The organism is Pseudomonas sp. NPDC077186 (genome assembly GCF_044543505.1).
In the GTDB taxonomy this organism is placed as follows: domain Bacteria; phylum Pseudomonadota; class Gammaproteobacteria; order Pseudomonadales; family Pseudomonadaceae; genus Aquipseudomonas.
In genome coordinates this window covers 898,799-956,122 of the sequence record NZ_JBITWE010000001.1, presented here as the reverse complement: position 1 = coordinate 956,122, position 57,324 = coordinate 898,799, and the positions used below count along the sequence as shown (strand labels likewise).

The 57,324-nt window shown below is 67.8% G+C and carries 44 protein-coding genes and 1 pseudogene (2 of these 45 only partly in view); 28 read left to right on the top strand and 17 right to left on the bottom strand.

Features of this window, described 5'->3' with window-relative positions:
- Nucleotides 1-456 carry the start of a ribonucleotide-diphosphate reductase subunit beta gene (locus ACIGKL_RS04335; RefSeq protein WP_397485473.1) on the bottom strand. 795 nt of this gene lie to the left of the window's left edge, so the window shows 456 of its 1,251 coding nt (coding positions 1-456); it begins with the start codon at nt 454-456; the stop codon falls past the left edge of the window.
- Nucleotides 457-903: 447 nt separating this feature from the next.
- Entirely contained in the window at nt 904-3,807 is a 2,904-nt protein-coding gene (locus tag ACIGKL_RS04330) for a ribonucleoside-diphosphate reductase subunit alpha (protein WP_397485472.1), read from the bottom strand.
- Nucleotides 3,808-4,536: 729 nt separating this feature from the next.
- On the opposite strand from ACIGKL_RS04330, the gene ACIGKL_RS04325 reads away from it, so the two are divergent.
- Entirely contained in the window at nt 4,537-5,262 is a 726-nt protein-coding gene (locus ACIGKL_RS04325) for a response regulator (RefSeq protein WP_397485471.1), read from the top strand.
- Nucleotides 5,259-6,866 carry an ATP-binding protein gene (locus ACIGKL_RS04320; RefSeq protein WP_397485470.1) on the top strand — a complete coding sequence of 536 codons (1,608 nt, stop codon included), beginning with the start codon at nt 5,259-5,261 and terminating at the stop codon, nt 6,864-6,866. The genes ACIGKL_RS04325 and ACIGKL_RS04320 overlap by 4 nt, the downstream gene beginning before the upstream one ends.
- Nucleotides 6,867-7,050: 184 nt before the next feature.
- Here ACIGKL_RS04320 and ACIGKL_RS04315 read toward each other — a convergent pair whose 3' ends face one another.
- Nucleotides 7,051-7,755 (bottom strand): 4'-phosphopantetheinyl transferase, encoded by a 705-nt coding sequence (locus ACIGKL_RS04315; RefSeq protein ID WP_397485468.1) that lies wholly within the window; start codon nt 7,753-7,755, stop codon nt 7,051-7,053.
- A gap of 380 nt (nt 7,756-8,135) precedes the next feature.
- Here ACIGKL_RS04315 and ACIGKL_RS04310 point away from each other — a divergent pair, with 380 nt between their 5' ends.
- Entirely contained in the window at nt 8,136-10,010 is a 1,875-nt protein-coding gene (locus tag ACIGKL_RS04310) for an MFS transporter (protein WP_397485466.1), read from the top strand.
- 117 nt (nt 10,011-10,127) lie between these two features.
- Here ACIGKL_RS04310 and sugE read toward each other — a convergent pair whose 3' ends face one another.
- Nucleotides 10,128-10,442, bottom strand: a complete 315-nt coding sequence (sugE, locus tag ACIGKL_RS04305; RefSeq protein WP_021442940.1) for a quaternary ammonium compound efflux SMR transporter SugE — start codon at nt 10,440-10,442, stop codon at nt 10,128-10,130.
- 145 nt (nt 10,443-10,587) lie between these two features.
- A complete protein-coding gene (locus ACIGKL_RS04300; protein WP_397485465.1) occupies nt 10,588-11,535 on the bottom strand; it encodes a bile acid:sodium symporter family protein in 948 nt (315 codons plus the stop codon).
- Nucleotides 11,536-11,784: 249 nt separating this feature from the next.
- Here ACIGKL_RS04300 and ACIGKL_RS04295 point away from each other — a divergent pair, with 249 nt between their 5' ends.
- From ACIGKL_RS04295 to gpmI, 11 genes are all read left to right on the top strand, one after another.
- Nucleotides 11,785-13,038, top strand: a complete 1,254-nt coding sequence (locus ACIGKL_RS04295; protein ID WP_100546721.1) for an ABC transporter substrate-binding protein — start codon at nt 11,785-11,787, stop codon at nt 13,036-13,038.
- A gap of 260 nt (nt 13,039-13,298) precedes the next feature.
- Entirely contained in the window at nt 13,299-14,207 is a 909-nt protein-coding gene (locus ACIGKL_RS04290; RefSeq protein ID WP_397485464.1) for a carbohydrate ABC transporter permease, read from the top strand.
- 19 nt (nt 14,208-14,226) lie between these two features.
- Nucleotides 14,227-15,078, top strand: coding sequence for a carbohydrate ABC transporter permease (locus tag ACIGKL_RS04285; protein ID WP_397486247.1), 852 nt, complete (start codon nt 14,227-14,229; stop codon nt 15,076-15,078).
- Between the two features lie 24 nt (nt 15,079-15,102).
- A complete protein-coding gene (locus ACIGKL_RS04280; RefSeq protein ID WP_397485463.1) occupies nt 15,103-16,263 on the top strand; it encodes an ABC transporter ATP-binding protein in 1,161 nt (386 codons plus the stop codon).
- A gap of 183 nt (nt 16,264-16,446) precedes the next feature.
- Nucleotides 16,447-17,691, top strand: a complete 1,245-nt coding sequence (locus tag ACIGKL_RS04275) for a maltoporin (protein ID WP_397485462.1) — start codon at nt 16,447-16,449, stop codon at nt 17,689-17,691.
- On the top strand, nt 17,685-18,581 hold the full coding sequence (locus ACIGKL_RS04270) for a D-hexose-6-phosphate mutarotase (RefSeq protein WP_397485461.1): 897 nt from the start codon (nt 17,685-17,687) through the stop codon (nt 18,579-18,581). Before ACIGKL_RS04275 ends, ACIGKL_RS04270 begins: the two co-directional genes overlap by 7 nt.
- Before the next feature lie 795 nt (nt 18,582-19,376).
- Nucleotides 19,377-20,825 carry a pyruvate kinase gene (pyk, locus tag ACIGKL_RS04265; RefSeq protein ID WP_397485460.1) on the top strand — a complete coding sequence of 483 codons (1,449 nt, stop codon included), beginning with the start codon at nt 19,377-19,379 and terminating at the stop codon, nt 20,823-20,825.
- An 8-nt stretch (nt 20,826-20,833) separates the two neighbouring features.
- On the top strand, nt 20,834-21,001 hold the full coding sequence (locus ACIGKL_RS04260; protein WP_397485459.1) for a hypothetical protein: 168 nt from the start codon (nt 20,834-20,836) through the stop codon (nt 20,999-21,001).
- Nucleotides 20,994-22,292, top strand: coding sequence for a phosphopyruvate hydratase (gene eno / locus ACIGKL_RS04255; RefSeq protein WP_397485458.1), 1,299 nt, complete (start codon nt 20,994-20,996; stop codon nt 22,290-22,292). The genes ACIGKL_RS04260 and eno overlap by 8 nt, the downstream gene beginning before the upstream one ends.
- Before the next feature lie 4 nt (nt 22,293-22,296).
- Nucleotides 22,297-23,919 (top strand): NADP-dependent glyceraldehyde-3-phosphate dehydrogenase, encoded by a 1,623-nt coding sequence (locus ACIGKL_RS04250; RefSeq protein ID WP_397485457.1) that lies wholly within the window; start codon nt 22,297-22,299, stop codon nt 23,917-23,919.
- A 10-nt stretch (nt 23,920-23,929) separates the two neighbouring features.
- A complete protein-coding gene (gene gpmI / locus ACIGKL_RS04245; RefSeq protein WP_397485456.1) occupies nt 23,930-25,456 on the top strand; it encodes a 2,3-bisphosphoglycerate-independent phosphoglycerate mutase in 1,527 nt (508 codons plus the stop codon).
- A 139-nt stretch (nt 25,457-25,595) separates the two neighbouring features.
- Here gpmI and ACIGKL_RS04240 read toward each other — a convergent pair whose 3' ends face one another.
- On the bottom strand, nt 25,596-26,456 hold the full coding sequence (locus ACIGKL_RS04240) for a MurR/RpiR family transcriptional regulator (protein WP_397486246.1): 861 nt from the start codon (nt 26,454-26,456) through the stop codon (nt 25,596-25,598).
- Nucleotides 26,457-26,669: 213 nt separating this feature from the next.
- Here ACIGKL_RS04240 and zwf point away from each other — a divergent pair, with 213 nt between their 5' ends.
- The 4 genes from zwf to ACIGKL_RS04220 all read left to right on the top strand — a co-directional run bounded on the left by zwf (nt 26,670) and on the right by ACIGKL_RS04220 (nt 30,489).
- Nucleotides 26,670-28,139, top strand: coding sequence for a glucose-6-phosphate dehydrogenase (gene zwf / locus ACIGKL_RS04235; protein ID WP_397485455.1), 1,470 nt, complete (start codon nt 26,670-26,672; stop codon nt 28,137-28,139).
- Nucleotides 28,126-28,839, top strand: a complete 714-nt coding sequence (gene pgl, locus ACIGKL_RS04230) for a 6-phosphogluconolactonase (RefSeq protein ID WP_397485454.1) — start codon at nt 28,126-28,128, stop codon at nt 28,837-28,839. Before zwf ends, pgl begins: the two co-directional genes overlap by 14 nt.
- Before the next feature lies 1 nt (nt 28,840).
- Complete coding sequence (locus ACIGKL_RS04225; RefSeq protein WP_397485453.1) at nt 28,841-29,512, top strand: bifunctional 4-hydroxy-2-oxoglutarate aldolase/2-dehydro-3-deoxy-phosphogluconate aldolase; 672 nt, start codon at nt 28,841-28,843, stop codon at nt 29,510-29,512.
- Between the two features lie 113 nt (nt 29,513-29,625).
- Nucleotides 29,626-30,489, top strand: a complete 864-nt coding sequence (locus ACIGKL_RS04220) for an aldo/keto reductase (protein ID WP_397485452.1) — start codon at nt 29,626-29,628, stop codon at nt 30,487-30,489.
- Between the two features lie 4 nt (nt 30,490-30,493).
- On the opposite strand, the gene arsJ is transcribed toward ACIGKL_RS04220, so the two are convergent.
- The 9 genes from arsJ to ACIGKL_RS04175 form a co-directional block, all read right to left on the bottom strand.
- Nucleotides 30,494-31,708, bottom strand: a complete 1,215-nt coding sequence (gene arsJ, locus ACIGKL_RS04215) for an organoarsenical effux MFS transporter ArsJ (protein ID WP_397485451.1) — start codon at nt 31,706-31,708, stop codon at nt 30,494-30,496.
- A gap of 151 nt (nt 31,709-31,859) precedes the next feature.
- On the bottom strand, nt 31,860-32,864 hold the full coding sequence (locus tag ACIGKL_RS04210) for an ArsJ-associated glyceraldehyde-3-phosphate dehydrogenase (protein ID WP_397485449.1): 1,005 nt from the start codon (nt 32,862-32,864) through the stop codon (nt 31,860-31,862).
- Nucleotides 32,865-32,882: 18 nt separating this feature from the next.
- Nucleotides 32,883-33,383: a protein phosphatase gene (locus tag ACIGKL_RS04205; protein WP_397485447.1), complete on the bottom strand. Its 501-nt coding sequence runs from the start codon at nt 33,381-33,383 to the stop codon at nt 32,883-32,885.
- A gap of 15 nt (nt 33,384-33,398) precedes the next feature.
- Nucleotides 33,399-34,115, bottom strand: a complete 717-nt coding sequence (arsH, locus tag ACIGKL_RS04200) for an arsenical resistance protein ArsH (protein WP_397485446.1) — start codon at nt 34,113-34,115, stop codon at nt 33,399-33,401.
- 23 nt (nt 34,116-34,138) lie between these two features.
- Nucleotides 34,139-34,495: a metalloregulator ArsR/SmtB family transcription factor gene (locus ACIGKL_RS04195; protein WP_397485445.1), complete on the bottom strand. Its 357-nt coding sequence runs from the start codon at nt 34,493-34,495 to the stop codon at nt 34,139-34,141.
- 7 nt (nt 34,496-34,502) lie between these two features.
- Nucleotides 34,503-34,916 (bottom strand): arsenate reductase ArsC, encoded by a 414-nt coding sequence (locus ACIGKL_RS04190; protein WP_397485444.1) that lies wholly within the window; start codon nt 34,914-34,916, stop codon nt 34,503-34,505.
- Nucleotides 34,917-35,306: 390 nt separating this feature from the next.
- Nucleotides 35,307-36,551 carry a maltose/maltodextrin ABC transporter substrate-binding protein MalE gene (gene malE / locus ACIGKL_RS04185; RefSeq protein WP_397485443.1) on the bottom strand — a complete coding sequence of 415 codons (1,245 nt, stop codon included), beginning with the start codon at nt 36,549-36,551 and terminating at the stop codon, nt 35,307-35,309.
- Between the two features lie 169 nt (nt 36,552-36,720).
- A complete protein-coding gene (locus ACIGKL_RS04180; RefSeq protein WP_397485442.1) occupies nt 36,721-37,644 on the bottom strand; it encodes a MalM family protein in 924 nt (307 codons plus the stop codon).
- A 206-nt stretch (nt 37,645-37,850) separates the two neighbouring features.
- A complete protein-coding gene (locus ACIGKL_RS04175; protein ID WP_397485441.1) occupies nt 37,851-39,125 on the bottom strand; it encodes a maltoporin in 1,275 nt (424 codons plus the stop codon).
- A 362-nt stretch (nt 39,126-39,487) separates the two neighbouring features.
- On the opposite strand from ACIGKL_RS04175, the gene ACIGKL_RS04170 reads away from it, so the two are divergent.
- The 4 genes and pseudogenes from ACIGKL_RS04170 (at nt 39,488) to ACIGKL_RS04155 (ending at nt 44,111) form a co-directional block, all read left to right on the top strand.
- Entirely contained in the window at nt 39,488-41,155 is a 1,668-nt protein-coding gene (locus ACIGKL_RS04170) for a glucan 1,4-alpha-maltotetraohydrolase domain-containing protein (protein ID WP_397485440.1), read from the top strand.
- A gap of 58 nt (nt 41,156-41,213) precedes the next feature.
- Nucleotides 41,214-42,398 (top strand): annotated as a pseudogene (locus ACIGKL_RS04165) (HAMP domain-containing protein); the annotation flags it as partial.
- A 150-nt stretch (nt 42,399-42,548) separates the two neighbouring features.
- Nucleotides 42,549-43,253 (top strand): methyl-accepting chemotaxis protein, encoded by a 705-nt coding sequence (locus ACIGKL_RS04160; protein WP_397486245.1) that lies wholly within the window; start codon nt 42,549-42,551, stop codon nt 43,251-43,253.
- Nucleotides 43,254-43,574: 321 nt separating this feature from the next.
- Nucleotides 43,575-44,111: an REP-associated tyrosine transposase gene (locus tag ACIGKL_RS04155; RefSeq protein WP_397485439.1), complete on the top strand. Its 537-nt coding sequence runs from the start codon at nt 43,575-43,577 to the stop codon at nt 44,109-44,111.
- Nucleotides 44,112-44,395: 284 nt separating this feature from the next.
- On the opposite strand, the gene ACIGKL_RS04150 is transcribed toward ACIGKL_RS04155, so the two are convergent.
- Nucleotides 44,396-45,475 carry a hypothetical protein gene (locus ACIGKL_RS04150; protein WP_397485438.1) on the bottom strand — a complete coding sequence of 360 codons (1,080 nt, stop codon included), beginning with the start codon at nt 45,473-45,475 and terminating at the stop codon, nt 44,396-44,398.
- A gap of 136 nt (nt 45,476-45,611) precedes the next feature.
- Nucleotides 45,612-47,675: an alpha-amylase gene (locus tag ACIGKL_RS04145; protein WP_397485437.1), complete on the bottom strand. Its 2,064-nt coding sequence runs from the start codon at nt 47,673-47,675 to the stop codon at nt 45,612-45,614.
- Between the two features lie 253 nt (nt 47,676-47,928).
- Between ACIGKL_RS04145 and malE (ACIGKL_RS04140) the strand changes: the two genes are divergently transcribed.
- The 6 genes from malE (ACIGKL_RS04140) to malK all read left to right on the top strand — a co-directional run.
- Nucleotides 47,929-49,116 carry a maltose/maltodextrin ABC transporter substrate-binding protein MalE gene (malE, locus tag ACIGKL_RS04140; RefSeq protein WP_397485435.1) on the top strand — a complete coding sequence of 396 codons (1,188 nt, stop codon included), beginning with the start codon at nt 47,929-47,931 and terminating at the stop codon, nt 49,114-49,116.
- A gap of 61 nt (nt 49,117-49,177) precedes the next feature.
- Nucleotides 49,178-50,737 carry a maltose ABC transporter permease MalF gene (malF, locus tag ACIGKL_RS04135; RefSeq protein ID WP_397485434.1) on the top strand — a complete coding sequence of 520 codons (1,560 nt, stop codon included), beginning with the start codon at nt 49,178-49,180 and terminating at the stop codon, nt 50,735-50,737.
- Nucleotides 50,738-50,747: 10 nt separating this feature from the next.
- Entirely contained in the window at nt 50,748-51,638 is an 891-nt protein-coding gene (gene malG, locus ACIGKL_RS04130) for a maltose ABC transporter permease MalG (protein WP_397485433.1), read from the top strand.
- Between the two features lie 179 nt (nt 51,639-51,817).
- On the top strand, nt 51,818-54,562 hold the full coding sequence (gene malT / locus ACIGKL_RS04125) for an HTH-type transcriptional regulator MalT (protein ID WP_397485432.1): 2,745 nt from the start codon (nt 51,818-51,820) through the stop codon (nt 54,560-54,562).
- A gap of 270 nt (nt 54,563-54,832) precedes the next feature.
- A complete protein-coding gene (locus ACIGKL_RS04120; protein ID WP_397485431.1) occupies nt 54,833-56,461 on the top strand; it encodes an alpha-glucosidase in 1,629 nt (542 codons plus the stop codon).
- 98 nt (nt 56,462-56,559) lie between these two features.
- Nucleotides 56,560-57,324, top strand: the 5' portion of a protein-coding gene (gene malK, locus ACIGKL_RS04115) for a maltose/maltodextrin ABC transporter ATP-binding protein MalK (protein WP_397485429.1). Its footprint extends 351 nt past the window's final position; only the first 765 of its 1,116 coding nucleotides appear in the window; the start codon lies at nt 56,560-56,562; its stop codon lies beyond the right edge, outside the window.

Sequence of the window (57,324 nt, the reverse complement as noted above, 5' to 3'; positions counted from 1 at the left end):
GAAGCCGAGGTTGCGCATGACGATGCGGCGCTCGTCCTCGGTGAGGCCGTCGGCGCTCTTCCACAGGGCGATGTCGGCGTTCATGTTGACCTCTTGCGGCATCCAGTGGTTGGCGCAGCCGTCGAGGTATTTCTGCCAGGCCCAGTCGTACTTGAAGGGCACCAGTTGGTTGAGGTCGGCGCGGGCGTTGATCATCTGCTTGTCGCCGACCTGCACGCGGGCGGCGGAGCCTTCCAGTTCGTCCAGGCCTTCCTGGATGTCGAGCTGGTCGAGCGCGGCCTTGGCGCGGGCGACCGCGGCGCTGTCGTCGGCAGCGACGGCGCGGGCTTCGTGGGCGGCGGCGTCGCCGGCCTGGTCGAGCTTGTCGAAGCTCAGATCCGCGACCTGCGGGTTGTGCTTGCTTGCGGCGGCTGCTTCGGCGCCGTCGTCCTTGTCGAATTCATCCCAGCTCAGCATGGCTTGGCTCCTGCGTGAGGGCCGGTGAAAGGCCGGCCTGTATGGATATACAGATGTTTTGATTATGTTCCGTTGCGTACAGCGCGCAAGGGCAAAACGGGTACCGCTGGTCAGGGCGGCGGCGGGTGGCCTGCCGTTCTGGCCGGTGCCTCTCGACCCGGTGGGGAGGAGGGGCGGGAATGTTTGGGAGGGGGCTCGGTTTTGTCCGCGAGGTTCGCGGCTGAAGCCGCTCCTACGGAAGAGCTTTGCCCTCTCCCTAGCCCTCTCCCGCAAGCGGGAGAGGGGACTGAACGTTGTGTAGCTCTAGAGCTTTATCAGACCTTCGAGCGCGTAGCTGAGCGAGTGAGCGCTAGGCGCCTGGTGGGTCGGAGCCCCTGAGCGTACGCATGTACGTGATGGGGGCCGACCTGCCAGGCAACAACGCGCACGCCGCTCAGATGCGTGCGCTTACTGGCACGCTTCGCAGTCCGGCTCGTCGATGGCACAGGCCTTGGGTACCGGGGCCGGCGCCGGGGCGGCTTGCTCCGGGGCCTTGGCCGGGGCGGCGGAAAGGCCGCTGTCGCCACCGCTGGACACCGCGTTGAGCTTGCCGGTGTTGATGGTGGACTTCTCGGTGCTGGTGGCGGCCAGGGCACGGAGGTAGTAGGTGGTCTTCAGGCCACGGTACCAGGCCATGCGGTAGGTCACGTCGAGCTTCTTGCCACTGGCGCCGGCGATGTACAGGTTCAGCGACTGGGCCTGGTCGATCCACTTCTGGCGGCGGCTGGCGGCGTCGACGATCCACTTGGTCTCCACCTCGAAGGCGGTGGCGTACAGATCCTTCAGATCCTGCGGGATGCGCTCGATCTGCTGCACGGAACCGTCGTAGTACTTCAGGTCGTTGACCATGACCGGGTCCCACAGGCCGCGGTTCTTCAGGTCGCGCACCAGGTAGGGGTTGATCACGGTGAACTCGCCGGAGAGGTTCGACTTCACGTAGAGGTTCTGGTAGGTCGGCTCGATCGACTGCGACACGCCGGTGATGTTGGCGATGGTCGCGGTCGGCGCGATGGCCATGATGTTGGAGTTGCGGATGCCTTTCTGCACGCGCGCGCGCAGCGGCGCCCAGTCCAGGGATTCGGACAGGTCGACGTCGATGTACTTGGCGCCGCGCTGCTCGATCAGGATCTGCTGCGAGTCCAGCGGCAGGATGCCCTTGCTCCACAGCGAGCCGTCGAAGGTGGAGTAGGCGCCGCGCTCGTCGGCCAGGTCGCAGGAGGCCTGGATGGCGTAGTAGCTGACCGCTTCCATGGATTTGTCGGCGAACTCGACGGCCGCATCGGAGCCGTAGGGAATGTGCTGCAAGTACAGCGCATCCTGGAAGCCCATGATGCCCAGGCCAACCGGGCGGTGCTTGAGGTTGGAGTTCTGCGCCTGCGGCACGCTGTAGTAGTTGATGTCGATGACGTTATCGAGCATGCGTACCGCGGTCTTGACGGTCTTGGCCAGCTTGGCGGTGTCCAGCTTGCCGTCGACGATGTGGTTGACCAGGTTGACCGAACCCAGGTTGCACACGGCGATCTCGTCGGCGTTGGTGTTCAGGGTGATCTCGGTGCACAGGTTGGAGCTGTGCACCACGCCCACGTGCTGCTGCGGGCTGCGCAGGTTGCACGGGTCCTTGAAGGTCAGCCAGGGGTGGCCGGTCTCGAACAGCATCGAGAGCATCTTGCGCCACAGGTCCTTGGCGGCGATGGTCTTGAACAGTTTGATCTTGCCGTACTCGCAGAGGGCTTCGTAGTACTCGTAGCGCTCCTCGAAGGCCTTGCCGGTGAGGTCGTGCAGGTCCGGCACTTCGGACGGGCTGAACAGGGTCCACTTGCCGTCTTCGAACACGCGCTTCATAAACAGATCGGGGATCCAGTTGGCGGTGTTCATGTCGTGGGTGCGGCGACGGTCGTCACCGGTGTTCTTGCGCAGCTCGAGGAATTCCTCGATGTCCATGTGCCAGGTTTCCAGGTAGGCGCACACGGCGCCCTTACGCTTGCCGCCCTGGTTGACCGCCACGGCGGTGTCGTTGACCACCTTGAGGAAGGGCACGACGCCCTGGGATTTGCCGTTGGTGCCCTTGATGTAGGAGCCCAGTGCGCGCACCGGGGTCCAGTCGTTGCCCAGGCCGCCGGCGAATTTGCTCAGCATGGCGTTGTCGTGGATGGCGCTGTAGATGCCCGAGAGGTCATCCGGCACGGTGGTCAGGTAGCAGCTGGAAAGCTGCGGACGCAGGGTGCCGGCGTTGAACAGGGTCGGGGTCGAGGCCATGTAGTCGAACGAGGACAGCAGGTTGTAGAACTCGATGGCGCGTTCTTCTTTCTGCGGCTCTTCGATGGCCAGGCCCATGGCCACGCGCATAAAGAAGATCTGCGGCAGTTCGAAACGCACGCCGTCCTTGTGGATGAAGTAGCGGTCGTACAGGGTCTGCAGGCCCAGGTAGGTGAACTGCTGGTCGCGCTCGTGGTCGATCGCGGCGCCCAGCTTGGCCAGGTCGTAGCCCTTGAGCTTGGCGTCGATCAGCTCGAATTCCACGCCCTTTTCCACGTAGGCGGGCAGCGCCTTGGCGTACAGCTCGGCCATTTCGTGGTGGGTGGCGCTGGCGGCCACGCCGAGGAAGCCCAGGCCTTCGGCGCGGATGTTGTCCATCAGCAGGCGGGCGGTGACGTAGCTGTAGTTCGGCTCGCGCTCGACCAGGGTACGGGCGGTCATCACCAGGGCGGTGTTGACGTCCTTCTCGGCGACGCCGTCGTAGAGGTTCTTCAGGGTTTCGCGCTCGATCAGCGCGCCGTCGACCTCGGCCAGGCCTTCGCAGGCCTCGCGGATGATGGTCTGCAGGCGGCCCATGTCCAGCGGCTGCAGCTCGCCGCTTGCGGCGGTGATGCGGATGCTCGGGTGCGGCTGGGCGATCTCGCCGGCGCTGGCGTTCTTGCGCTTGGCGGCCTGGGCTTCGCGGTAGATCACGTAGTCGCGGGCGACCTTTTGCTCGCCGGCGCGCATCAGGGCCAGTTCGACCTGGTCCTGGATCTCTTCGATATGGATGGTGCCGCCGGACGGCATGCGGCGCTTGAAGGTGGCGGTGACCTGCTCGGTCAGGCGCGCGACGGTGTCATGGATACGCGACGAGGCGGCGGCGGTGCCGCCTTCCACTGCGAGGAACGCCTTGGTGATGGCCACGGTGATCTTGTCGTCGGTGTAGGGGACGACGGTGCCGTTGCGCTTGATCACGCGCAGCTGGCCGGGCGCGGTGGCGGCCAGATCCGGGCTGGAATCGGCGCCCTGCGGCACGCTGGCCGGCGAGTTCTCGCGAGAAGTGTCGGTATGCATGGAGATCTCCGTGTTCTGTAATTTGTTTGTTGGACGCCACAGCAGTAGATGCCGTGCCATGTCCACCGTTCATTCCATTTCAACAACTGCACCGCACTCGGCACGGGGCCGGAGGCGGGCGACTTGCAAAGCGGTCAGGAGTGGCACGACTTCGAGTGCCGTCCTGGCGCAAAAGTCTCGGTGGGGCAGTGCTGCACCCCACCTACTAGATATAGTGGTCGGCTTGCGGCGTTGGCCGCGGCCTGACCGGCACGCAGAGGCACCGGGGGCGGCTCTGCGGCTGCGCCCCCGGCAACGCTGGGACGCGCGTATAAACAGCTGGTCGACACACCGGGACAAGCCTGGGAAAAGGGCTTGCGCGAGTCGTTCTTGTTGTGTTCGGTGGCCCGTGTTAACCCAACATCTGGTGGGTGCTGAGCGATGGGGATACAAGATAGTGCGCTGTTTGCGGCAATGCAAGGCGGCTGGGCAAGAACATCCTGTGGATAACTTGTGGGTGTTTTGTGGGTGAATCGCGCGGCATCCGGGCGAGCCCCCATGCTGCCTGGCTCCGACCGTTCGTCGTTGCCGGCGAGGGCGTCTCGCGGGTTTTGCGAGGGTGCCGAAGGGGTCGCAGGTTAACACTACATCTAGTGTTTTTGCAGCTTGATGGCATGAGCTGTGCAGTGCTAGGGCGGTTGTTACAATGCCGACATTTTCCGGTCGCGGCAGTCGAGAGAGGGTGAGGGCGTGGAACAAGAAGCGTGGCAGATCCTGATTGTCGAGGACGACCAGCGCCTGGCGCAGTTGACCCGCGAATACCTCGAAGGCAACGGCCTGCGCGTGGCCATCGAGGCCGACGGCGCCCGGGCGGCGGCGCGCATCCTCGCCGAGCAGCCGGATCTGGTGATCCTCGACCTGATGCTGCCCGGCGAGGACGGCCTGAGCATCTGCCGCAAGGTGCGCGCCGGTTACCCGGGGCCGATCCTGATGCTCACCGCGCGCACCGACGACATGGATCAGGTGCTGGGCCTGGAGATGGGCGCCGACGACTACGTGTGCAAGCCGGTGCGCCCGCGCGTGCTGCTGGCGCGCATCCGCGCCCTGCTGCGGCGTCGCGAGGGCGTCGAGGCCGAGCGCGACGAGGGCGAGCCGCGGCGCCTGCAGTTCGGCCCGCTGGCCATCGACAACGCCATGCGCGAGGCCTGGCTGGGCGAGCAGGGCATCGAGCTGACCAGCGCCGAGTTCGACCTGCTCTGGCTGCTGGCGGTCAACGCCGGGCGCATCCTTTCGCGCGAGGAAATCTTCAATGCCCTGCGCGGCATCGAATACGACGGCCAGGATCGTTCCATCGACGTGCGCATCTCGCGCATCCGGCCGAAGATCGGCGACGACCCGATGCACCCGCGGCTGATCAAGACGGTGCGCAGCAAGGGCTACCTGTTCGTCGCCGAGGCGGCGCAGGCCATGGCATGAACTCCATCTTCCTGCGTATCTACGGCGGCATGCTGGCCGCCCTGGTGCTGGTGGCGCTGCTCGGCGTCGGCGCCCTGCACCTGGTCAACGAGGTGCGCGCCGACCAGTACCGCGAGGGGCTGGCACGCGGCACCTTCCGCCTGATGGCGGACAACCTGGCGCCGATGAACGAGGTGGAGCGCAAGCGCGCCCTGGCGGTGTGGTCGCGCCTGCTCGGCATCCCGCTCAGCCTGCAGAGCCTGGATCAGGCGCAGCTCGACAGCAGCGAGCGCAACCGCCTGCGGCACGGGCAGATCCTGGTGCAGCAGACCGGGCCGCACTCGGCCAAGGTCCACGGCCGGCTCAGCGAGCACGAGCCGCTGCTGCTGACCGGCGAGATCCAGCAGATCAGCGAGCAGCTGGCGCGCGCCACCAACTACCTGCTGATCGACGAGCTGATCCGTCACCCGGTGGACGAGCAGCCCAGGCGCCTGGCCGAGCTGAAGGCGGCCAAGCAGTTCGGCTTCGACCTGCGCCTGGTGCGCCTGCAGGACGCCGGCCTCGACCTCGACCAGCGCCGCCGCATCGACGAGGGCGACACGGTGATGGCCCTGGGCAAGGGCGGCGACTCCATCCACGTGTTCTCCGGCATAGTCGACACGCCCTGGGTGCTGGAGATCGGCCCGCTGTACCAGATGAACCCCTATCCGCCGCAGCTGCTGGTGCTGATCGGCGCCCTCGGCCTGAGCCTGATCGGCCTGATCGTCTACCTCCTGGTGCGCTCGCTGGAGCAGCGCCTGCGCGGCCTGGAAGGCGCCGCCACGCGCATCGCCAGCGGCCGCCTGGACGCCCGCGTGCCGGCCCGCGGCGCCGACTCGGTGGGGCGCCTGGCGAGCAGCTTCAACGCCATGGCCGAGCACCTGCAGAGCTCGCTGAGCATCCAGCGCGAGCTGGTGCGCGCGGTGTCCCACGAGCTGCGCACGCCGGTGGCGCGCCTGCGCTTCGGCCTGGAGATGATCGCCGATGCGGGCAGCGAGACGGCGCGGCGCAAGTACATGGACGGCATGGACAGCGATATCCAGGACCTCGACAAGCTGGTCGACGAGATGCTCACCTACGCGCGCCTGGAGCAGGGCTCGCCCGCCTTGAGCTTCCAGCGCATCGAGCTGCAGGCGCTGATCGACCAGGTGATCGAGGAACTGGCGCCGCTGCGCGGTGGCGTGCGGGTCGAGCGTGGGGCGATCCTCAGCGTGGCGGAAGACGGCGCCTGCTGGGTCGAAGCCGAGCCGCGCTACCTGCACCGGGCGCTGCAGAACCTGGTGAGCAACGCCATGCGCTACGCCGAGTCGCGCGTGCTGATCAGTTGCCAGGTGGGCCACAAGCGCTGCCGCATCGACGTCGAGGACGACGGCCCGGGCGTGCCCGAGGAGGCCTGGGAACGGCTGTTCAGCCCCTTCCTGCGCCTGGACGACAGCCGCACCCGCGCCTCCGGCGGGCATGGCCTGGGGCTGTCCATCGTGCGCCGGATCATCTACTGGCACGGCGGCCGCGCGCAGATCGGTTGCAGCGCCAGTCTCGGCGGCGCGCGTTTCAGCCTGGTGTGGCCGCGGCGGCAGGGGGAGTAGGGCAGCGGCTGGCGCCAGGTGCGTATGCTCGCCGTAGGGTGCGCCGCGCGCACCATTTATAAGGCGATGCGCTTGGGGCGGGTGAAGCAAGGCTTATCGAACCAGCATTCGGAAGCTGGGAAAGGCGGCATCCTTCGAGGGGGCGGTGCGCACGGCGCACCCTACGGGGTCGTGCGCGCCCTGATCAGGCCGCCACCGCCACCAGGCTCAGGACCTTGTCGTCGAACAAGGCGAACTGGCCGTCCAGCTCGGCGCCGGCGCGCCAGTCGGGGCCGAGGTCGAGCAGCAGGCGCAGGCGCGCGCTGTCGTGGTCGGCGCCGAGCAGCTCGGCGTCGTGGAAGTAGAAGCGGGTCAGGGTCAGCGGGTAGAGCGCCTTGAACAGGCTTTCCTTGAGCGAGAAGGTCAGGCCGATGCGCTGGGCACGGGCTTCATCATCCAGACCTTGCAGACGCTGCAGCTCTGCCGGGGTGAGGATCTCGCCCTGCAGGCGCAGGGCGCGCTCGACGGGCAGCAACTGCTCCACGTCCAGGCCGATGGCGCGCCACTGCCGGGCATGGCCGACCAGCGCCGCGGCCCAGCCGTCGCCGTGGGTGATGGAGCCGGTTACGCCGTCCGGCCACTGCGGCGCGCGGTCGGTGCCGACGGCCGGCACGCCGGCCACCCCGGTCAGCCGTCGCAGCGCCTCGCGGGCGCACAGGCGACCGGCCAGGTATTCGCTCTGGCGCTTGGCCACGCCGCGCACCGGGGCGATAGCGCAGCGGGCGAAGTCGTCCGCGGCCAGTCGTGCCGGGTCGAAGCGGGTGCTGATCAGCCGCGTGCCGGGCAGCGGGCGGGGCAGCGGGTCGTGGTCGTCGAGGGGGCTGCAGCAGGCGGGGTGGTAGGCGTTCATGACGCGATTGTGCCGTGGCGCGGACCGCCCAGTCATCCGTCGTTTACATTTCTTTGCAGGCGGGTAACAAAGCTAAACGGACGCTGCCCGGGGCTTTTGTCAGACTGGCCAGGCATTCCCCAGGGAGTGCAGGTGAGGTTGTAGTCAGTGCCTGGCACTGACGTTTTCTCCGAGTTCGAGAACGGTAGCCCGATTGGGCTGCCGTTTTTTTTGCGCCGCGTAGGCTGTGGGAGGCGCTTTAGCGGCGAGCGTTCTAGGGCGTTTGTCGCGGCTAAAGCCCCTCCCACCGATGTCATGTGATTGCAGTCCTGTGGCTTTCGCCGGGGCAATTGCAGTCAAATGCCTGTGCGGGCAATCCGGCCCCGCGAGGACCATGGACGATGACCCAACAATCGCAATTCGCCCTGCTCGGCAAGCAGCGCTTCCTGCCGTTCTTCCTGACCCAGCTGCTCGGCGCCTTCAACGACAACATCTTCAAGCAGTCGCTGATTCTCGCCATCCTGTTCAAGCTCAACACCGGCGCCGACCGCGACCTGCTGGTCAACCTCTGCGCGCTGCTGTTCATCCTGCCGTTCTTCCTGTTCTCCGCCCTCGGCGGCCAGTTTGGCGAGAAGTTCGCCAAGGACGCCCTGATCCGCAAGATCAAGCTGGCCGAGGTGTTCATCATGCTCGCCGGCGCCGCCGGGGTGCTGCTCGACAGCCTGCCCTTGATGCTCGCCGTGCTGTTTGCCATGGGCACCCAGTCGGCGCTGTTCGGCCCGGTGAAGTATTCGATCCTGCCGCAGCACCTGAAGGAAGAGGAACTGGTGGGCGGCAACGCCCTGGTGGAGATGGGCACCTTCCTGGCGATTCTGGCCGGCACCATTGGCGCCGGGGTGATGATGGCCAGCAGCAGCTACGCGGCCATAGTCGCCGGCTCGGTGGTCGGCGTTGCGCTGCTCGGCTACCTGGCCAGCCAGGGCATTCCGCGCGCGGCGGCGGCGATGCCGACGCTGCCGCTGGACTGGAACATCCTGCGCCAGTCCTGGCTGATCATGAAGCTCGGCCTGGGCCAGCGTCCGGCGGTGTCGCGCTCGCTGGTGGGTAACTCCTGGTTCTGGTTTCTCGGCGCCATCTACCTGACGCAGATTCCGGCCTACGCCAAGCAGTGGCTGCACGGCGACGAGAGCGTGGTGACGCTGATCCTCACCGTGTTCTCGCTGGGCATCGGCCTGGGTTCGATGCTCTGCGAGCGCATGAGCGGGCACAAGGTGGAGATCGGCCTGGTGCCGTTCGGCTCCATCGGCCTGACCCTGTTCGGCATGCTGCTGTGGTGGTTCTCCGGCGGTTTCCCCGAAGGCGCCGCGCCGCACGACTGGCTGGCGCTGCTGGGCCATGGCCAGGCCTGGTGGATTCTCGGCTGCATTCTCGGCATTGGCCTGTTCGGCGGTTTCTATATCGTGCCGCTGTACGCGCTGATCCAGTCGCGCACCGCCGAGCACGAGCGGGCGCGGGTGATCGCCGCCAACAACATCCTCAACGCGCTGTTCATGGTGGCCTCGGCCATAGTCGCGATCCTCTTTCTCAGCGTCGCCGGGCTGTCGATTCCGCAGCTGTTTCTGGTGGTGTCGCTGATGAACGTGGCGGTCAACAGCTACATCTTCAAGATCGTCCCCGAGTTCAGCATGCGCTTTCTCATCTGGCTGCTCGGCCATTCGATGTACCGGGTGGAGCACAAGGGGCTCGACGCCATTCCCGACGAGGGCCCGGCGGTGCTGGTGTGCAACCACGTGTCCTTCGTCGATGCGCTGCTGATCGGCGGCGCGGTGCGGCGGCCGGTGCGCTTCGTCATGTACTACAAGATCTACGACCTGCCGCTGCTCAACTTCATCTTCCGCACCGCCGGCACCGTGCCGATCGCCGGGCGCAACGAGGACCTGCTGATCTACGACGCGGCGTTCAAGAAGATCGCCGAGTACCTGCGCAATGGCGAGCTGGTGTGCATCTTCCCCGAGGGCAAGCTGACCGGCGACGGCGAGCTCAACGAGTTCAAGGCCGGCATCGAGCGCATCCTCGAGGAGAACCCGGTGCCGGTGATTCCCATGGCGCTGCGCGGGCTGTGGGGCAGCTTCTTCAGCCGCGACCCGCGCAAGGGCCTGTTCAAGCGCCTGTGGTCGCGGGTGTGCCTGGTGGCCGGCGCGCCGTTGGCGCCGGAGCTGGCGCGGCGCGAGGCGTTGCAGGCGCAGGTGGCGGAGTTGCGTGGGGATTGGCGGTAGCGAACGGTCGTGTGGGGGGGGCTTTCGGCTCGGGCATCCTGCTTCGCTCTACCTCCTGCATCCATGCAGTCGTAGCCGCGATTCGCCGCTAAAGCGCCTCCCACGGAGCGGGCGTGCTCAATGGCTCAACTTGAGCCCGACCAGGCCGCAGAGAATCAGCGCCACGCTGGCCAGGCGCAGCAGCGCCATCGATTCGCCGAACAGGACGATGCCGGCGATCACCGTGCCCACCGCGCCGACGCCGGTCCAGATGGCGTAGGCGGTGCCCAGCGGCAATTCCTTCATGGCCAGGCCGAGCAGGCCGAGGCTGATGACGATGGCGGCGACGGTGAGCAGGCTGGGCAGGGGACGGGTGAAGCCGTCGGTGTATTTCAGGCCGACGGCCCAGCCGACCTCGAACAGGCCGGCGAGCAGCAGAATGATCCAGGACATGATGACCTCCAGTACAAACTGAAGGGGCCGTCCCCGGGTGACTCATCGCCGTTGCGGCAATGCGGAGGTCGTCCTCGCGTCGTGCAGTATTCTGCACATCTTCGAGGCCGGGGCAAGCTGCCCCGGATCAACGGAAGCTTTTGATTCAGCTGGCGCTTTTATCAGAATCCTGACTCATCCGACGATAAACCGTGGCCAGCAGCGGGCCGGACAGGTTGTGCCAGACGCTGAACAGCGCGCTGGGCACCGCCGCCAGCGGGCTGAAGTGGGCGCTGGCCAGCGCCGCGCCGAGGCCGGAGTTCTGCATGCCGACCTCGATCGACAGGGTCTTGCGCTGCGCCAGCGGCATGCCGAACAGGCGCCCGGCCAGGTAGCCGAGACCCAGGCCGATGCCGTTGTGCAGCATCACCACCGCCATGATCAGCAGGCCGGATTCGGCGATCTTGCCCTGGCTGGCGGCCACCACCGCGGCGACGATGGCGACGATGCACACCACCGAGATCAGCGGCAGCACCTCCACCGCGGTCTTCACCCGCTCGCCGAGCAGGCGCTGGGCGATCAGGCCGAGGACGATGGGCAGCAGCACCATCTTGAGGATCGAGACGAACATGGCGCCGAACGACACCGGCAGCCATTCCGAGGCCAGCAGCCAGATCAGCGCCGGGGTGACGAGCGGGGCGAGCAGGGTGGTCACCGCGGTGATCGACACCGACAGCGCCAGGTCGCCGCGGGCGAACCAGGTGATCACGTTGGAGGCGGTGCCGCCGGGGCAGCAGCCGACCAGGATCACCCCGACGGCGATTTCCGCCGGCAGGCCGAAGGCCTGGCACAGCAGCCAGGCCACCGCCGGCATGATGCTGAACTGCGCCAGCACGCCGAGCAGCACCGCCAGCGGGCGCCGCGCCACGTCCTTGAAGTCCGCGCCCTTGAGCGTCAGGCCCATGCCGAACATGATCAGCCCGAGCAGCGGTACTATCCACGCCGTCACCGGCAGGAACCAGCTCGGCTGGAAGAACGCCAGCACGGCGAACAGCAGCACCCAGAGGGCGAAACTGTTGCCGATAAAGCGGCTGAGGGCGATCAGTGCATGCATGGAAGTGGTCCCCGGCAGTGGTGCAAAGCCGGCAAGCCTACCAGCCTCGTCGCGGGTGCGGTACGACGGCGCTTGTGGGAGGCGCTTCAGCGGCGATTTCCTTGAGGCCCTTCCCACGGCTTATGTAACCATTCGGTGACCTTTCTCCGTCCCTTCGTTACCCGCCGCGGCGCAGGCCGTGGTTAGACTCGATTCCAGCGCAAGCACCACGACTTGCCCGCGAATAACAACAACAAGGTGTCTTATCCCATGAAAGCGATCTCTCGCCTGTCCTGTGCCATCTCCCTCGCTGTTCTGCTGCCCCTGTCCGCCACCGCCGGTGAAGTCGAAGTGCTGCACTGGTGGACCTCCGGTGGCGAAAAGCGCGCCGCCGATACCCTGCAGAAACTGGTCGAAGCCCAGGGCCACAAATGGAAGGATTTCGCCGTTGCCGGTGGTGGTGGTGAAGCGGCCATGACCGTGCTGAAGACCCGCGCCGTATCCGGCAACCCGCCCGCCGCGGCGCAGATCAAGGGCCCGGATATTCAGGAGTGGGGCGAGCTGGGCCTGCTCGCCGACCTCAACGACGTCGCTGCCGAGCAGAAGTGGGATGATCTGCTGCCACCGCAGGTGATCGAGGTGATGAAATACCAGGGCGACTACGTGGCGGTGCCGGTCAACGTGCATCGGGTCAACTGGTTGTGGATCAACCCGCAAGTGTTCGAAAAGGCTGGCGCCACGCCGCCGACCACCCTCGACGAATTCTTCGCTGCCGCCGACAAGCTCAAGGCGGCCGGCTTCATTGCCATCGCCCATGGCGGTCAGCCCTGGCAGGACGGCACCGTGTTCGAAGACCTGGCCTTCAGCATTCTCGGCCCCGAGGGCTTTCGCAAGGCCTTCGTCGAGCAGGACCGCGCCACCCTGACCGGCGACAAGATGGTCGAGGTGTTCGCCGCCCTGCAAAAGCTGCGTGGCTATATCGATGCCGATGCCGCCGGGCGTGACTGGAACAGCGCCACCGGCCTGGTGATCGACGGCAAGGCCGGCATGCAGATCATGGGCGACTGGGCCAAGAGCGAGTGGACCGCCGCCGGCAAGGTCGCCGGCAAGGACTACGAATGCCTGGCCTTCCCCGGCACCCAGGGCAGCTTCGCCTTCAATATCGACTCGCTGGCGATGTTCAAGCTGAACAACGCCGACAACCGCAAGGCCCAGGAAGACCTGGCGCGCACGGTGATGGGCAACGAGTTCCAGGAGTTCTTCAACCAGAACAAGGGCTCGATCCCGGTGCGCATGGATCAGGACATGAGCAGCTTCGACGCCTGCGCGCAGAAGTCCATGGCCGACTTCAAGGAGGCCGCTGCCGATGGTGGTCTGCAGCCGAGCCTGGCCCACGGCATGGCCGCCTCCAGCTACGTGCAGGGCGCGGTATTCGATGTGGTGACCAACTTCTTCAACGATCCCAAGGCCGACCCCAAGCGCGCCGCCCAGCAACTGGCGGCGGCGATCCAGGCGGTGCAGTGAGCGTTGGGGCCGCTTAGGCGGCCCTTGCCGTAAGGCGGGTGTAGCCCGCCGCTTTCAAGCCTTCTATCCCAGGCGCATGCCCACAGGCACGCGCCCCGGGATCGGCCGCGCCGCGCTTTTCTCCCCTCTCCCTTTGGGAGAGGGGCCGGGGGTGAGGGATATGGGCAACTCGGATTTTTCGGTGCGCCGCTGCCCCTCACCCCAACCCTCTCCCGAGGGAGAGGGGGCCGACCATGCAACCCGTAACAACGGAGTCAACCATGAGTTCAAACGCAGTCTTCGCTAAAGCCTCGCCGCTGGACGCCCTGCAGCGCTGGCTGCCCAAGCTGGTGCTGGCGCCGAGCATGGTCATAGTGCTGGTGGGCTTCTACGGCTACATCGGCTGGACCTTCCTGCTGTCGTTCACCAACTCGCGCTTTATGCCCAGCTACAACTTCGTCGGACTGCAGCAGTACGCGCGGCTGTGGGACAACGACCGCTGGTGGGTGGCGAGCCAGAATCTGCTGGTCTACGGCGGCCTGTTCATCGCCATCAGCCTGGCCATCGGCGTGTTCCTGGCGGTGCTGCTGGACCAGCGCATCCGCCGCGAAGGCTTTATCCGCACCATCTTCCTCTACCCCATGGCGCTGTCGATGATCGTTACCGGTACCGCCTGGAAGTGGCTGCTCAACCCCGGCCTGGGCCTGGACAAGCTGCTGCGCGACTGGGGCTGGGAAGGCTTTCGCTTCGACTGGCTGGTGGACCCGGAGCGTGTCGTCTACTGCCTGGTGATGGCCGCGGTGTGGCAGTCCTCGGGCTTCGTTATGGCGCTGTTCCTGGCCGGGCTGCGCGGGGTGGATCAGTCGATCATCCGCGCCGCCCAGGTCGACGGCGCCAGCCTGCCGAGCATCTACCTGCGCATCGTCCTGCCGAGCCTGGGCCCGGTGTTCTTCAGTGCGCTGATGATCCTCGCCCATATCGCCATCAAGAGCTTCGACCTGGTCGCCTCGATGACCGCCGGCGGCCCCGGCTACGCCTCCGACCTGCCGGCGATGTTCATGTACGCCCACACCTTCACCCGTGGCCAGATGGGCCTCGGCGCCGCCAGCGCGATGCTGATGCTCGGTGCGGTGCTGGCGATCCTGGTGCCGTATCTGTATTCCGAACTGCGAGGCAAACGCCATGACTGATTCTGTACTCGACGCACGCATGGCACCGCGCCCGCTGGCGCGAGGGAAGGCATTCAGCTTCAGCCGCCTGGCCATCCACGCCACCCTGATCCTGGCCTGTGCGGTGTATCTGGTGCCGCTGCTGGTGATGTTGCTGACCAGCTTCAAGACCCCCGACGACATTCGCAGCGGCAACCTGCTGTCGATCCCGGACGTGTTCACCCTGATCGGCTGGATCAAGGCCTGGGACGGCGTCGGCGGCTACTTCTGGAACTCGGTGAAGATCACCATCCCGGCGGTGCTGATCTCCACACTGCTTGGCGCGCTGAACGGCTACGTGCTGGCCATGTGGCGCTTTCGCGGCTCGCAGCTGTTCTTCGGCCTGCTGCTGTTCGGCTGCTTCCTGCCGTTCCAGGTGATCCTGCTGCCGGCGTCCTTCACCCTCGGCCAGCTCGGCCTGGCCAATACCACCGAAGGCCTGGTGCTGGTACATGTGGTCTACGGCCTGGCCTTCACCACGCTGTTCTTTCGCAACTTCTATGTGAGCATTCCCGAGGCGCTGGTGCGCGCCGCGCGCCTCGACGGCGCCGGCTTCTTCACCATCTTCGGACGCATCCTGCTGCCGATGTCGGTGCCGATCATCATGGTCTGCCTGATCTGGCAGTTCACCCAGATCTGGAACGACTTCCTGTTCGGCGTGGTGTTCGCCAGCGGCGATACCCAGCCGATCACCGTGGCGCTGAACAACCTGGTCAACACCAGCACCGGGGCCAAGGAATACAACGTCGACATGGCCGCCGCGATGATCGCCGGGCTGCCCACCCTGCTGGTCTACATCCTGGCCGGCAAATATTTTCTACGCGGTCTCACTGCCGGCTCGGTGAAAGGCTGATGCCTTCAAGATTGGAGAAATGACATGGCTACCCTCGAACTGCGCAACGTCAACAAGTCCTACGGCAGCGGCCTGGCGGACACCCTGAAGAACATCGAACTGGCCATCGACTCCGGCGAGTTCCTGATCCTGGTCGGCCCCTCCGGCTGCGGTAAATCCACCCTGATGAACTGCATCGCCGGCCTGGAGGACATCAGCGGCGGGGCGATTCTGGTGGACGGCGCCGACATCAGCGGCATGAGCCCCAAGGATCGCGACATCGCCATGGTGTTCCAGTCCTACGCGCTGTACCCGACCATGACGGTGAAGGACAACATCGCCTTTGGCCTGAAGATGCGCAAGCTACCGCCGGCCGAGATCGAAGCCGAGGTGGCGCGCGTGGCCAAGCTGCTGCAGATCGAGCATCTGCTGACGCGCAAGCCCGGCCAGCTCTCCGGCGGCCAGCAGCAGCGCGTGGCCATGGGCCGTGCGTTGGCGCGGCGACCAAAGATTTATCTGTTCGACGAGCCGCTGTCGAACCTCGACGCCAAGCTGCGCGTGGAGATGCGTACCGAAATCAAGCTGATGCACCAGCGCCTGAAGACCACCACGGTGTACGTCACCCATGACCAGATCGAGGCCATGACCCTGGGCGACAAGGTGGCGGTGATGAAGGACGGCATCATCCAGCAGTTCGGCACCCCGCAGGAAATCTACAACGACCCGGCCAACCAGTTCGTCGCCAGCTTCATCGGTTCGCCACCGATGAACTTCATCCCGCTTCGCACTCAGGTGCGCGATGGCCAGTGCTTCGGTCTGCTCGAATCCGCGGCCGGCGCTCCGGGGCAGGCGCGCTGCGAGTTGCCGCTTGGCGCTGCGGCGGAGCTGCAAGGGCGCGAGCTGATTCTCGGCGTGCGTCCCGAGCAGATCCAGCTGGCAGGCGCCGCTGCAGCGCAGCCGAGCCTGCGCGCCGAGGTCGAGGTGGTCGAGCCGACCGGCCCCGACACCCTGGTGTTCGTCAGCCTCAACCAGACCAAGGTATGCTGCCGCCTGGCGCCGGACGCCGCAGCGCAGGCGGGCAGCAGCCTGGAACTGCAGTTCGATCCGGCGCGCGTGCTGCTGTTCGACGCCGCCAGCGGCGAGCGCCTGCGCCCGGGAAAGCGCCAGGCCGCTGAGGGCAAGGTGGCTCAGTTCAAGGCCGGTTAGCCGGTAGGTTGGGTTGAGGCGCGAAGCCCAACAGAACCTTGTGCGGTCCCTTGTTGGGCTTCGCACGCTCAGCGCCAACCTACCCAGGAGCTCGTCCATACACGCAGCAACTACCCGAGCAGAATCCGCCACCGCGGCGGTTAACCGCAGTACTTCACACAATAAAAACAATCAGGAGCAACGATGAAGACCACACCGCAAGCTGCCTTCCACCGCCTTGGTGCGCGCAGCGCACCCTGCCTGCTGGCGCTGGCCTTGGCCGCACCTCAGGCGCAGGCCCTGGAGTTCACCGGCTATCTGCGCAGCGGCGCCGGCGGCTCGGAGAACGGCGGCAGCCAGTCCTGCTTCCAGCTGCCCGGCGCGCAGTCCAAGTACCGCCTGGGCAACGAGTGCGAGCAGTACATCGAGCTGGATCTGCGCCAGGACCTGCTGACCCTGGACGACGGTTCGGTCTTCAGCATCGAGGGCATGGCCCAGTTGTACAACCAGTACGGCCACACCCCGGAGTTCACCGGCGATTACGGCTTCGCGCGGATGAACCAGATGTACGCCGAATGGAGCAAGGTGCCGGCGCTGAACGGCGGTTCGCTGTGGGCCGGACGGCGCTTCTACAAGCGTAACGACATCCATATCAGCGACTTCTACTACTGGAACCAGAGCGCCACCGGCGCCGGTATTGAGGACTTCGAATACGGCGGCCTGAAGTACAGCTACGCCTTCTCGCGCAAGGACAGCTACTTCCAGGAGCCCTACATCAACCGTCATGACTTCAACGTCGGCGGCTTCAAGGTCAACCCCGGCGGCGAGCTGGAGTTCGGCGTCAGCTACATCGACAAGCCCGACAGCACCGGCGCCCACAGCGGCTGGGCGGTCACCGCGCAGCACAAGCAGAGCGACTTCTTCGGCGGCAAGAACACCTTCGCCCTGCAGTACGGCCGCGGCCCCGGCACCGGCCTGGGCTATACCGGCGACGTCAGCCTGGATCGCGACAACACCAGCTGGCGCCTGGTGGAGTTCTTCGACTGGCAGGCCACGCCGCGTCTCGGCGGCCAGGTGCAGTTCGTCTACCAGAAGGACAGCCGTCCCGATGGCGACGACCAGGACTGGCTGTCGGTGGGCGGGCGCACCAGCTACGCCTTCAGCGAGCAGTTCAAGCTGGTTGGCGAACTGGGCCACGATCAGGTGGACGCCACCGATGGCACGCGCAAGCTGACCAAGTTCACCATCGCCCCTACCTGGTCGCCGGCCGGCCCGGGCTTCTGGGCGCGTCCGGAGTTTCGCCTGTACTACACCTACGCCAGCTGGAACCGCGCGGCGCAGCAGGCGGCCAGCCAGTTGGCGGCCGGCTCGGCGCTGTCCGACAGCGGCGCCTTCGACAGCGCGCGCCACGGCTACAACTTCGGCGTGCAGGTGGAGCACTGGTGGTAAGCGCCTCGCGCCCGCTCGGCGCCGCCAGCGGCGCTGCCGAGCTGCATCCGCTGGCCGGGCTCTTTGCCGAGCCCGGCCAGGCGCGTCAGCGCTGGACGGTGCGCCAGGGGCGCGAGCTGCTGCTGCTCGAACACCCTCTGTTCCAGGCGGCGTTCAGTCGTCAGGGCGCGCAGCTGTTGCACTTTCAGCCGCGCGGCCAGCGGCCCTGGTTGTGGTGTGCCGGGCAGTGGCCGCAGGGCGCGGCGATTCGCGGCGGGGTGCCGATCTGCTGGCCCTGGTTCGGTCGCCATCCGAGCGAGAGCGGCTGGCCGTCCCACGGCTGGGCGCGGTTGAGCGAGGACTGGCAACTGCTGGCCTGCGACTGGGGCGAGCAGGGCGTGCAGCTTGTCTGGCAACTTGAGCTGTGCGACTGGACGCTGCGTCTGGAGGCCGAGCTGGGCGAGACCCTGGCGCTGCGCCTGGTGACCCGCCATCAGGACAGCGAGCCGTGCCGGCTCAGCCATGCCCTGCACGCCTACTGGCGCATCAGCGACGTGTCGCGGGTGGCCCTGCTCGGCCTCGATGGCGCCGCCGGCCACGACCTGCTGGCGCGCGCCGACTGCCAGCAACAGGGTGAGCTGCGCATCGAGGATGGCTGCCACCGCATCTTCCGCCACGCCGGCCTGCTGCAGCTGCAGGACCTGCCCTGGCAGCGGCGCCTGGCCATCGATACTCGCGGCGGCGCCAACAGCGTGGTCTGGCATCCCGGCAGCCGGCCGCTGACCGAGGTCGGCTGGAACGAGAGCCTGGGCTTTCTCTGCGTCGAGGCCGCCAGCTGCGGGCCCGATAGTTTATGCCTGCGGCCGGGGGAGGAGGGCGTGCTGAGCCTGCGCGCGGGATTGGCCCGTTAACCACCGTGGGCCCGGGTATCGGCGGTGCGCACGGCGCACCCTAGGCTGCGCCGACCGCTATGCGCGCCAGGCATCCGTTCACTGACGGAGCGCCCAAACCCTAGGGTGCGCTGCGCGCACCAACCCTCCAGCGTGTCCCGAATCGACTCCTCATCCGCCGGACAACGGCTGGCGGTCAGGCTCTCCTTGATCTTGCGCAGGCGGAGTGCCGCCCAGCGCAGCGCCACCCAGCCGGTCCCACCGATAGCGGCAGATTATGCGTGGCGCGACACTGGTTCGCAGCAAGGCGTCTCGCGACTGAAGCGCAACAGATGCTCGCGCCGCTTCCCACTTCCTGAAAGATCGGATCGATAGCGCTCCTGGCCGATGGAGCCTGCGATCCGCCGCTCGTGGGTTTCCCGCACCCGCGCAGTCTCGGCCATGACGGGGTCGCCGCCATCTCACGCTGTGCCGGTGCCGGTCCGCAAGCTCCTCGCGCTCGTGTGCGGCCATTGCCGGCGCTTTGACCCGCCGGGGCGTCCTTGAAGCATGCTCGAGGAAATGTTGTTTTATTACTACATAATCCCTTGATCGCTCGAATTTTTAGGAGTATCAATAGCTGATATTTTTAGTAAAACAACTTCTCGTCTTTGCGCGCAGCAATTTCCGGGTTTCGATCCGGTGTGCGAGGTCGAGAGGTGTTCGCCATGCAGGGGCGTCGGGCGGTTGTGCCGGCTGTCGCGCGGGCGGGACATGGGTAGGCCGATGGCGGTCCCTGTCCTGTGCGGAAAACGGGTCTTTACGAGGGTTTTAACTGTGCAACGAAGAACAAAAATAGTGGCCACCCTGGGCCCTGCCACCGAGAGCCCCGAGGCGATCGAGGGGCTGGTGCTGGCCGGTGTCGATGTGGTGCGCCTGAACTTCTCCCACGGCAGCGCCGCCGAACACATCGCCCGCGCCGCCCTGGTGCGCGAGATGGCGCGCAAGCACGGGCGTTTCGTCGCCGTGCTGGGCGATCTGCAGGGGCCGAAGATCCGCATCGCGCGCTTCGCCCAGGGCCGGGTGCAGTTGCGCAAGGGCCAGGCCTTTGCCCTCGATGCCGCGCTGGACAAGCAGGCAGGCGACGAGCAGGCGGTGGGTATCGACTACGAGGAGCTGATCGGCGACAGCCGCCCCGGCGACATCCTGCTGCTCGACGATGGCCGCATCGAGCTCGAGGTGAAAGGCGTCGAGGCCAGCCGGCTGCTCTGCGAGGTGCTGGTCGGCGGGCCGCTGTCCAACAACAAGGGCATCAACCGCAAGGGCGGCGGCCTGTCGGCGGCGGCGCTGACCGACAAGGATCGCGAGGACATTCTCACCGCCGCCGAAATGCAGGTCGACTACCTGGCAGTGTCTTTCCCGCGCGATGCCGCCGATATCCAGCTGGCGCGCCGGCTGCTGCGCGAGGCGGGTGGCGAGGCCGGGCTGATCGCCAAGATCGAGCGCGCCGAGACGGTCAACGACCTCGGCGTGCTCGACGCGATCATCGAGGCTTCCGACGGAGTGATGGTGGCCCGTGGCGACCTCGGCGTGGAGATCGGCGACGCCGAGCTGGTGGCGGTGCAGAAGATGATCATCGAGCGCGCCCGCACCCTCAACCGGGTGGTGATCACCGCGACCCAGATGATGGAGTCGATGATCAGTCAGTCGATGCCGACCCGCGCCGAGGTGTTCGACGTGGCCAACGCCGTGCTCGACGGCACCGACGCGGTGATGCTCTCGGCCGAGACTGCGGCCGGCGCCTACCCGATCGAGACGGTCGAGGCCATGCGCCGGGTCGTGGTCGGGGCAGAGAAGCACCCGCTGGCGCATCGCTCCAAGCACCGCATGGACGAGGTATTCCACAAGATCGACGAGTCGATCGCCATGGCCGCGATGTACGCGGCCAACCACCTGCACGGGGTCAAGGCGATCATCTGCATGACCGAGAGCGGCGACACGCCGCGGCTGATGTCGCGGATCCGCTCGCACCTGCCGATCTACGCCTTCTCGCGCAATCCGCGCACGCAGAACCGGGTCGCCCTGTTCCGCGGGGTGCAGACCATCCCATTCGACAGCGACGGTTTTCCCTTGGCCGAGGTCAACGCCCGTGCGGTCGACGAGCTGCGGCGCCGCGGCGTGGTGACCGCCGGCGATCACGTGCTGATCTCGCGCGGCGACCACGCCAATGCCCAGGGTGGCACCAACTGCCTGCGGGTGATCCGCGTCGGCGACAACGTTTGTTAGGAGGCCCCATGAATACCCCGATCCAGTCCGCTGGCCGCGTACCGTCCGGCGAGTCCGAGTGGCCGCGCGACTTCGATATTCGCGAAGCCTATGCCGAGCAGCGCGAATTGCTCGCCGCTGCGTCCGTCGATTCAACCACTGCAGCTGTTTCCACCGAGAGCGAAGGCAATGACTGACACCCGTATCCAGCAAGTGACCGCCCGCGAGATCCTCGACTCGCGCGGCAACCCGACCGTCGAAGCCGTGGTGACCCTGGCCGGTGGCGCGGTTGGCGTCGCCAGCGTGCCGTCCGGCGCTTCCACCGGCAGCCGCGAGGCGCTGGAGCTGCGCGATGGTGGCGAGCGCTATAAGGGCAAAGGCGTGCAGCGCGCGGTGGCCAACGTCAACGGCGTGATCCGCGAGCGCGTGCTCGGCCTGGATGCGCTGGACCAGCGCGGGCTGGACGCGGCGATGATCGCCCTGGACGGCAGCGAGAGCAAAAGCGTGCTGGGCGCCAACGCCATCCTCGCAGTGTCGCTGGCCAGTGCCAAGGCCGCCGCCGCGGCGCAGGAGGTGCCGCTGTACGAGCACCTGGCGGCGCTGTACGGCCAGCCGGGGCGGTTCAGCCTGCCGCTGCCGATGATGAACATCCTCAACGGCGGCGAGCACGCCGACAACAACGTCGACATCCAGGAATTCATGATCCAGCCGATCGGCGCCGGCTCCTTCGCCGAGGCGCTGCGCATGGGCGCGGAGGTCTTCCATACCCTCAAGCAGGTGCTCGGCGAACGCGGCCTGAGCACCGCGGTGGGCGATGAAGGCGGCTTCGCCCCCTCGCTGGCCTCCAACGAGGAGGCGCTGGTGGTGATTGCCGAGGCGGTGGCGCGCGCCGGCTACGAGCTGGGCAAGGACATCAGCCTGGCCCTGGACTGCGCCGCCTCGGAGTTCTACCGCGACGGCCGCTACGTGCTGGCCGGCGAGGGCAAGAGCTTCGACTCCGCAGGCTTCGCCGATTACCTGGCCGGGCTGTGCGAGCGCTACCCGATCGCCTCGATCGAGGATGGCATGGACGAGAGCGACTGGGACGGCTGGGCCTGCCTGACCGAGAAGCTGGGCGGGCGCGTGCAGCTGGTCGGCGACGACCTGTTCGTCACCAACGCCAAGATTCTCAAGGAGGGCATCGCGCGCGGCATCGGCAACTCGATCCTGATCAAGTTCAACCAGATCGGCAGCCTCAGCGAGACCTTCGACGCCATCCGCATGGCCCAGGATGCCGGCTACAGCGCGGTGATCTCGCACCGCTCCGGCGAGACCGAGGACACCACCATTGCCGACCTGGCGGTGGCCACCTGCGCCGGGCAGATCAAGACCGGTTCGCTGTGTCGCAGCGACCGGGTCGGCAAGTACAACCAACTGCTGCGTATCGAGCAGGCGCTGCAAGGCCGCGCCGCCTATTGCAGCGATTCGATCTTCCCCCGGAGGAGCTGACGCCATGAGCACAAATCGCCTCGATCGCCTGTTCCCGGCCCTGGACGAGATTCCCGAGCAGTACCGCCCCGGCGCGCCCATCGAGCAGCGCGACTACCTGGTCGATGGCCAGCTGCGCACCTGGAGCGGCCCGCTGGCGCCGGTGCGCAGCCCGGTGTTCCTGGCCACCGCGCAGGGCGATGAGCAGGTGATCCTCGGCAGCACGCCGCTGCTCGACGCCGAGGCGGCGCTGGCCGCCCTGGACGCCGCGGTGCGCGCCTACGCCAATGGCCAGGGCGCCTGGCCCAACCTGCGCGTGGCCGAGCGCATCCAGCACGTCGAGGCGTTCCTGGCGCGCATGCGCGAGCAGCGCGAGGCAGTGGTCAAGCTGCTGATGTGGGAGATCGGCAAGAACCTCAAGGACTCGCAGAAGGAATTCGACCGCACCTGCGACTACATAGTCGACACCATCGAGGCGCTCAAGGAGCTGGACCGGCGCTCCAGCCGCTTCGAGCTGGAGCAGGATACCCTCGGCCAGATCCGCCGGGTGCCGCTCGGCGTGACCCTGTGCATGGGACCCTACAACTACCCGCTGAACGAGACCTTCACCACCCTGATCCCGGCGCTGATCATGGGCAACACCGTGGTGTTCAAGCCGGCCAAGTTCGGCGTGCTGCTGATCCGCCCGCTGCTCGAGGCATTCCGCGACAGCTTCCCGGCCGGGGTGATCAACGTCATCTACGGCAGCGGCCGCGAGACCGTCAGCGCGCTGATGGCCAGCGGCAAGGTCGACGTGTTCGCCTTCATCGGCACGCACAAGGGCGCCAGCGACCTGAAGAAACTCCACCCGCGTCCGCACCGCCTGCGTGCGGCCCTGGGCCTGGATGCGAAGAACCCGGGCATCGTCCTGCCCGAGGTCGACCTGGACAACGCGGTGAGCGAGGCGCTGACCGGCGCGCTGTCGTTCAATGGCCAGCGCTGCACCGCGCTGAAGATCCTCTTCGTCCACGAGGAGGTGGTCGACAGCTTCCTCGACAAGTTCACCGCCAAGCTCGCCGCGCTCAAGCCGGGCATGCCTTGGGAGGACGGCGTGAGCCTGACCCCGCTGCCCGAGCCGGGCAAGGCCGACTACCTCGGCGGCCTGCTGGCCGATGCGCTGGCCAAGGGCGCGCGGGTGATGAACGCCGGAGGTGGGGAGGTGCGCCAGTCGTTCTTCTATCCGGCCGTGCTCTACCCGGTCAGTCGCGACATGCGCGTTTACCAGGAGGAGCAGTTCGGCCCGCTGGTGCCGGTGGTGCCCTACCGCGACCTGCAGGCGGTGATCGACTACGTGCTCGACTCCGACTACGGCCAGCAGCTGAGCATCTTCGGCAACGATTCGGCCCAGGTCGGCCGGCTGGTCGATGCCTTCGCCAACCAGGTGGGGCGGATCAACATCAACGCCCAGTGCCAGCGCGGTCCGGACAGCTTCCCGTTCAACGGCCGCAAGAACTCGGCCGAGGGCACCCTGTCGGTGCACGACGCGCTGCGCGTGTTCTCCATCCGTACCCTGGTGGCGACCAAGTTCCAGGCCGGCAACAAGGAGCTGGTCAGCGAGATCATCCGCAATCGCGAGTCGAGCTTCCTGACCACCGACTACATCTTCTGAGAGGGCGCCGATGACCACCCGAACCCTGATCATTCTCGACGGCATCGGCCTGCGCCAGGAGGCCGAGGCCAATGCCCTGGCCGCGGCGCGCACGCCGACTTTGGACGCGCTGTTTGCTCACTACCCGCACAGCTGCATCGCCACCTCGGGCCTGGCCGTCGGCCTGCCCGAGGGGCAGATGGGTAATTCCGAGGTCGGCCATATGAACCTCGGCGCCGGGCGCGTGGTGTACCAGAACTTCACGCGGATCAACAAGGCCATCGCCGATGGCGAGTTCGCCGCCAATCCGGCGCTGGTCGAGCTGCTCGACGGGGCGCGGCGCCGCGGCGGCGCGGTGCACCTGCTCGGCCTGCTGTCGCCGGGCGGGGTGCACAGCCACGGCGAGCAGATCATCGCCGCGTGCCGGGTGCTGGCCGAGCGCGGCATAGAGCGCTTCTACGTGCATGCCTTCCTCGATGGCCGCGATACCCCGCCGCAGAGCGCCGGACCCTTCATCGCGCAGCTGCAGGCCGAGCTGGATGCGCTGGGCAAGGGGCGCTTCGCCTCGCTGATCGGCCGCTACTACGCGATGGATCGCGACAACCGCTGGGAGCGGATCGAGGCGGCCCACCGGCTGATCGTCGAGGGGTACGCCGAGTTCCGGGCGGCCACGGCCGAGTCCGGCCTGCAGCAGGCCTATGGCCGCGGCGAGTCGGACGAGTTCGTCAAGGCTACCGGCATCGGCGAGCCGGTGCGGGTGGCGGACGAGGATGCGCTGATCTTCATGAACTTCCGGCCCGACCGGGCGCGCCAGCTGTGCCAGGCGCTGGTCGATCCGGCCTTCGCCGGCTTCGCCCACTCGCGCCTGGTCGACAAGCGCCGGCTGCTGACCCTGACCCGTTATTCGCAGCAGCTGGACGGGCCCTGTGCCTTCCCGCCGGAAAGCCTGCGCAACAGCCTGGGCGAATACCTGGCCGGGCTCGGCAAGACCCAGCTGCGCATCGCCGAGACGGAGAAGTACGCCCACGTCACCTTCTTCTTCAACGGCGGGCGCGAACAGCCGTTCGCCGGCGAGGAGCGCATCCTGATCCCTTCGCCGGACGTCGCCTCCTACGACCTGCAACCGCAGATGAGCGCGCCCGAGCTGACCGAGCGGCTGGTCGAAGCGATCCGGGAGCAACGTTTCGACCTGATCGTGTGCAACTACGCCAACGGCGACATGGTCGGCCATACCGGCAACTTCGCCGCGGCGGTACGCGCCGTGGAGGCGCTGGATGCCTGCCTGGCCGAGGTGGTCGAGGCGACCCTGGCGGCCGGCGGCGAGTGCCTGATCACGGCCGACCACGGCAACGTCGAGCAGATGAGCGACGCCGAGTCGGGCCAGGCGCATACCGCGCACACCCTCAATCCGGTGCCGCTGATCCTGGTCAGCGGCCGCGCCGGGCAGTTCGCCCTCAAGGATGGCCGGCTGTGCGACATCGCGCCGACCCTGCTGGACCTGATGGGGCTGGCGCTGCCGCCGCAGATGACGGGGCAGTCGTTGCTGGTGAGCGGTTAAGGGCCTGTAGGCCCGTGGCTGGTCGGATGGCTGGTGCGCACGGCGCACCCTACGGGCAATGCGAGTTGGTGGGCCACCCTACGGGGCGTGTCGTAGGGTGCGCCGTGCGCACCGACCCGCTAGCGCTGGATCGCGCGCCTTAGCATGGCTCCTCGTCCGCCGGGTAGCGGCTGGCGGTGAGGCTCTCCTTGATCTTGCGCAGGTGCGGCTGGAAGTCCACGCCGCGGCGCAGGGTCACCCCGGTGGCGAGTACGTCGAGTACGGTGAGCTGGATGATGCGCGAGGTCATCGGCATGTAGATGTCGGTGTCCTCCGGCAGCGGGATGTCCAGGCTCAGGGTGCTGATCTGCGCCAGCGGCGAGCCGGCGGCGGTGAGGCCGATCACCGAGGCGCCGTTCTCCCGCGCCAGGCGCGCCACTTCCACCAGCTCGCGGGTGCGCCCGGTGTAGGAGATGATCGCGAACAGGTCGCCGGTGTGCGCCACCGAGGCGATCATGCGCTGCATCAGCACGTCGGAGTGCGCCGACACCGCTAGGTTGAAGCGGAAGAACTTGTGCTGCGCGTCCAGCGCCACCGAGGCCGAGGCGCCGAGGCCGAAGAAGTGGATCTGCCGCGCCTGGATCAGCAGGTCGACGGCGCGACTGATCAGCTGCGGGTCGAGCGACTGGCAGGCGCTGTCCAGCGAGGTGATGGCGCTGCCGAAGATCTTGCGGGTGTAGGCCTCGGGGCCGTCGTCGGCCGATACCGCCTGGCTGACGTAGGCGGCGCCGCTGGCCAGGCTCTGTGCCAGTTGCATCTTCAGCTCGGGGTAGCCGTTGACGCCGAACGAGCGGCAGAAACGATTGACCGTCGGCTCGCTGACCTGGGCGGCCTGGGCCAGGGCGGCGATGCTCAGGCGGGTGGCCTGCTGCGGGTCGTGCAGGATCACCTCGGCCACCTTGCGTTCGGCCTTGTTCAGGTCTTCGAGGCGGCTCTGGATCTGTTCCAGCAGGTTGCGCACGCGGTCCATAGGGGCTCCTAACAGGCTTGGCGCCGTCGCTGCAGGCGCTGGCGACGGGCGGAAAAATGGCTGGCCTATCCTACTGATGAGGCCAGGCGGCCACCACTGCTTATCCGAATAATGGAAAAATGTTGTTGTTATTACAACATTTGCTCTTGCTTTAACCGCTGCTACCCGGTATTTCTAGTGCATCTTGATAAAAGAACAAACATCATGGCCGCGATAAAACTCGAATCCTGTACCTTTGCCCTGTTCGGCGCCCTCGGCGATCTGGCTCTGCGCAAGCTGTTTCCCGCGCTTTACCAGCTCGATCGCGCCGGTTTGCTCCACGACGACAGCCGCGTCCTCGCCCTGGCCCGCGAAGCCGGGGAGCCGCAGCGCCACCTGGCCGCCATCGAGCAGGCGTTGCGCCTGTACGTGCCGGCCAAGGAGTTGGACGAGGGCGTGCTGGCGCGTTTCCAGGCGCGCCTGCACTACCTGACCATGGATTTCCTCCAGGCCGAGGACTACCTGGCCCTGGCCGAGCTGGCCGGCAGCCAGGACCAGCTGATCGCCTACTTCGCCACCCCGGCGTCGGTCTACGGCGGCATCTGCGCCAACCTGGCGGCGGTGGGCCTGGCCGAGCACAGCCGGGTGGTGCTGGAAAAACCCATCGGCCACGACCTGGCTTCCTCGCGCGCGGTCAACGACGCGGTGGCGCGGGTGTTCCCGGAGAACCGCGTCTATCGCATCGACCACTACCTGGGCAAGGAAACGGTGCAGAACCTGATCGCCCTGCGTTTCGCCAACAGCCTGTTCGAGACCCAGTGGAACCAGAACCACATCTCCCATGTGGAAATCACCGTGGCCGAGAAGGTCGGCATCGAGGGCCGCTGGGGCTACTTCGACCAGGCCGGGCAGCTGCGCGACATGATCCAGAACCACCTGCTGCAGCTGCTCTGCCTGATCGCCATGGACCCGCCTAGCGACCTCTCCGCCGACAGCATCCGCGACGAGAAGGTCAAGGTGCTCAAGGCCCTGGAGCCGATCAGCGCCGAGCACCTCGGCCAGCGCGTGGTACGTGGCCAGTACGTGGCCGGCAGCGCCGACGGCCGGCCGGTGCCGGGCTACCTGGAGGAGGAGAACTCCAATACCCAGAGCGACACCGAGACCTTCGTCGCCCTGCGCGCCGACATCCGCAACTGGCGCTGGGCCGGCGTGCCCTTCTACCTGCGCACCGGCAAGCGCATGCCGCAGAAGCTGTCGCAGATCGTCATCCACTTCAAGGCGCCGCCGCACTACATCTTTGCCCCCGAGCAGCGCCAGCTGATCGGCAACAAGCTGATCATCCGCCTGCAGCCGGACGAGGGCATCGCCCTGCAGGTGCTGACCAAGGACCAGGGGCTGGACAAGGGCATGCAGCTGCGCAGCGGCCCGCTGCAACTGAGCTTCTCCGACACCTACCGCAGCGCGCGCATCCCCGATGCCTACGAGCGTCTGTTGCTGGAGGTGATGCGCGGCAACCAGAACCTGTTCGTGCGCAAGGACGAGATCGAGTACGCCTGGCAGTGGTGCGACCAGCTGATCGCCGGCTGGAAGCAGCTCGGCGAGGCGCCCAAACCCTATACCGCCGGCAGCTGGGGGCCGATGGCCTCGGTGGCGCTGATCACTCGCGACGGGAGGAGCTGGTATGGCGATCTCTGATCTCGACCTGCCGTCTGGCGTCAGCGCCCGCAGCCACGCCGCCGCCGAGCAGTTGGCCGACGCCCTGGCCCTGCGTGTGGCCGAGGCGCTGCGCCAGGCCATCGACAGCCGTGGCAGCGCCACCCTGGTGGTGTCCGGCGGGCGCAGCCCGGTGGCCTTCTTCGACGCCCTGGCGCAGCAAGCCCTGGACTGGCGCCAGGTGCTGGTGAGCCTGGCCGACGAGCGCTGGGTGCCGGTCAACCATGCCAGCAGCAACGAGGCGCTGGTGCGCCGTCACCTGCTGCGTGGTGCGGCCTCCGAGGCGAAATTCCTCGGCCTGTATCGGGTCGCCGGTAGCCTGGAGCAGGCCGCCGAGCTGGCCGATGCGGCGTTCGCCGAACTGCCGCCGATCGACGTGCTGGTGCTCGGCATGGGCGACGACGGCCACACCGCCTCGCTGTTCCCCGATAGCCCCAATCTCGACCTGGCGCTGCAGCCCGATTGTCCGCGCCGGGTATTGCCGATGCAGGCGCCGAGCCAGCCGGCGCAGCGCCTGACCCTGACCCTGCCGCTGCTGGCGAGCGCGCGTTTGCCGCTGCTGGCGATCCAGGGCCAGGCCAAGCTGGCCACCCTGGCCGAGGCGCTGGCGCCCGGCGCGGTGGCGAGTATGCCGATCCGCGCCTTCCTGCATTCCCCTCTCGAAATCTACTGGTGCCCCTGACATGAGCAGCCTCAACGAAGACCTGCGCGCGCGCATGGCCGAAAAGATCGCCGAGATCGACCGCATCTGCGCCCAGGCGCGGATCATGCCGGTGATCACCATCGCCCGCGAGGCGGACATCCTGCCGCTGGCCGACGCCCTGGCCGCCGGCGGCCTGCGCGTGCTGGAGGTGACCTTGCGTTCCGAGCACGGCCTGGAGGCGATCCGCCGCCTGCGCGCCGAGCGCCCCGAGCTGTGCGTCGGCGCCGGCACCGTGCTCGACGAGCAGATGCTGGCCGCCGCCGTCGCCGCCGGCGCGCAGTTTATCGTCACCCCAGGCAGCACCCGCGAGCTGCTGCTGGCCGCCCTGGACAGCCCGGTGCCGCTGCTGCCGGGGGTGAGCAGCGCCTCCGAGCTGATGGTCGGCTACGCCCTCGGCTACCGCCGCTTCAAGCTGTTCCCGGCCGAGGTCTGCGGCGGCGTTGCCGCGCTCAAGGCGCTGGCCGGGCCGTTCGGCGGCGTGCGCTTCTGCCCCACCGGCGGCATCACCCCGGACAACCTGCAGCGCTACATGGCCCAGCCCAACGTGATGTGCGTCGGCGGCACCTGGATGTTCCAGCGCGAATGGGTCGAGCAGGGCGACTGGGCGCGTATCCAGCAGTGCAGCGCCGAGGCGTTGCAGTTGTTGGGCTGAAGTCTCCGAGCGGCGTGGTGGTGCGCGGGGCCTGGGCGGCCCCGCGACACCCTGCGTCGCCGATGATCTGTAGGGTGCGCCGTGCGCACCGATGATGTGGGGTTAATCCTCCTATGACTGCACACCCGATCCGGCAGCCGCTGCTGCTGGGCATGATGCGCCTGCTCGACTATCCCGAGCTGGCCGCGCCGCAGGCGCTGCTCGGTTTTGTCGAGCGCTGCGTGGAGCGCGGCCTCAACGGTTTCGATCACGCCGATATCTACGCCCTGGGCGAGTGCGAGGCGCGCTTCGGCGCCGCCCTGCGCCTGCGCCCGCAATTGCGTGCGCAGCTACAGCTGATAAGCAAGGCCGATATAGTGCCGGCGGCGCAGGACGTCTCGCGCTGGCGGGTCAAGCACTACGACAGCAGCGCCCGCTACCTGACTCGGGCAGTGGAGGCCTCGCTGCAGCGCCTGGGCGTCGAGCGGCTGGACGGCTTCCTGCTGCATCGCCCCGATCCGCTGCTGCAGCTGGACGAAGTGACGCGGGCGCTGCAGGCGCTGGTCGCGGCCGGCAAGGTCGGCTGGCTCGGCCTGTCCAATGCCGAGCCGCTGCACTGGCAGGTGCTCGGCCGCGAGCTGCCACTGCGCTGCAACCAGATCGAGCTGTCGTTGAATGCTCAACAGGCGGCCTGGGATGGCCGTCTGCAAGCGCTGCAGGCCGACGGCCTGCAGGTGCTGGCCTGGTCGCCGCTGGCCGGCGGGCGTTTCGCCCCGGCGCTGCAGCAGGCGCTGGAGGAAGTCGCCGGGGCACTGCAGGCCACGCCGATGCAGGTCGCCCTGGCCTGGCTGCGCCGTTTGCCGGGGCAGCCGCTGCCGATCCTCGGCAGCCTGCGCGAGGCGCGCATCGAGGAGGCCCTGGCCGGCGCCGAACTGCAACTGGATGCGCCGACCTGGTTCCACCTCAGCGAAGCGGCGCGCGGCGTGCGCGCGCCCTGACCGGCTAGGCGCGATGCCGCGGCAGCCCCAGCGAGATCAGCGCGGCGGTCAGCACGAAGGCGCTCGACACCCACAGGCAGGCCGCCAGGCCCCAGCTCTGGAACACCCAGCCGGAGAGCAGGGTGCCGAGCAATCGGCCGAGGGCGTTGGACATGTAGTAGAAGCCGACGTCCAGCGACACGCCGTCTTCCTGGGCGTAGCTGACGATCAGGTAGCTGTGCAGCGAGGAGTTGACCGCGAACAGCACGCCGAACGCCAGCAGGCCGCCGATCAGCACCGCCTGCGCTGGTAGCGCGCTGCCCAGGCCGAGGGCGATGGCCGCCGGCAGGCCAGCCAGCAGCGCGGCCCAGACGAAAGCGGCGCGGCCGTCCGGCACCTGGCCGCTGCGCTTGCCGGTGATCGCCGGGGCCAGGCTCTGGACGATGCCGTAGCCGATGATCCAGACGGCGAGAAAGCCGCCGACCCACCAGAAGTCCCAGCCGAATACGGTGGCCAGGTACACCGGCAGGGCCACCACGAACCACACGTCGCGCGCGCCGAACAGAAACAGGCGGGCGGCGGAGAGGATATTGATCGCCCGGCTCTTGGACAGCAGGTCGCGGAACTTGGGTTTGCTCTTGGCCTTGCCCAGGTCCTTCTTCAGCAGCACCAGGCTGGCCAGCCAGATGGCGCCGAGCGCCAGGGCCATGGCCAGCACCGCGCCGGCGAAGCCGAGCAGGCTGAGCAGGGCGCCGCCGAGGAAGAAACCGACGCCCTTGAGCGCGTTCTTCGAGCCGGTCAGGCGCGCGACCCAGGCGTACAGGGTGGCCTGCTGCTCGCCGGGTACCAAGAGCTTGATCGAGCTCTTGGCGCTCATCTTGTTGAGATCCTTGGCGATGCCCGACAGCGCCTGCGCGCCCATCACCCAGGGTACCGTGAGCATGGCCGCCGGCACCGTGAGCATCAGCAGGGCCAGCACCTGCAGCGCCAGGCCCAGGTTCATGGTGCGGTTCAAGCCGATGCGCGCGCCCAGCCAGCCGCCCAGCAGGTTGGTGACCACGCCGAAGATCTCGTAGAACAGGAACAGCGCGGCGATCTGCAGCGGCGTGTAGCCCAGGCTGTGGAAATGCAGCACCACCAGCATGCGCAGCGCGCCGTCGGTGAGGGTGAAGGCCCAGTAGTTGCCGGTGACCAGCAGGTACTGGCGGATTTCGGGGGAAAGCCGGGCGAGGGCGTGCATCGCAAGCGTCCTGTGCGGGGTGTCGTGGGGCCGCCTGGGCGGTGCGTACCATCGGCGGTCGTTTGTGGCAGGGTAGGGTGGACATGCCATAGGCTTGTCCGCCATATGGTCGCCAGCGGTGGACAAGGCTTGGCCATGTCCACCCTACGGATCAGCCGGCCTGGCCGACCAGGCGCGCCAGCTCCACCGCGCGGTTGGCGTAGCCCCATTCGTTGTCGTACCAGGCGTAGAGCTTCACCTGGGTGCCAGCCACCACCAGGGTCGACAGCGCATCGACGATGGACGAGCGCGGATCGCTGCGGTAGTCGATGGACACCAGCGGGCGTTCCTCGTAACCCAGGATGCCCTTGAGCGGCCCTTCGGCGGCGGCCTTGAGCAGGGCGTTGACCTCCTCGGCCGTGGTCGCGCGCTCGACCTCGAACACGCAGTCGGTCAGCGAGGCATTGGCCAGCGGCACGCGCACCGCATGGCCGTTGAGCTTGCCGCGCAGCTCGGGGAAGATCTCGGCGATCGCCGTGGCCGAGCCGGTGGTGGTGGGAATCAGGCTCATGCCGCTGGCCCGCGCGCGGCGCAGATCCTTGTGCGGTTGGTCGAGGATGCTCTGGGTGTTGGTCAGGTCGTGGATGGTGGTGATCGAGCCGTGACGGATGCCCAGGCTTTCGTGGATCACCTTGACCACCGGCGCCAGGCAGTTGGTGGTGCAGGAGGCGGCAGTGACGATGCGGTGCCGGGCCGGGTCGAACAGCTGCTGGTTGACCCCCATCACCACATTGAGCGCACCGGCCTGCTTGACCGGCGCGCAGACCACCACGCGTTTGACCCCCTGATCCAGATAGCCCTGCAGCACCTCGACCGTCTTCATCTTGCCGCTGGCCTCGAGCACCAGGTCGCAGCCGCTCCAGTCGGTGTCGGCGATGGCCTTGTTGGCCGTGACCCGGATGCGCCGGCCGCCCACCACCACGCAGTCGCCGTCGCTGCCCGCCTCATGCTGCCAGCGGCCGTGTACCGAGTCGAAGTTGAGCAGGTGGGCGTGGGTGGCGGCGTCGCCGGCCGGGTCGTTGATCTGCACGAATTCCAGCTGCGGCCAGTCCCAGGCGGCGCGCAGGGCCAGGCGGCCGATGCGGCCGAATCCGTTGATACCGACTTTGATGCTCATGTGCGGGTCTCCGCTGGGTCAGTGAGTGGCGTCGAACTGGTTGATCCAGTCGACATGCGCCGGGTGTTGGATGGCCTTGGGCCGTAGCGCCTGGACCAGGGCGATGGCCTCGCTGCGCGCTACGCCGGCCTCGATCAGCAGGCGCGCGGCGATCAGCCCGGTGCGCCCGGAGCCGCCCTTGCAGTGCAGGGCCAGGCGCTGCCCGGCGCGCAGGCGCGCGACAATGGCGGCGCTGGACTGCTGCCAGGCCGCGGCGAAGCCGTCCAGCGGCACCTGCTCGTCGGCCACCGGCAGGTGGAACCAGGCCAGGCCCAGGGCCTGGCAGCGCGCGTCGATGGCCTCGACCGCATTGGCGGCCAATTCGCTGTGCGGCATCAGGCTGATCACCGCGCTGGCGCCGGCCTGCTGCAAAGTGGCCAGGGCCTCGTCGAGCGAGCCGCCCTTGGTGCCGGGGCAGGGGGTGAAGAGCAACTGGCCGGCAAGGCCGGGAATGCTCAGCAGGTCGTAGGGATGACTCATGGGACGCTCCTCGATTCAGATGGCGCGCTGGTTGACGCGCGCGGACAGTTGTTCGGCGGATTCCTTGCGTTCGGAGTAGCGGTCGACCAGGTAGTCGGCGCGCTCGCGCAGCAGCAGGGTGAACTTGACCAGCTCCTCCATCACGTCCACCAGGCGGTCGTAGTAGGACGAGGGTTTCATCCGCCCCTGCCCGTCGAATTCGAGGAAGGCCTTGGGCACCGAGGACTGGTTGGGGATGGTGAACATGCGCATCCAGCGCCCGAGCACGCGCAGCTGGTTGACCACGTTGAACGACTGCGAGCCGCCGCACACCTGCATCACCGCCAGGGTCTTGCCCTGGGTCGGGCGCACCGCGCCCATGGCCAGCGGCACCCAGTCGATCTGCGCCTTGAACACCGCGGTCATCGCGCCGTGACGCTCCGGCGAGCACCACACCTGGCCTTCCGACCACTGCATCAGCTCGCGCAGTTCCTGCACCTTGGGGTGGCTGTCCGGCGCGTCGTCCGGCAGCGGCAGGCCGGCGGGGTGGAAGATGCGCGTCTCGGCGCCGAAGCGCTCGAGCAGGCGCGCGGCTTCCTCGGTCATCAGGCGGCTGAACGAGCGCTCGCGGTTGGAGCCGTACAGCAGCAGGATGCGCGGCTTGTGCGCGAGGCGCTGGGTGAGGTCGAGGCGCTCGGCGCTGGGCCGTTCGGCCAGCTCGGCGTCGAGTTGGGGGAGGTCGGGGGTGGTCATTCGGATTTCCTGTGGCGAGGGAGTCAGCAGCACACGGCGACGCGTTGCGGGCGCTCGCCCATGGCGGCCAGGCGCTTGCTGTCCGGGCTCAGCCAGTGGCTGTTGGCCTCGAGCGTGGCCTCGAGCACGGCGATCACCCAGTCCGGCAGGTGCGGGTGCAGGCGGTAGTAGACCCACTGGCCCTGGCGGCGATCGGCCAGCAGGCCGCAGCTACGCAGTTGCGCCAGGTGGCGCGAGACCTTGGGCTGGCTCTCGCCGAGGGCGCAGGTCAGCTCGCAGACGCACAGTTCCTCCTCGCGGGCGATCAGCAGCATCAGGCGCACGCGGGTGTCGTCGGCCAGGCACTTGAAGACGGTGGTGGGGGTGAGCAGGTCGGCCATGGCTACCTCAGCGCTTGGTCTTGACCAGCACGAACATCTTGATCCGCTCGTGGATCTCGTGCAGGCAGTGGCGGAAGGCCTCGGGCTGGCTGCTGGTCACCGGGTCCTCGAAGTGCCAGGCCAGGCGCTGGCCCTCGAAGGGGATATGCTGGCATTCCTGGCTGGCCTTGTCGCACAGACTGATGACGTACTCGAAGTCGTTCCAGTGGAAGGCGTCCAGGCCCTTGCTGTGCAGCCCTTCGGTGCTCACGCCGAGGTGCTGCAGGGCGGCGAGGGCGCGCGGGTCGACCTCGCCCGGCTGGCTGCCGGCGCTGTGCGCCTCGAAGTTGTCCGAATCGGTGTGGCGCAGCAGGGCCTCGGCCATCTGCGAGCGGGCGGCGTTGGCGGTACAGACGAACAGCACGCGGGTCTTGTAGGCCATCTCTGACACTCGTTTAGATATGGTTTAGCGAATATATGGATTTCCGTATGAAAGGTAAAGGCGTCATGGCCCTATGCACCTGCATGGGATCGCCCAGCTTGTTGCTCTACCTGACGGCCGCGCGTGCTTGATTGCCACACCGTAATATTCGATTAATCGTATGTTTGTGGCTGTTCACGAATCCGTCATACCGCGGCGTTCGGTCCTGCCCAACCCGATTCCCGCGAGGAACCTTGTGACGAGCAGATAAGGTTTTGCTCCGCCCTCACTGACCAGGGGGCCCGTTATTGCTGGGAGCCTGCCGCGGGCGAGGAGTCGGCGGCCGAGCGGAGAAAAAAAGGCGGCCGAGGCCGCCCGAATGTCCCTGGAGGGGATGGGGAGTGGGGGCGCTCAGGGCGGCCCCGCCGTGGAGTCGGCGATGGGGTAGTGGCGGCGGCGCCAGGCCTGTACCTCGCCGGCGGCGCGCAGGCGCTGGGCGATCTGTTCCAGGGTGGCGGCGATTGGCTTGTCGCCCTTGAGCATGGCGCCCAGGCGCGAGCTGAACAGCGCCCAGAAACGCTTCATCTCCGGGATGTCCGGCATGATCTCGCCGCTGGCGGCGGACTCGTAGCTGTGTTCGATCAGCGGGTCGTGGCGCAGCTCGGACATGACCTCGAGGTTGGCCACCGCGCCCAGCGGTCTGTCGGCGTTGAGGCTGCGCAGGCCCTCGGCGCTGCTCAGGTAGTCTTCGAGAAAACGTCGCGCCTGGGCCTTGTGCGGGCTGTTGGCGTTGATCGCGGCGGCGAGGATGCCGACGAAGGGCCGGCCCCGGTGCGCCTCGTCGATGCCCGGCACATGGCCGACGGCGAAGTCGAGGCCGGCGTCACGCAGCTCGTTCCACACCCAGGGGCCATTGACGATCATGGCGATGCGACCCTGCTTGAAGCCTTCCAGAGCACTGGCGTAATCGTCGCCGGGTTCCAGCACGCCGTCGTCGAGCAGTTGCTTGAGCGCCTGCATACCGGCGATGGCGCCAGGGGTGGCGACGCCGACATCGGCCAGGTCGTAGATGCCGCCCTGCTTGCGCAGGCTGTAGCCGCCGGCGCCGGCGATGATCGGCCAGGAGAAATACAGGTTGTTATGGTCCCAGGCGATGGCGCGCCTGCCCTGGGCGCGCAAGCGTCCGTCCAGCGCGGTGACCTCGGAGAGGGTGCGCGGCGGGTTGGCCAGCAGCCTGCGGTTGTAGATCAGGCTGACCACTTCGGTGGCCAGGGGATAGCCGAAACGCTGGGTGCCCACGGTCAGCGCTTCCCAGGCGAACCCGGGGGCGCGCTGAAGGGCCTCTGCGCTGGGCTGGACCGCTTCGAGCAGGCCGTTGTTGATCCACGAGCCGAAGCGGTCGTGGGCGAAGATGACGATATCCGGACCCTTGGCCGTGGCGGCGAACTTGTCGTACTGGACGGCCAGGTCGTCCGGCGTGGCGACCTTGACCGGCATGCCGCTGTCGGCGGTAAAGCGCTGGCCGATCTCGGCAAGGCCCTTGAAGCCCTTGTCCTGGCCGATCCAGACGGTCAGCACGTTCTTCTCGAAGGCCAGAGCAGGCCAGGTGGCAGTGCACAGCAGAATCAGTGTCGCGAGCTTTTTTGTTGTTCTCATCTCGACCTCTGGTTGTGCGGTCAGTCGTTCAACCTGCCCGCCTCTGTAGGAGCCGCGCCCCGCGGCGAATGCGCGGGACGGCAACCCGGAGCCAGCACAGCTTCGCCCCGGGGCGGGGCTCCTACGGCTGCGGCGGTGGCGCCGGCCAGGTCACCCCGGGACGATCGTTTCAGCGGATCTGGATGCGTTCGAGCAGATAGGCCTTGGCGCTGGCGTCGCCGACCCGCGCGGCTTCGTCGGCCAGGCGCAGGGCACGCTCCAGGTCCTTGCTGGCGAGGGCGGCGTCGATGGCCTGGCGGTAGTAGGCCTGGGTTTCCGGCAGTACCGCCGGGGCCGGCACGCTGGGCAGCTGGTTGCCCATCTCGCGACCGATGCTGAACGGCGGCACATAGGTGTTGGCCTGCTGGCCGGCCACCTTGTCCTCGATCAGCACCATCTTGATCATCCCCACCGGCGCATGCCTGGCCACCGGGTCGGGGATGTTCGGCGCCTCGTTGCCGAGGGCGCGGGCGAAGGCCTTGGCCGGGTGTTCGATGACGGTCTGGCCGCGCATCTGCGCCTCGCTGGTGTAGAGCACCAGGTAGTGTTCGTTGCCCGGATTGTCCGGATACAGGCGGTCGACGCGCAGGCGCGCGTCCAGGCTGTCGCCCTTGAAGCCGGAGGCCGGGGCGTAGACGAAGTCCTCGGCGCCGAGCAGGCGGGTAACGCGGAACTGGCTGTCGAGCAGCATGGCGTTGGGCGCCAGCACCGTCTCACCGGCCTGGCTGTACAGGCGGATCTCGAACGACTTACTGGCGGCCGGCAACTGGAAGGCACGGAAAAAACTCTTGCCGCTGTCGAAGGCGAAGGCCGGGGCGCCGGTGTCGATGCGCACCTCGCCACTGAAATTCACCGGGATGGGCTGGTAGGGCAGCTCGCGCAGCGAGGCGCAGCACGAGGGGGCGGCGGCCAGGGCCTGTTCGGCGCTGCCGGCAGAAGTCTGCAGGGGTGCGGGGCTGGCGCTCAGGGCGTCGATGCGGCGCAGCGGTTCGCTGGCGCAGCCGGTTATCAGAAGAGTGAGCAGCGCGAGGCTGACGATCTTGAAGGGTGGCATGGGTTATTCCTCTTATTAGTCTGAAAGTCGCGTAGCGACGTCTCCCCTATGTCTTCTCACGCCGGGAGAAGGTGGCGCGAGGCGCCGGATGTGGGCAGCGGGCACGCCTGGTAAAAGGCCCCGGCCTATTGCAGAACCGGGGCAAGGACCACAGGAGCAGCGTTACAGCATCGGCAGGCATCCGGATGCAACGGATGCCTGACCGTTTACCACCAGGCTTCGGCCTGGACGCCGAAGGTGAGGCCGTTGTCGTCGCCGGCGTCGATGGACTCGCTGGCGGCGTTGTACTTGCCGCCGTCCCACATGGCGTAGGTGGCGAACACACGGATCTGCGGACGCGCCCAGAAGCTGCGGCCGGCCGACCACTGCTGGGCCAGGGTGATTTTCTTCAGGTCGCGGGACTTCTCGCCCTTGGCCTGCGGGTCGATATGGTCGTAGCCGAACTCCAGCGCGGTGCTCATGGTGTTGGTCCATTTGTACACCGGGCGCACGCCGAACGAGGTCCAGGTCTGGCCGGAGTCGTTGTCGAAGTCCTTATCCTCGTAGATCTGCACGTACATCATCTCGATGTCGTCGGAGAGGCCGACCACGCCCTGGTTGACCAGGCGCAGCATCTTGCCGTCGCTGTTGCCGGTGCTGTTGCGCCCGGTGCTGCCGATGATGCCGTCGGTGCCGTACTGCAGAGCGAGCTTGTTGAAACCGCCGAACCAGTTGCCCTGGATGTGCTGCACGGTGACCAGATGCCCCTTCTGGTCGGTGTAGCCGGGGTCCTTCTCCTGCAGGTCGCTCAGGTTGGCCTTGCCATAGTCGTAGCCGAGCTCCAATTTGGCGTCGGTATTGAAGTCGATGTCGGTCAGGCGCAGATCGAGGGTGTCGTTGGCCACGTTGGTACCGGTGCCGGTGCCTTCGTAGACGTAGTCACCATCGTTGTTGCGCATCCAGGCCACGTGCGCCTTGGCGAAGCCCAGGTCGATGTCCTCGATACCGGCGCCGGGACCGGAGACGTCCCAGTAGTAGTAATCGTTGATGTGCACGTCGTTGCGCTTGTAGTAGCGCTTGCCGGCCCACAGGGTGGCGCCGGGCAGGGCCGGCAGGAAGTTCTTGGCCTGCACGTTGAACTGGCGGATCGAGCTGGTGCCGTTGTTGAAGGCACTGCCGCCGTCGCTGTCGGTGGCTTCCCAGTCGTTCGCCTGGTCCGACTTGTAGGCGATCATGCTGTCGATATAGAAGCTCTGCTCGCCCTCCTTCCAGGCTTCGTGGCCGAGGCCGATCTCGGCATAGGTCTCGCATTCGTTGCCGAGTCGGTACTTGGCCGGCGCGCCGGCGGCCTGGAAACAGGCCTGGTCGCCGCCACCGGCGGTGGCGCCGATGCCGGAACGCATATAACCGTGGAAATCAACGGCCAGGGCCGGGGTGGCCAGCAGCATGGCGGCGAACAGGGCGCTGGGACGCAGCAGCTGGACGGGTTGCTTGGTGTTCATCGTGGGTCCTTCTTTCTTGTTGGATTCGGTGTTGGACTGACTGGGCGCGACCGGGGCAGGCAGTCGGCCGGCGGCGCTGTGGGCAAGAGTCGGGCAAGGCAAGGCACCACCACATCCTCCCTGGGGTGCTTTTTTCGAGGCGGAGCGGCAGGGCGTAGCGAAGCGGCGGGGGGTATGGCTGGCAGGCGGAATTTCTACGCCTGCGCCCTACGCCTGCAGAAAGTGCACGGGGGAGGTTTGGCGGCGCGGCCAGGCGCGGCAGGCTGCCGTGATCGGGGCGCCCGCGCGGGCCCCGATCAGTCCATCCGGGGGCAGCCCCCGTAGTCGGATGCTCACAACAATGACAAGAACGGAGCTTCAAGATGAACCGATACCTGCGACTGGCCGCGCTGACCCTGGCCCTGGCGCCGCTGGCCTACCCCTGGGGCAATCTGGTGCGTGCCGCCGACGCGCCAGGCAAGACCACCAGCGGCGTGCGCTACCACGGCGGCGACGAGATCATCCTCCAGGGCTTTCACTGGAATACCGTGCGTACTTCGAGCAACTGGTACGCGACGCTGGCCAGCATGGCGCCGACCCTGGCCGCCGATGGTTTCAGTGCGATCTGGATGCCGGTGCCCTGGCGCGACTTCTCCAGTTGGAGCGACCCCGGCAACGGCACCTCGGGCGGCGGCGAGGGCTACTTCTGGCACGACTTCAACAAGAACGGTCGCTATGGCAGCGACAGCCTGCTCAGGCAGGCCGCCGGCGCGCTCAATGCGGCCGGGGTCAAACCCATCTACGACGTGGTGCCCAACCACATGAACCGCGGCTACCCGGACAAGGAGATCAACCTGCCGGCCGGCCAGGGGCTGTGGCGCCACGACTGCAATGATCCGGGCAACTACGCCAACGACTGCGACGACGGCGACCGTTTCATGGGCGGCGACGCCGACCTCAATACCGGCCACCCGCAGAACTACGCGATGTTCCTCGACGAGTTCGCCAGGCTGCGCAGCCAGTATGGCGCCGGGGGCTTTCGCTTCGACTTCGTCCGCGGCTACGCCGGCGAGCGGGTTGCCAGCTGGATGAGCGATGCCCACGACAACGGCTTCTGCCTCGGCGAGCTGTGGAAGGCGCCGGGCGAGTACCCGAGCTGGGACTGGCGCAACGGCGCCAGCTGGCAGCAGATTCTCAAGGACTGGTCTGATCGCGCCAAGTGCACGGTGTTCGACTTCGCCCTCAAGGAGCGCATGCAGAACGGCGGCATCGCCGACTGGCGCCACGGCCTCAACGGCAACCCCGATGCGCGCTGGCGCGAGGTGGCGGTGACCTTCGTCGACAACCACGACACCGGCTACTCGCCCGGCCCGCACGGCGGTCAGCATCACTGGCCGCTGCCGGACGCGAGGCTGAAGCAGGCCTACGCCTACATCCTCAGCAGCCCGGGTACACCGGTGGTGTACTGGCCGCACATGTATGACTGGGGTCATGGCGACTTCATCCGCCAACTGATCCAGATCCGTCGTGCGGCGGGGGTCAAGGCGGCCTCGGCGATCCAGTTCCATGAGGGGTTCTCCGGCCTGGTGGCGACGGTCAGCGGCAGCCAGCAGCAGCTGCTGATCGCCCTCGACTCCAACCTGTCCTCGCCCGGCCAGGTTGCCAGCGGCGACTTCACCCAGGCGCTCAGCACCGACAACGGCGCGATCCGTATCTGGCGCAGCGGCCAGGATGACGATGAGGAACAGGGCGAGCTGGTCAGCGTCAACTTCCGCTGCGACAACGGCGTAACCCAGTGGGGCGACAGCGTCTATGCGGTGGGCAACGTCGCCCAGCTGGGCAACTGGAGCGCGGCCGGCGCGGTGCGCCTGAGCGACACCAGCGCCTACCCGACCTGGAAGGGCAGCATCGCCCTGCCGGCCGGCCAGCAGGTGGAGTGGAAATGCATCATCCGTAACGAGAGCGACCCGACCCAGGTCAAGACCTGGCAGCCGGGAGGCAACAACAGCCTGACGGTTACGGCCGGGGCCACTACCAGCGGCGGCTTCTGAGTCTGCCGGGCCGCCGCGCCGTTGCCGGCGGCCCGGTCTCTATCGACAGGAGAGATCGATGTTGTCCCCTCTTGTAAACCGGCTGACCGCCTTCGAACTCGGCTTCCTGCCGCGGCTGTACCTGCTGATCGCCGCACTGGCCCTGCTGCTGGTGCTGCTCGGCGGCAGCAGCCTGAGCGCCATCGGCGAGCTGCAGGGCTCGGGCGAACGCATCGCCCACAGCGCCGCGCGGCTGCAGGCCAGCCAGAGCTTCTTCAGTGCCCTGCAGGGCCTGACCCAGAACCTGTCCGATGCCCTCGGCGCCGAACGCGCTGAGGAACTCGAGGCCTTCGCCACCGCGCACGGGCAGCATGCCGAACGGGTCGATGCCCGCCTGGACGTCATGCGGACCCTGGGGAACGGCGCCGAACAGGCCGAGCTGGTGCGGCTGGGGCAGTTGCTGCCGCAGCTGGACGCGCAGAGCCGCGAGCTGCTGGAGGCACAGCGCCAGGTGCTGGCGCGGGTCGAGCGCACCGCGGTGACGCTGCGCAACCTGCAGCTGCAACTGTCGCGCTTCAAGCAGGACCTGCTCAGGGTGCAGGCCGTCACCAAGGACGACTACGTCGCCTACTCGCTCAAGCAGTTCATCATTCCGCTGGAGCAGGTCGAGGCGCTGGTCTTCGACGCGGTTGGCAGCGCCTCGCCGCAGCGTCTGCAGCAGGCCGAGGCCAAGGTCAGGGAACGTCTGCCCAATCTGCATGACAAGCTGGGGCGGGTGCTGGACGACCTGCTGCCCCACCAGGACAGTCGCACCGACTATGTGCATACCTATCGTGGCGAATTCGCCGAGATCGAGCGCAACCTGCTGCTCGACGGCCAGGGCGCGCTGGCCCAGTACGCCGGCTGGCTCGCCGACAAGCAGGCTAACCAGGCGCGCAAGCGCCAGCTGCAGGCGTTGCAGGCGCAGGTGGGCGAGCAGGTCGGGCAACTGATCGAGGCGAGCGAGCGCGACGCTCGGGCGCAGCTCGAACAGGCGCGCCTGACCTATCGGCGTGGCTTCGATCGCCTGCTGTGGCTGGCCGCGCTGTCGCTCGGCATCGCCCTGAGCATGGGCGTTTGGCTCAGCCGCACCATGCGCCGGGCGCTGGGCGCGGTGTCAGGCGCGCTGAACCGCTTGGCCGAGGGCGATCTGCGTGGCCGCTGCGATTACCAGCGGGCGGACGAGTTCGGCCGGGTCGCGGCGGACGTCAATCGGGTCGCCGGCAACCTGCGCGACGCCCTGGCACAGCTGGGTCGCGCCGCCGACCAGCAGGGCACCATCGCCCGCAGCAATTCGGGCTCCTGCGCCGAAGCGCGTCAGGGCCTGGATCGGCAGCGCTCGAGCATCGGCGCGCTGGCCGCCAGCCTGACCCAGATGGAGTCGAGCTTCGCCGAGGTGGCGGTGCATGCCGAGCAGACCGCGGTACGGGTCGACAGCGTCGGCGCCTGCGTCGACAGCGGCAGCCAGATCATGGCCGGCACCATCCGCAGCACCCAGGCGCTGGCGCAGCAGCTGCAGGGCAGCGTGGCCGAGATCGCCGAGGTCGAGGCCGGCGGGCAGCGCATCGGCCAGATCCTCGCGGTGATCCGCAGCATCGCCGAGCAGACCAACCTGCTGGCACTCAACGCGGCCATCGAGGCGGCGCGCGCCGGCGAGCAGGGCCGCGGCTTCGCCGTGGTCGCCGACGAGGTGCGCAGCCTGTCCTTGCGCACGGCCAGCTCCACCGGCGAGATCCAGTCGCATATCGACGGCCTGCTGCAGGGCATCCAGGCGGCGGTACAGTCGCTGGAGCTGAGCCGCCAGCACATGCAGGCCAACCTGGCCCAGGTCGGCGAGGCCGACCAGGCGATGCAGCGGATCCACGAGCAGGTCGGCGCCATCGCCGGCATGTCGCGGCAGATCAGCCAGGCCACCGCCCAGCAGCGCCTGGCTGCCGAAGACGTGACGCGCAGCATGCACGACATCCACGCGGTGGCCGAGGACAACATGCAGCGCATCGTCGGTATCACCGAGAGCAGCGAGCGCCAGGCGGCCATGGTGGCCGAGCAGCAGGCGCTGTGCGCCCGCTACCTGACCTGAGCGATCGGCGCCTGGTGCGCGGTGTGGCGCACCTTACGAAGTGCTGCATCGTGCCGAGGGCGGCGGTCCGGTAGGGTGCGCTGTGCGCACCGGGGTTAACCGCCGATCTGCCAGGCCAGCGGTTGTTCCCGCGTCTGCTCGAGCTGTTGGTGCCGGGCGGGCGCTGTCGAAAAAACCGCTGCGGCCGCGGTGCGCACGGCCTAGGCGGCCCCGCGACACCCTACGAAATGCAGCACCGTGCCAAGGGCGGCGGTCCCGGTAGGGTGCGCTGCGCGCACCGGAGGCTATCCTGTACAGGCAATCAGCGCCAGGAGACAGGGAATGTCCGACTACCGCCGCGCCTGGGAGCAGGGCGCCTGCTATTTCTTCACTCAGGTCAGCCACCAGCGCCGGCCGCTGCTCACCGAGGCACCGCTGCGCGCGGCCTTGCGCGGGGCCATCGAGCAGGTGCGCCAGCGTTATCCCTTTGCCATTCACGGCTGGGTGCTGCTGCCCGATCACCTGCACTGCCTGTGGCAACTGCCACCGGGCGATGCCGAGTTCGGCCTGCGCTGGTCGATGATCAAACGCCTGACCAGTCAGGCCCTGCCGCAAACCGAGGGCGTCAGCCTGAGCCGGCGTCTGCGCCGCGAGGCGGGACTGTGGCAAAGGCGCTTCTGGGAACACCGCATCCGTGATGAAGAGGATTACCGCCGGCACCTGGATTATCTGCACTGGAACCCGGTGCGCCACGGCCTGGTCGAGCGGGTGGCCGACTGGCCCTGGTCGAGCTATCACCGCCTGGTGCGCGCAGGCGTGTATCCGGCGGATTGGGGCGGGGTGGCGGAGGACGACGACAAGGGCGCGTTCGGCGAGTGACCGCGCAAGCCACGGTGCGCACGGCCTAGGCGGCCCCGCGACACCCTACGGCCGGCGGTGTCCCGTAGGGTGCGCTGTGCGCACCGGGGTTAACCGCCGATCTGCCAGGCTAGCGGTTGTTCCGGTGCCCCATCGAGTTATCGCCGCTAGACGGGGTATATGGGGGAGAACCGCTGTAGCCGCGGTGCGCACAGCGCACCCTACGGGAACGCGCACGGCATGCCTTTGTAGGGGGGGGGCGGGGCCGCCTAGGCCGTGCGCACCAATTCCCATTCACCTCCCGGCTATTCACCAACCTGCCACTCATGCGCCTGCTGCAGCGCCTGTTCCAGCTCGGCGCGCCAGGCGTCCGGGGTGCGCCCGGCGAGCAGTTCCAGGCGCTGCAGCTGGGCGCCGCACTCGTGCAGGCACTGCTGCAGCCAGTCGATGCGCTGCAGGGTCAGCGGCGTGCAGGTCTGGCCGCCGAGGTCGTCCTCCAGATCGCTCAGGTGCGAGCGCCAGGCCTCGCGCAGGTACAGGCCCTCCAGGCCGCCGTCCAGCGCCGTGCGCCATTGGCCGATGATGCCGCCCAGCCAGCCCAGCACCGAGCCGCTGGCGCCGCGCTTGATCAGCTGGCTGCGCAGGCGCTGGTAGCAATCCAGGGCGATGCGCTTTTCCAGTTCCAGCGCGGCCAGGGCGGCGCTCTGCCCGCGTTCGCGCTCCAGGCGCAGCAGGTGGGCGTAGTAGCAGCGGGTTTCGAAGCGTTCGGCGCCGTGGCACTGCGGGGTCAGCAGGCCGTTGCTGTTGTACTCGCGCAAGGGCTCGAAGCGGTACATATAGCCGAAGTCGAACAGGCGGATGCGGCCGTCGTCGAGCAGGTTGCCGGGGCACAGGTCCCATTCGAAGAAGCCCAGCTGCAGCAGCGCCGAGAGGCTGTCGAACAGCTGCAGCAGGCGCCGTTCGTCCCATTCGCTGATCCCCTCGCCGGCGATCCAGGGCGACAGCAGCAGGCCCTGGCGGTAGCTGGCGTAGCGGGTCTCGACGATGCCGGACAGCGGGCCGTGCCAATCCGCCTGGCGCTTGAGCGCCTGCAGTTCGCCGCGGCGCTGCACTTCATTGAGGAAGGAGGTCTGGCCGTCGGGGTTCTGTACCTTGCACGGGTTGCGCGCGCGCTTGAGCGTCCACAGCCGGCCGCCGGCCTCGATCTGGTAGACCTCGGCGGTCAGCCCGCCGGCGAAATGGCGACGTACCCAGGGGCTGCCGGGGCGGGTGGCCAGCAGTTGGTCGAGGGGCAGCGGGCAGTCGGCGAGCGAGCCCACCTCGAGTTCGGCGCCGCTGGCGGCGAAGGCCAGTTGGCTTTGGCGGCGTAGTTGTTCTGGTGTCATAACGGTACCGGGTAGCAGGTGGTGCGCGCGGCCTAGGCGGCCCCGCGACACCCTAGGGGTTGGCGGTTGCTCGGGGGCATGGCGGGCACCCGATGGTGCGGCGTTGGCGTAGGGTGCGCCGTGCGCACCGAGGTTTTTACCGTCCCTGAACTATCACCACGCGGTCGTCGCCGAGGGTGCGGGCGAAGGCGTAGGGCTGGCTGGACAGGCGCTGGTGGCGGCCGGCGCCGATGGCCGGGTGGCGTGCGCGGAACTGGCCGAGGATGCGCCAGTGCTCGAGCAGTTCGGCGATTGGCGCCTGCTGCTGGGCCGCCCAGTTCATCGGCGAGCGCGTGCCCTGCTGCGGGTCGGAGCCGCTGGGGCCGAGCGGGCGGGCGCTCTCGTCGCCGTAGTAGATCTGCACCGCACCGGGGGACAGCAGCAGGGCGGCGGCCAGGCCGCGCTGGCGCTCCAGTTGCTCGCCCTGTTCGGCGAAGAACAGCGAGGTGTCGTGGGACGAGGCGTAGCTCATAAAGTTGTGCCCCGCGTCGTTGGCCAGCAGTTCGGCATAGTCGCGGTAGCCCTCTTCGGCCTGGCTCAGGCACTCGCTGGCCTTGGCGGCGAGCTGGCCCTGAAAGTCGAAGTTGATCAGCGCGTCGAAGCCGTTGGCCTGGTAGACGTTGACCTGCGGGCCATGACCGAACACCTCGCCGACCATCCAGAACGGGCTGCCGCTCATGGGATCATCGGGGTTGGCCGCCGCCCAGTCGGCGCGCGCCTGGTCGGCGGCCTGGCGCAGCGCCGCCCAGCTTTCCAGTTCGACGTGCTTGACCGTATCGCCGCGGAAGCCGTCGACGCCGAACTCGCGCACCCAGAAGGTCAGCCACTCCACCAGGTAGTCGCGTACCCGGTAGCCCTCGCGCGGCACCGCGCGGGTGTCGGCCTTGCGCTGCAGGAAAGGCGGCAGCGCCACCGGCTGCGGGTTTTCGGTCCTGAAGTCGGGGAGGAAGGCCAGCGAGCCCTTGATCGGGTCGACCAGTGCGCTGGGCGGGGCATCGTAGTCGGCGATGCCGGCGCGCACCCAGTCCTTGCCCCACCAGTTGCGCCAGGCGGCATGCTGGTAGTCGATCAGGTTGTGGTAGGCGTGCAGGTTCTCGAAGCCCTCCGGCCGCCAGTCGCTCCAGCGCGGCGGCAGGTGCTGGGCCATGCCGCTGCGCAGGGCGCCGAAGCCGAGCTGCTGCATGTCGGCCAGGGTCGAGTAGCCGGGATGGTTGAGCACCACGTCGAACAGCACGCGGATGCCGCGGGCGTGGGCCTGGGCGATCAGTTCGCGCAGCTCGTCTTCAGTGCCCATGTTGGCGTCCAGGCGGGTGAAGTCCATGGGGTAGTAGCCGTGGTAGGCGTAATGGCGAAAGTCGCCCTTGTCGCCGCCGCCGACCCAGCCATGGATCTGCTCGAAGGGCGCGCTGATCCACAGCGCATTGACTCCCAACTGCTGCAGATAGTCGAGTTTGCCGGTCAGACCGCGCAGGTCGCCGCCATGGAAGGTGCCGATCTCCTGCTCGCCGTCGGGCTGGCGTCCGTAGCTGCGGTCGTTGCTGGTATCGCCATTGGCGAAGCGGTCGGTGATGACGAAATACACCGTGGCATTGCGCCAGTCGTGCTTGACCTCCGTACTCGCTTCGGCCGGCTCGAGCAAGAGCAGGCCGTCGCTATGCGCCGCCGGGGTCAGCTCGACGCGGCCGTTCTCCACCGTGGCCAACTGGCCGCTGTAGGCATCGCGCAGCACCTCGCCGTCGGCGAACACCTGGCCGACCGCGACGCTTAGCGCCTCGCCCTGCCAGGCGCGACAGACGCTGCGCGGCGCGTTCTCGCGCAGCGGCAGCAGGCGCAGATGGGGTTGAGCGTCTTCCTGGAACATCAGGCGATAGCGACCGGGCGCGCCGATCTGCAGGTTGAATGAGCTGCCCGCGTGCCAGTCCTGACGCTGGTACAGGGCCAGCGGCTGGGCGCTGCCGCTGGCGTTGGGTGCCTGCAGACGCAACTGGCCGGCGCTCAGCTCCAGCTCGACGCTGTAGCGCTGCGGCGCCGGGTTGCTCCATTGCAGCGGCACTGGCCGTTGATCCAGCCAGGCCTGCAGCTGTGGCTCGGCGCTGGCAAACTGGCAGAGCAGGACGCAGGCCAGGGTGGTGAGCGAAGTCGGCAACGAAGAGCGGCGCATGGGGTTCTCCCGCAACTGGTGAGCCTCCAGTACACCCGCACCACGCCGCCTGCAACAGGCGCAGAAGGGGCCGGGGCGCATGCTTTTTTCCGGAGTCGCAGGCAGACTACGCCCCCGCCTCTACGCCCTCGAGAGGGAGGGCGGGGAGGATGTGGCGCTTGCGCTTTCGGCCGAGGATGACCGGGCTGGCAGAGCGCTCACCGGCTCGCCGCGGTTGTGGATCAACAACAAGAAGCCACGAGGACAACAAGACATGAACAAGACGCTGCTCAGTGCAGTCGCTATCAGCCTGGCCGCCACCCTGGGCCAGTCCCTGCCGGCCCAGGCTGCCATCGAAGAAGGCAAGCTGATCATCTGGATCAACGGCGACAAGGGTTACAAGGGCCTGGCCAAGGTCGGCGAGCGCTTCACCGCCGACACCGGCATCGCCGTCGAGGTGGCCCACCCGGACAGCGCCACCGACAAGTTCCAGCAGGCCGCCGCCACCGGCAACGGCCCGGACATCTTCATCTGGGCCCACGACCGCCTCGGCGAATGGGCGCAGAGCGGGTTGATCTCGCCGATCACCCCCAGTGCCAAGACCCAGGACGAGATCGAGGATTTTGCCTGGGATGCGGTGACCTACGGCGGCAAGCTGTGGGGCTATCCGATGGCGGTCGAGGCCATCGGCCTGCTCTACAACAAGGCGCTGGTGCCCACACCGCCGAAGGACTTCGACGAAGTGCTGGCGCTCAACGCCGAGCTGGCCAAGTCCGGCAAGCGCGCCATCCTCTGGGACTACAACAACACCTACTTCACCTGGCCGCTGCTGGCCGCCAACGGCGGCTACGTGTTCGCCGACGCCGACGGCGGTTACGACACCAGCCGCACCGGGGTCAACACCGCAGGTGCCAAGCAGGGCGCGCAGACCCTCAAGGCGCTGATCGACGCCGGGGTGATGCCCAAGGGCGCCGACTACAGCTCGGCCGAGGCCGCCTTCAACAAGGGCGAGTCGGCCATGTTCATCAGCGGTCCCTGGGCCTGGGCCAACGCCAGGAAGAGCGGCATCGACCTCGGCGTGGCGCCGATTCCCGCCGTCGGCGATGCGCCCAGTCGGCCCTTCAGTGGGGTGATGGCCGCGGCGCTGAACGCCGCCAGCCCCAACCAGGCGCTGGCCGTGGAGTTCCTCGAGAACTATCTGCTGCAGGTCGAGGGGCTCAAGACCATGAGCGCCGACGTGCCGCTCGGCGCGGTGCCGAACAAGGCCTATATGGCCGAGCTGGCCAGCGACCCGCTGATCAAGGCCACCTTCGACAACGCCCAGCTCGGCCGGCCGATGCCCAACGTGCCGGAGATGGGCGCCTTCTGGTCGGCCATGGCGCCGGCGCTGACCAACATCACCTCCGGTCGTCAGACCGTGGATGATGCGCTGGACGATGCCGCCAAGCGCATCGCCAAGTGAAATCCGGCCGCCGGCCGACGCCCTGCGTCGGCGGCGGCCTCGCTGCGAGGCTATAACTCAGATGTCCGTCGTGAACCTTCCTGCCGTGGCCAGTACGCCCATGAAGCTGTTTTCCCTGCCGTCCCTGCATGCCGGCCTGCGCTGGGGCCTGTGGGGCCTGTTCAACGCCCTGGCGCTGTACCTGGTGCTGGCGCTCTACGCCCAGCAGCAGCTGGCCTTCGCCCTGCTCGGCCTGGTGGTCACCGGCATCGCCAGCTACGTGTTCATCAGCCGCCGGGCCTATGCCCATCGCTACATCTACCCGGCGCTGGCGGGCATGCTGGTGTTCGTCATCTTCCCGCTGCTGTACACCGTGGGCATCGGCTTCACCAACTACAGCGGCAGCAACCTGCTCAGCTTCGAGCAGGTGCAGCGCTACCATTTGCGCCAGACCTACCTGGCCGGCGAGCGCTATGGCTTCAGCCTGCACCGCGACGAGGCCGACGCGCTGCGCCTGCGCGTCGACAAGGGCGAGCGCGGCGTGTACGTCTCGCCGCCCTTGGCCGGCGATGCGAGCGGCGAGCCGCTGGCGTTGCAGGCCGAGGGCGAGGCCGGCGAGCTGGGCGAGGCGCTGGCGCTGCGCGAGGTGATCCAGCGCCGCGCCGAGCTGGAGCAGTGGGTGCTGCGCAGCAGCGACGGCGAACTGCTGCGCCTGTACGGCCTGCGCGAGGTGGCGGCGGTCAAGCCGCTGTACCGCCTGCTGGAAAACGGTGACCTGCTCAACACCCGCAGCAACGAGCGCCTGGAGGCCGACCACGGCATCGGCTTCTATGTCGACAGCCACGGCAACAAGGTGGCGCCGGGTTTCACCGTGTTCGCCGGCACCAGCAACTTCGCCAAGGTGCTGACCGACCCGAGCATCCGCGGGCCGTTCCTGGAGATCTTCGTCTGGACCGTGGCCTTCGCCGGCCTCACCGTGCTCTTCACCCTGGCCGTCGGCCTGGTGCTGGCCAGCCTGCTGCAGTGGGATCTGGTGCGCGGCAAGGCGTTCTACCGGCTGATGCTGATCCTGCCCTACGCGGTGCCGGCCTTCATCTCCATCCTGGTGTTCCGCGGCCTGTTCAACCAGAACTTCGGCGAGATCAACCTGCTGCTCGACGGCCTGTTCGGCCTGCGCCCGGACTGGTTCAGCGACCCGACCCTGGCCCGTTCGATGATCCTGGTGGTCAACACCTGGCTCGGCTACCCCTACATGCTTCTGCTGTGCATGGGCCTGCTGCAGTCCATCCCGCGCGACCTCTACGAGGCCTCGGCAATGGATGGCGCGACGCCCCTGGACAACCTGCTGAAGATCACCCTGCCGCTGCTGATCAAGCCGCTGGCGCCGCTGCTGATCGCCAGCTTCGCCTTCAACTTCAACAACTTCGTGCTGATCACCCTGCTGACCCGCGGCGGCCCGGACATCATCGGCGCCACCACACCGGCGGGCACCACCGACCTGCTGGTGAGCTACACCTACCGCATCGCCTTCCAGGATTCCGGGCAGAACTTCGCCCTGGCGGCGGCCATCGCCACGCTGATCTTCCTGGTGGTGGGCGCGCTGGCCTGGCTCAACCTGAAACTGTCGAAAGTCAAAGTCTGAGGACCCCGCCATGGCGATGGTGCAACCGAAATCCGTGAAATACCGCCTGTGGCTGACCCATGCCGGTCTGCTCGGCTTCATCCTGTTGATCGTCTTCCCGCTGCTGATGGTGGTGTCGATCAGCTTCCGCGACGGCAACTTCGCCACCGGCAGCCTGCTGCCGGACAACCCGACCCTGGAGCACTGGTCGCTGGCCCTCGGCATTCCCTATGAGCATGCCGACGGCTCGGTGACCCAGCCACCGTTCCCGGTGCTGACCTGGCTGTGGAACTCGGTGAAGATCGCCTTCATCAGCTCGGCGCTGATCCTGCTGCTGTCGACCACCAGTGCCTACGCCTTTGCCCGCCTGCGCTTCGCCGGCAAGGGGCCGATCCTCAAGGGCATGCTGATCTTCCAGATGTTCCCGCCGGTGCTGTCGCTGGTGGCCATCTACGCCCTGTTCGACCAGCTCGGCAAGCACGCCGGCTGGCTCGGGGTGAACAGCCACGGGGCGGTGATAGTCGCCTCGCTGGGCGGCATGGCCCTGCATATCTGGACCATCAAGGGCTACTTCGAGAGCATCGACGCCTCGCTGGAGGAGGCCGCCATCGTCGACGGCGCCACCACCTGGCAGGCCTTCGTGCACATCCTGCTGCCGATGAGCGTGCCGATCCTCGCCGTGGTGTTCATCCTCGCCTTCATCACCAGCATCACCGAATACCCCATGGCCTCGGTGCTGCTGCTGGACGTGGACAAGCTGACCCTGTCGGTCGGCGCCCAGCAGTACCTCTACGAGCAGAACTACCTGTGGGGCGACTTCGCTGCCGCCGCGGTGCTCTCCGGCCTGCCGATCACCGCGGTGTTCCTCTATTGTCAGAAGTGGATAGTCGGCGGCCTGACCGCGGGAGGGGTAAAAGGGTAGGGCGGGTGGAACCCGCCGCTGCCGACCTGGCGGGTTTCACCCGCCCTACGTTTGTGCGCATCGATCTAGGTTCGTTGGTGCGCATGGCACACCGGCCGTAGGGCGGGTGGAACCCGCCGCCGCTATACCGATGTAAGCTTCGCCTAAACCCGGACAACGATAAATAACGGGAGAGGATCATGACCACAGCGGCCCGTCCGCCACTGCCCCTGATACCGGCCAAGCTCGCTGCGCCGGTCCTGCATCCCGGCCTGCTGCCGCGGCCGCGCTTCGACGAGTGGCTGCTGCGCCTGCCGCAGGTGCGCCTGGCCGTGCTGCAGGCGCCCAGCGGCTTCGGCAAGACCGTGCTGGCCAGCCAGTGGGCGGCGGCCTTCGCCGGCGCCGTGGCCTGGCTCAACCTCGACGGCAACGACAACAGCCCGCGGCAGTTCGGCCGCTACCTGCTCAACGCCCTGCACCGCCAGCTCGACGGCGGCTGCCCGCAGTGCGTCGGCCGCGCCGAGCAGGGCGACGAAGGCCTCGACGGCCTGCTCACCCGCCTGCTCGCCGAGCTGCCGGCCGAGCACCCGCCGCTGCTGCTGGTGCTCGACGAGTTCGAGGCGCTGCGCAACCGCGAGGTGATCGCCGCGCTGCGCTTCTTCCTGCGCAACGCGCCCGACTGGCTGACCCTGCTGGTGTGCAGCCGCGGCCTGCCGGACCTCGGCGTCGCCGAGCTGCGGGTCAAGCGCCAGCTGCTGGCGCTGGACGCCGGCCAGCTGGCCTTCGAACTGGACGAGGTGCAGGCGCTGCTGGAGCTGGGCCTGCCGATCGCCATCAACCGCGAGCAGGTCGAGCGCCTCAACCGGCGCATCGGCGGCTGGCCCTGCGCGCTGCAGCTGACCCTGCAGGAGGTGCAGACCGGGCGCGGCATGGACCTGTTCCTCGAGGCCCTGCAGCTCGGCCATCCCTATATCCGCGACTACTTCCGCGAGCAGGTGCTCTATGGCCTGGACGGCGCGACCCAGGATTTCCTCCAGTCCACCTGCCTGCTCGAGCGCTTCAGCGCGGCGCTGGCCGACCGCCTGACCGACAGCTGCAACGGCCGCGAGATGCTCGAAGCGCTGGAGCGCGCCGGCCTGTTTATCCAGGCCGTCGACCCGCTGCGCCAGTGGTTCGCCTACCATCCGCTGTTCGCCAGCTTCCTGCGCAACGAGCTGTCCACCCACCAGCCGCAGCGCGTCGCCGAACTGCACCTGCGCGCCGCCGAGGCGCTGCTGGAGGAGAAGATGGCCGAGGAGGCCGCCCGCCATGCCCTGCTGGCGCGCGACCCGCAGCGGGTGGCGCAGATCCTCGAAACGCATGGTCGGCATTTCTACCGCCAGGGCTGCCTGGAGCTGCTGCAGCGCTGTCTGGCGCTGCTGCCGGAGAGCCGCGTGGCCGAGTCGCCGCTGTTCACCCTGCTGCAGGCCTGGGCCTCGCAGAACCAGTACCAGAGCGATCAGGTCGAGCAGTGGCTGCAGGCCGGCGAAGCGGCGCAGCGCGAGCAGTACAGCGCCGAGCAGTGGCAGCGCATCGAGGCCGACTACCAGGCGGTGCGCGCCCAGGTGGCGATCAACCAGGGCGACCAGCAGCGCGCCATGGCCTTCGCCCGCCAGGCGCTGGCCTTCGAGCCGCTGACCATGCGCACCTCCAAGGTGGCGGCGATGTCGGTGTTGGCCGAGGCGCACTTCGTCCAGGGCGAGCTGGCCAAGGCCCAGCAGCAGCACGAGGAGACCGTGCGCCGGGCGCAGCAGATCAACGCCTCGCACCCGGTGCTGTGGAGCCTCGGCCAGCTGTCGGAGATCGCCGTCGCCCAGGGCCACCTGCAGAAGGCCTACAACCTGCAGGAGCGGGCGCTGCAGTACATCGAGCAACAGCAGTTGCCGGTCACCCCGATCATGGAATTCATCCACCGCGTGCGCGGTCAGGTGCTGCTCGAATGGCACCACCTGGATGCGGCGGAGCAGTGCGCCCTGCAGGGCCTGGAGATACTCGATACGGTGGGCGACCACTGGTTCCTGCAGTGCTACGTGCTGCTCGCCCGCGTCGCCCACGCGCGCGGCCAGCAGAGCCAGTGCGCCGACTACATCGGCAAGCTGCAGAGCCTGCTGGCCGGCGACGACTACCATATCGACTGGCAGGCCAACGCCCATGCGGCGATGCTCACCTACTGGGACTCGACCCAGGACAAGGACAGCATCCGTCAGTGGCTGGCCACCGCGCCGCCGCTCAAACCGGGGGCCAACCACTTCGCCCAGGGCAATGCGCGCAACCACGTACGCGCCTACCTGGCGCTGAACCAGGGCGAGCGCGCGCTGCCAATCCTGCGCCAGCTGCAGCTCGATGCCGAGCGCCACCAGTTGGTGATGGACCAGAACCGCAACCATATCCTCCAGGCCCTGGCGCACTGGCAGCGCGAGGAGCGCCAACCCAGCCTCGATCACCTGCACCAGGCGCTGACCCTGGCCAGCGGCACCGGCGCCATCGGCAGCTTCCTGCGCCTGGGCAAGCCGCTGATCGCCATGCTCAAGGCGCTGCAGCACGAACGCCGCCTCGACGAGCTGGAGCAGCAGCGCGCCGAGCGCCTGATCCAGCTGGCCCAGCAGCAGCGCGACTTCAGCCGGGCGATCCGCATCACCCTGGACGAGGCGGTGATCCAGGACATCATCAACCGCCCCGACGTGCCCGAGCTGATCCGCCATTCGCCGCTGACCCGGCGCGAATGGCAGGTGCTCAGCCTGATCCACGCCGGGCTGGCCAACGAGCAGATCGCCGAGCACCTCAACGTCGCCCCGACCACCATCAAGACCCATATCCGCAGCCTCTACCAGAAGCTCGCCATCACCCAGCGCAGCGAGGCGGTACAGCTGGCGCGCAGCCTGTTGAGCAAGATTCAGGGCGAGTAGGGCAGGGGGCACCCGGCCGGTAGGGTGCGCCGCGCGCACCAGCCGTGCCTATCGAGGAACGACGCACACAGCGACAGCGTCGCGGGTGCGCCGTTGCGCATGGCCCAGGCGTCCCCGCGACGCCCTGCGGTTCGGCGGTCCGCCCGGCAAAACTCCTCCCCCCGACCGGCCGAAAGCTACGCCGGCGAAAACCCCGCCGGGGAGGATGTGGCAGCGAACGCCCTTGCCTAGAGTGGTAAGCACACCACGAACAACAAAAGGCTTTGCTGTATGGCTGTTATCCGCAAGGAATGGTGGCGCGGCGGCGTCATCTACCAGGTCTACCCGCGCAGTTTCCTCGACAGCAACGACGACGGCGTCGGCGATCTGCCCGGCGTGCTGGCCAAGCTGGACTACATCGCCAGCCTCAACGTCGACGCCATCTGGCTGTCGCCCTTCTTCACCTCGCCGATGAAGGACTTCGGTTACGACGTCTCCGACTACCGCGGCGTCGACCCGCTGTTCGGCACCCTCGACGACTTCCGCGCCCTGGTGGCGGCCGCCCACGAGCGCGGCCTGCGCATCATCATCGACCAGGTGCTCAACCACTGCTCCGACCAGCATCCCTGGTTCGAGGAGAGCCGCAGCAGCCGCACCAACGCCAAGGCGGACTGGTTCGTCTGGGCCGAGCCGAACCCGGACGGCACGCCGCCGAACAACTGGCTGTCGGTGTTCGGCGGTTCGGCCTGGAGCTGGGACGGCCGGCGCAAGCAGTACTACCTGCACAACTTCCTGGCCAGCCAGCCGGACCTCAACTTCCACTGCGCGGCGGTGCAGCAGCAACTGCTCGAGGACATGGAGTTCTGGCTGCAACTGGGCGTCGACGGCTTCCGTCTGGACGCCGCCAACTTCTACTTCCACGACCAGGCGCTGCGCAACAATCCGCCGAACCTGGACATCCGCGAGGGCGGCATCGGCGTGCGCGCCGACAACCCCTACGCCTACCAGCGTCACCTGTACGACAAGACCCAGCCGCAGAACCTCGACTTCCTGCGCCGCCTGCGCGCGCTGCTGGAGCGCTACCCCGGCACCGCCACGGTGGCGGAGATCGGCTGCGACGACTCGCTGCGCACCATGGCCGCCTACACCAGCGGCGGCGACACCCTGCACATGGCCTATTCCTTCGACCTGCTCACCGCCCAGTGCAGCCCGGCCTTTATCCGCCACACCATCGAGAGCATCGAGCGCGAACTGGGTGACGGCTGGCCCTGCTGGTCGGTGGGCAACCACGACGTGGTGCGGGTGATCAGCCGCTGGGCCCTGGCCGGCGAGGAGAGCCCGGCGCGCGGCCGCCTGCTGATGGCGCTGCTGCTGTCGCTGCGCGGCAGCGTGTGCCTGTACCAGGGCGAGGAGCTGGGCCTGCCGGAGGCCGAGCTGGCCTTTGATGACCTGGTCGACCCCTACGGCATCCGTTTCTGGCCCGAATTCAAGGGTCGCGACGGCTGCCGCACGCCGATGCCCTGGAGCCGCGACGGCGCCCATGCCGGCTTCTCCAGTGCGCGGCCCTGGCTGCCGCTGGACGAGCGCCATCGCGCCCTGGCGGTGGACGTGCAGAAGGCCGACGCGGCCTCGATGCTCAACAGCTACCGGCGCTTCCTCGCCTGGCGCCAGGAGCAGCCGCTGCTGATCGACGGCGATATCCAGGTGCGCTACCACGACGACGATCTGCTGGTATTCGAACGGCGCCTGGGCGAGCAGGCCTGGCTGTGCCTGTTCAACCTCGGCGCCCGCGAGCGACGCTACGACCTGCCGCTGATGGTCGAGCCGCTGGAGGGCGTGCCGGCCAGCACTGCCGAGTTCCTCGGCAGCTGGGTACACTTGCCGGCCCACGGCTTCGGCTTCGCCCGCCTGCTGGGCTAGGGCCCCTGCGTTTGCAGGAGCCCCGGCTCCTGCAGGTTTATCAAGCTTTCCGGCCGGGCCGAGTCCATCGCTGCCCGGCCCCGTTCGAGAGGCATCCCATGGCCAGCCTTACCCTGCGCAACATCTGCAAGCACTACGACGGCACCGCCATCACCCGCAACATCGACTTGGACATCGCCGACGGCGAGTTCGTGGTCTTCGTCGGCCCCTCCGGCTGCGGCAAGTCCACCCTGCTGCGGCTGATCGCCGGGCTGGAGGAGATCAGCTCCGGCGAGCTGCTGATCGACGGCCAGCGGGTCAACGAGCTGCCGCCGATGGAGCGCTCGGTGGGCATGGTGTTCCAGTCCTACGCCCTCTACCCGCACATGACGGTGGCGGAGAACATGGCCTTCGGCCTCAAGCTGGCCAAGGTGAGCAAGGCGCAGATCCGCAGCAAGGTCGAAGAGGTCTCGCGTATCCTGCAGCTCGACGCGCTGCTCGAACGCAAGCCCAAGGACCTCTCCGGCGGCCAGCGCCAGCGCGTGGCCATCGGCCGCACCCTGGTGCGCGAGCCCAAGGTGTTCCTGTTCGACGAGCCGCTGTCGAACCTCGACGCCTTCCTGCGCGTGCAGATGCGCATCGAAATCTCGCGCCTGCACCAGCGGCTGAAGTCCACCATGATCTACGTCACCCACGACCAGGTCGAAGCCATGACCATGGCCGACAAGATCGTCGTGCTCGAAGCCGGGCGCATCGCCCAGGTCGGCGCGCCGCTGGAGCTCTACCACTACCCGCGCAACCGCTTCGTCGCCGGCTTCCTCGGCTCGCCGCAGATGAACTTCCTCCAGGTGCGCGCGCTCGGCGCCAGCCGCGAGGCGGTGGAG

Bases quoted from the DNA above. Each gene is read 5' to 3' on its own strand.
- ACIGKL_RS04195 (WP_397485445.1), bottom strand. From the start codon at position 34,495: ATGGCCGACCTGCTCACCCCCACCACCGTCTTCAAGTGCCTGGCCGAC.
- ACIGKL_RS04150 (WP_397485438.1), bottom strand. From the start codon at position 45,475: ATGACACCAGAACAACTACGCCGCCAAAGCCAACTGGCCTTCGCCGCC.
- ACIGKL_RS04170 (WP_397485440.1), top strand. From the start codon at position 39,488: ATGAACCGATACCTGCGACTGGCCGCGCTGACCCTGGCCCTGGCGCCG.
- eno (WP_397485458.1), top strand. From the start codon at position 20,994: ATGACTGACACCCGTATCCAGCAAGTGACCGCCCGCGAGATCCTCGAC.
- zwf (WP_397485455.1), top strand. From the start codon at position 26,670: ATGGCCGCGATAAAACTCGAATCCTGTACCTTTGCCCTGTTCGGCGCC.
- arsJ (WP_397485451.1), bottom strand. From the start codon at position 31,708: ATGCACGCCCTCGCCCGGCTTTCCCCCGAAATCCGCCAGTACCTGCTG.
- ACIGKL_RS04330 (WP_397485472.1), bottom strand. From the start codon at position 3,807: ATGCATACCGACACTTCTCGCGAGAACTCGCCGGCCAGCGTGCCGCAG.
- ACIGKL_RS04285 (WP_397486247.1), top strand. From the start codon at position 14,227: ATGGCACCGCGCCCGCTGGCGCGAGGGAAGGCATTCAGCTTCAGCCGC.
- gpmI (WP_397485456.1), top strand. From the start codon at position 23,930: ATGACCACCCGAACCCTGATCATTCTCGACGGCATCGGCCTGCGCCAG.
- malE (WP_397485443.1), bottom strand. From the start codon at position 36,551: ATGAGAACAACAAAAAAGCTCGCGACACTGATTCTGCTGTGCACTGCC.
- malF (WP_397485434.1), top strand. From the start codon at position 49,178: ATGTCCGTCGTGAACCTTCCTGCCGTGGCCAGTACGCCCATGAAGCTG.
- ACIGKL_RS04295 (WP_100546721.1), top strand. From the start codon at position 11,785: ATGAAAGCGATCTCTCGCCTGTCCTGTGCCATCTCCCTCGCTGTTCTG.
- ACIGKL_RS04260 (WP_397485459.1), top strand. From the start codon at position 20,834: ATGAATACCCCGATCCAGTCCGCTGGCCGCGTACCGTCCGGCGAGTCC.
- ACIGKL_RS04320 (WP_397485470.1), top strand. From the start codon at position 5,259: ATGAACTCCATCTTCCTGCGTATCTACGGCGGCATGCTGGCCGCCCTG.
- ACIGKL_RS04300 (WP_397485465.1), bottom strand. From the start codon at position 11,535: ATGCATGCACTGATCGCCCTCAGCCGCTTTATCGGCAACAGTTTCGCC.
- sugE (WP_021442940.1), bottom strand. From the start codon at position 10,442: ATGTCCTGGATCATTCTGCTGCTCGCCGGCCTGTTCGAGGTCGGCTGG.
- ACIGKL_RS04175 (WP_397485441.1), bottom strand. From the start codon at position 39,125: ATGAACACCAAGCAACCCGTCCAGCTGCTGCGTCCCAGCGCCCTGTTC.
- malT (WP_397485432.1), top strand. From the start codon at position 51,818: ATGACCACAGCGGCCCGTCCGCCACTGCCCCTGATACCGGCCAAGCTC.
- ACIGKL_RS04120 (WP_397485431.1), top strand. From the start codon at position 54,833: ATGGCTGTTATCCGCAAGGAATGGTGGCGCGGCGGCGTCATCTACCAG.
- ACIGKL_RS04315 (WP_397485468.1), bottom strand. From the start codon at position 7,755: ATGAACGCCTACCACCCCGCCTGCTGCAGCCCCCTCGACGACCACGAC.
- ACIGKL_RS04190 (WP_397485444.1), bottom strand. From the start codon at position 34,916: ATGGCCTACAAGACCCGCGTGCTGTTCGTCTGTACCGCCAACGCCGCC.
- ACIGKL_RS04160 (WP_397486245.1), top strand. From the start codon at position 42,549: ATGGAGTCGAGCTTCGCCGAGGTGGCGGTGCATGCCGAGCAGACCGCG.
- ACIGKL_RS04310 (WP_397485466.1), top strand. From the start codon at position 8,136: ATGACCCAACAATCGCAATTCGCCCTGCTCGGCAAGCAGCGCTTCCTG.
- ACIGKL_RS04180 (WP_397485442.1), bottom strand. From the start codon at position 37,644: ATGCCACCCTTCAAGATCGTCAGCCTCGCGCTGCTCACTCTTCTGATA.
- pgl (WP_397485454.1), top strand. From the start codon at position 28,126: ATGGCGATCTCTGATCTCGACCTGCCGTCTGGCGTCAGCGCCCGCAGC.
- ACIGKL_RS04220 (WP_397485452.1), top strand. From the start codon at position 29,626: ATGACTGCACACCCGATCCGGCAGCCGCTGCTGCTGGGCATGATGCGC.
- ACIGKL_RS04225 (WP_397485453.1), top strand. From the start codon at position 28,841: ATGAGCAGCCTCAACGAAGACCTGCGCGCGCGCATGGCCGAAAAGATC.
- ACIGKL_RS04155 (WP_397485439.1), top strand. From the start codon at position 43,575: ATGTCCGACTACCGCCGCGCCTGGGAGCAGGGCGCCTGCTATTTCTTC.
- malG (WP_397485433.1), top strand. From the start codon at position 50,748: ATGGCGATGGTGCAACCGAAATCCGTGAAATACCGCCTGTGGCTGACC.
- ACIGKL_RS04275 (WP_397485462.1), top strand. From the start codon at position 16,447: ATGAAGACCACACCGCAAGCTGCCTTCCACCGCCTTGGTGCGCGCAGC.
- ACIGKL_RS04210 (WP_397485449.1), bottom strand. From the start codon at position 32,864: ATGAGCATCAAAGTCGGTATCAACGGATTCGGCCGCATCGGCCGCCTG.
- ACIGKL_RS04145 (WP_397485437.1), bottom strand. From the start codon at position 47,675: ATGCGCCGCTCTTCGTTGCCGACTTCGCTCACCACCCTGGCCTGCGTC.
- ACIGKL_RS04205 (WP_397485447.1), bottom strand. From the start codon at position 33,383: ATGAGTCATCCCTACGACCTGCTGAGCATTCCCGGCCTTGCCGGCCAG.
- ACIGKL_RS04280 (WP_397485463.1), top strand. From the start codon at position 15,103: ATGGCTACCCTCGAACTGCGCAACGTCAACAAGTCCTACGGCAGCGGC.
- ACIGKL_RS04250 (WP_397485457.1), top strand. From the start codon at position 22,297: ATGAGCACAAATCGCCTCGATCGCCTGTTCCCGGCCCTGGACGAGATT.
- arsH (WP_397485446.1), bottom strand. From the start codon at position 34,115: ATGACCACCCCCGACCTCCCCCAACTCGACGCCGAGCTGGCCGAACGG.
- ACIGKL_RS04290 (WP_397485464.1), top strand. From the start codon at position 13,299: ATGAGTTCAAACGCAGTCTTCGCTAAAGCCTCGCCGCTGGACGCCCTG.
- malE (WP_397485435.1), top strand. From the start codon at position 47,929: ATGAACAAGACGCTGCTCAGTGCAGTCGCTATCAGCCTGGCCGCCACC.